Source organism: Rhizobium sp. WSM409 (assembly GCF_057653825.1).
In genome coordinates this window covers 1,625,123-1,680,912 of the sequence record NZ_CM172794.1, presented here as the reverse complement: position 1 = coordinate 1,680,912, position 55,790 = coordinate 1,625,123, and the positions used below count along the sequence as shown (strand labels likewise).

55 protein-coding genes, 3 tRNA genes and 1 pseudogene (1 of these 59 cut by a window edge) are annotated in these 55,790 nt (G+C 61.0%); 23 read left to right on the top strand and 36 right to left on the bottom strand.

The window, feature by feature from the left end; genetic code table 11:
* From tig to AC25BC_RS08460, 4 genes are all read right to left on the bottom strand, one after another.
* A protein-coding gene (tig, locus tag AC25BC_RS08475) for a trigger factor (RefSeq protein WP_012757254.1) crosses the window boundary here: on the bottom strand, positions 1-793 show its 5' portion. It extends 692 nt beyond the left edge of the window; only the first 793 of its 1,485 coding nucleotides appear in the window; the start codon lies at positions 791-793; the stop codon falls past the left edge of the window.
* 199 nt (positions 794-992) lie between these two features.
* Positions 993-1,077, bottom strand: a tRNA-Leu gene (locus AC25BC_RS08470).
* Positions 1,078-1,230: 153 nt separating this feature from the next.
* Positions 1,231-1,821: a GDYXXLXY domain-containing protein gene (locus AC25BC_RS08465; RefSeq protein WP_012757253.1), complete on the bottom strand. Its 591-nt coding sequence runs from the start codon at positions 1,819-1,821 to the stop codon at positions 1,231-1,233.
* Entirely contained in the window at positions 1,818-2,921 is a 1,104-nt protein-coding gene (locus tag AC25BC_RS08460) for a DUF2157 domain-containing protein (RefSeq protein WP_012757252.1), read from the bottom strand. The genes AC25BC_RS08465 and AC25BC_RS08460 overlap by 4 nt, the downstream gene beginning before the upstream one ends.
* Before the next feature lie 871 nt (positions 2,922-3,792).
* On the opposite strand from AC25BC_RS08460, the gene AC25BC_RS08455 reads away from it, so the two are divergent.
* The 3 genes from AC25BC_RS08455 to trmFO all read left to right on the top strand — a co-directional run bounded on the left by AC25BC_RS08455 (position 3,793) and on the right by trmFO (position 5,925).
* A complete protein-coding gene (locus AC25BC_RS08455; RefSeq protein ID WP_012757251.1) occupies positions 3,793-3,939 on the top strand; it encodes a DUF1127 domain-containing protein in 147 nt (48 codons plus the stop codon).
* 315 nt (positions 3,940-4,254) lie between these two features.
* Complete coding sequence (locus AC25BC_RS08450; RefSeq protein ID WP_003539017.1) at positions 4,255-4,398, top strand: DUF1127 domain-containing protein; 144 nt, start codon at positions 4,255-4,257, stop codon at positions 4,396-4,398.
* A 93-nt stretch (positions 4,399-4,491) separates the two neighbouring features.
* On the top strand, positions 4,492-5,925 hold the full coding sequence (trmFO, locus tag AC25BC_RS08445) for a methylenetetrahydrofolate--tRNA-(uracil(54)-C(5))-methyltransferase (FADH(2)-oxidizing) TrmFO (RefSeq protein ID WP_012757250.1): 1,434 nt from the start codon (positions 4,492-4,494) through the stop codon (positions 5,923-5,925).
* A 107-nt stretch (positions 5,926-6,032) separates the two neighbouring features.
* Here the strand turns inward: trmFO and AC25BC_RS08440 are convergent, their stop codons facing one another.
* The 5 genes from AC25BC_RS08440 to yajC all read right to left on the bottom strand — a co-directional run bounded on the left by AC25BC_RS08440 (position 6,033) and on the right by yajC (position 10,756).
* Positions 6,033-6,500 (bottom strand): hypothetical protein, encoded by a 468-nt coding sequence (locus AC25BC_RS08440; protein WP_017993777.1) that lies wholly within the window; start codon positions 6,498-6,500, stop codon positions 6,033-6,035.
* 71 nt (positions 6,501-6,571) lie between these two features.
* Positions 6,572-7,429, bottom strand: a complete 858-nt coding sequence (locus AC25BC_RS08435; protein ID WP_128439360.1) for a phytoene/squalene synthase family protein — start codon at positions 7,427-7,429, stop codon at positions 6,572-6,574.
* A gap of 2 nt (positions 7,430-7,431) precedes the next feature.
* On the bottom strand, positions 7,432-7,818 hold the full coding sequence (locus AC25BC_RS08430; RefSeq protein ID WP_003539009.1) for an Mth938-like domain-containing protein: 387 nt from the start codon (positions 7,816-7,818) through the stop codon (positions 7,432-7,434).
* Positions 7,819-7,822: 4 nt separating this feature from the next.
* The gene (gene secDF / locus AC25BC_RS08425; RefSeq protein ID WP_128439359.1) at positions 7,823-10,363 is read right to left on the bottom strand and encodes a protein translocase subunit SecDF; all 2,541 of its coding nucleotides are present in this window, start codon (positions 10,361-10,363) and stop codon (positions 7,823-7,825) included.
* A 45-nt stretch (positions 10,364-10,408) separates the two neighbouring features.
* Positions 10,409-10,756, bottom strand: coding sequence for a preprotein translocase subunit YajC (yajC, locus tag AC25BC_RS08420; protein ID WP_003558894.1), 348 nt, complete (start codon positions 10,754-10,756; stop codon positions 10,409-10,411).
* A gap of 206 nt (positions 10,757-10,962) precedes the next feature.
* On the opposite strand from yajC, the gene AC25BC_RS08415 reads away from it, so the two are divergent.
* Positions 10,963-11,835, top strand: a complete 873-nt coding sequence (locus AC25BC_RS08415) for an ATP-binding protein (RefSeq protein WP_012757246.1) — start codon at positions 10,963-10,965, stop codon at positions 11,833-11,835.
* Positions 11,836-11,999: 164 nt separating this feature from the next.
* Here the strand turns inward: AC25BC_RS08415 and AC25BC_RS08410 are convergent, their stop codons facing one another.
* The 13 genes from AC25BC_RS08410 to AC25BC_RS08350 all read right to left on the bottom strand — a co-directional run bounded on the left by AC25BC_RS08410 (position 12,000) and on the right by AC25BC_RS08350 (position 27,994).
* Positions 12,000-13,604 (bottom strand): peptidoglycan DD-metalloendopeptidase family protein, encoded by a 1,605-nt coding sequence (locus AC25BC_RS08410; RefSeq protein WP_026157328.1) that lies wholly within the window; start codon positions 13,602-13,604, stop codon positions 12,000-12,002.
* Positions 13,605-13,845: 241 nt separating this feature from the next.
* Complete coding sequence (locus tag AC25BC_RS08405) at positions 13,846-14,499, bottom strand: protein-L-isoaspartate(D-aspartate) O-methyltransferase (RefSeq protein WP_012757244.1); 654 nt, start codon at positions 14,497-14,499, stop codon at positions 13,846-13,848.
* Positions 14,496-15,269 carry a 5'/3'-nucleotidase SurE gene (gene surE / locus AC25BC_RS08400; RefSeq protein ID WP_012757243.1) on the bottom strand — a complete coding sequence of 258 codons (774 nt, stop codon included), beginning with the start codon at positions 15,267-15,269 and terminating at the stop codon, positions 14,496-14,498. Before surE ends, AC25BC_RS08405 begins: the two co-directional genes overlap by 4 nt.
* Before the next feature lie 4 nt (positions 15,270-15,273).
* Positions 15,274-16,557 carry a serine--tRNA ligase gene (serS, locus tag AC25BC_RS08395; protein ID WP_012757242.1) on the bottom strand — a complete coding sequence of 428 codons (1,284 nt, stop codon included), beginning with the start codon at positions 16,555-16,557 and terminating at the stop codon, positions 15,274-15,276.
* 199 nt (positions 16,558-16,756) lie between these two features.
* Positions 16,757-17,584, bottom strand: coding sequence for a twin-arginine translocase subunit TatC (tatC, locus tag AC25BC_RS08390; protein ID WP_012757241.1), 828 nt, complete (start codon positions 17,582-17,584; stop codon positions 16,757-16,759).
* Entirely contained in the window at positions 17,581-18,192 is a 612-nt protein-coding gene (gene tatB / locus AC25BC_RS08385; RefSeq protein WP_113547010.1) for a Sec-independent protein translocase protein TatB, read from the bottom strand. Before tatB ends, tatC begins: the two co-directional genes overlap by 4 nt.
* Positions 18,193-18,243: 51 nt before the next feature.
* Positions 18,244-18,435 (bottom strand): twin-arginine translocase TatA/TatE family subunit, encoded by a 192-nt coding sequence (locus AC25BC_RS08380; RefSeq protein ID WP_012483600.1) that lies wholly within the window; start codon positions 18,433-18,435, stop codon positions 18,244-18,246.
* A gap of 185 nt (positions 18,436-18,620) precedes the next feature.
* On the bottom strand, positions 18,621-19,337 hold the full coding sequence (gene scpB, locus AC25BC_RS08375) for an SMC-Scp complex subunit ScpB (RefSeq protein ID WP_012757238.1): 717 nt from the start codon (positions 19,335-19,337) through the stop codon (positions 18,621-18,623).
* The gene (locus tag AC25BC_RS08370) at positions 19,334-20,191 is read right to left on the bottom strand and encodes a segregation and condensation protein A (protein WP_113547012.1); all 858 of its coding nucleotides are present in this window, start codon (positions 20,189-20,191) and stop codon (positions 19,334-19,336) included. The genes scpB and AC25BC_RS08370 overlap by 4 nt, the downstream gene beginning before the upstream one ends.
* A gap of 18 nt (positions 20,192-20,209) precedes the next feature.
* The gene (gene nagZ / locus AC25BC_RS08365) at positions 20,210-21,223 is read right to left on the bottom strand and encodes a beta-N-acetylhexosaminidase (RefSeq protein WP_128439358.1); all 1,014 of its coding nucleotides are present in this window, start codon (positions 21,221-21,223) and stop codon (positions 20,210-20,212) included.
* Positions 21,224-21,609: 386 nt separating this feature from the next.
* Complete coding sequence (locus AC25BC_RS08360) at positions 21,610-24,891, bottom strand: SPOR domain-containing protein (RefSeq protein ID WP_206642390.1); 3,282 nt, start codon at positions 24,889-24,891, stop codon at positions 21,610-21,612.
* 62 nt (positions 24,892-24,953) lie between these two features.
* Positions 24,954-26,711 carry an arginine--tRNA ligase gene (gene argS / locus AC25BC_RS08355; protein ID WP_017993771.1) on the bottom strand — a complete coding sequence of 586 codons (1,758 nt, stop codon included), beginning with the start codon at positions 26,709-26,711 and terminating at the stop codon, positions 24,954-24,956.
* Positions 26,712-26,776: 65 nt separating this feature from the next.
* Positions 26,777-27,994, bottom strand: a complete 1,218-nt coding sequence (locus tag AC25BC_RS08350) for a deoxyguanosinetriphosphate triphosphohydrolase (protein WP_012757233.1) — start codon at positions 27,992-27,994, stop codon at positions 26,777-26,779.
* Positions 27,995-28,216: 222 nt separating this feature from the next.
* On the opposite strand from AC25BC_RS08350, the gene erpA reads away from it, so the two are divergent.
* Both erpA and xth read left to right on the top strand, forming a co-directional pair.
* Positions 28,217-28,549, top strand: a complete 333-nt coding sequence (gene erpA, locus AC25BC_RS08345; protein ID WP_012757232.1) for an iron-sulfur cluster insertion protein ErpA — start codon at positions 28,217-28,219, stop codon at positions 28,547-28,549.
* A 125-nt stretch (positions 28,550-28,674) separates the two neighbouring features.
* Positions 28,675-29,466: an exodeoxyribonuclease III gene (xth, locus tag AC25BC_RS08340; RefSeq protein WP_012757231.1), complete on the top strand. Its 792-nt coding sequence runs from the start codon at positions 28,675-28,677 to the stop codon at positions 29,464-29,466.
* A gap of 16 nt (positions 29,467-29,482) precedes the next feature.
* On the opposite strand, the gene exoR is transcribed toward xth, so the two are convergent.
* From exoR to AC25BC_RS08315, 5 genes are all read right to left on the bottom strand, one after another.
* Positions 29,483-30,286 carry an exopolysaccharide production regulator ExoR gene (gene exoR / locus AC25BC_RS08335; protein WP_128439356.1) on the bottom strand — a complete coding sequence of 268 codons (804 nt, stop codon included), beginning with the start codon at positions 30,284-30,286 and terminating at the stop codon, positions 29,483-29,485.
* 19 nt (positions 30,287-30,305) lie between these two features.
* Positions 30,306-30,917 carry a hypothetical protein gene (locus AC25BC_RS08330; RefSeq protein WP_244432252.1) on the bottom strand — a complete coding sequence of 204 codons (612 nt, stop codon included), beginning with the start codon at positions 30,915-30,917 and terminating at the stop codon, positions 30,306-30,308.
* An 86-nt stretch (positions 30,918-31,003) separates the two neighbouring features.
* Complete coding sequence (locus tag AC25BC_RS08325; RefSeq protein WP_012757229.1) at positions 31,004-32,278, bottom strand: OmpP1/FadL family transporter; 1,275 nt, start codon at positions 32,276-32,278, stop codon at positions 31,004-31,006.
* A gap of 397 nt (positions 32,279-32,675) precedes the next feature.
* Positions 32,676-35,519, bottom strand: coding sequence for a valine--tRNA ligase (locus AC25BC_RS08320; RefSeq protein WP_012757228.1), 2,844 nt, complete (start codon positions 35,517-35,519; stop codon positions 32,676-32,678).
* 116 nt (positions 35,520-35,635) lie between these two features.
* Positions 35,636-36,505 carry a DUF2497 domain-containing protein gene (locus tag AC25BC_RS08315; protein ID WP_012757227.1) on the bottom strand — a complete coding sequence of 290 codons (870 nt, stop codon included), beginning with the start codon at positions 36,503-36,505 and terminating at the stop codon, positions 35,636-35,638.
* Positions 36,506-36,643: 138 nt separating this feature from the next.
* Between AC25BC_RS08315 and AC25BC_RS08310 the strand changes: the two genes are divergently transcribed.
* Positions 36,644-36,817, top strand: a complete 174-nt coding sequence (locus tag AC25BC_RS08310) for a hypothetical protein (RefSeq protein ID WP_164902756.1) — start codon at positions 36,644-36,646, stop codon at positions 36,815-36,817.
* Positions 36,818-36,838: 21 nt separating this feature from the next.
* Here the strand turns inward: AC25BC_RS08310 and AC25BC_RS08305 are convergent, their stop codons facing one another.
* A complete protein-coding gene (locus AC25BC_RS08305; RefSeq protein ID WP_171815684.1) occupies positions 36,839-37,504 on the bottom strand; it encodes a protein-L-isoaspartate O-methyltransferase family protein in 666 nt (221 codons plus the stop codon).
* A gap of 479 nt (positions 37,505-37,983) precedes the next feature.
* On the opposite strand from AC25BC_RS08305, the gene AC25BC_RS08300 reads away from it, so the two are divergent.
* Both AC25BC_RS08300 and AC25BC_RS08295 read left to right on the top strand, forming a co-directional pair.
* Positions 37,984-38,286 (top strand): hypothetical protein, encoded by a 303-nt coding sequence (locus tag AC25BC_RS08300; RefSeq protein ID WP_012757225.1) that lies wholly within the window; start codon positions 37,984-37,986, stop codon positions 38,284-38,286.
* A gap of 388 nt (positions 38,287-38,674) precedes the next feature.
* Positions 38,675-38,998, top strand: coding sequence for a hypothetical protein (locus AC25BC_RS08295; RefSeq protein WP_128439355.1), 324 nt, complete (start codon positions 38,675-38,677; stop codon positions 38,996-38,998).
* Here AC25BC_RS08295 and AC25BC_RS08290 read toward each other — a convergent pair.
* Positions 38,995-39,192, bottom strand: a pseudogene (locus AC25BC_RS08290) (non-homologous end-joining DNA ligase); the annotation flags it as partial. The gene AC25BC_RS08295 and the pseudogene AC25BC_RS08290 overlap by 4 nt on opposite strands.
* 287 nt (positions 39,193-39,479) lie before the next feature.
* Here AC25BC_RS08290 and AC25BC_RS08285 point away from each other — a divergent pair.
* Positions 39,480-39,683, top strand: coding sequence for a hypothetical protein (locus AC25BC_RS08285; RefSeq protein WP_012757223.1), 204 nt, complete (start codon positions 39,480-39,482; stop codon positions 39,681-39,683).
* A gap of 119 nt (positions 39,684-39,802) precedes the next feature.
* On the opposite strand, the gene AC25BC_RS08280 is transcribed toward AC25BC_RS08285, so the two are convergent.
* Positions 39,803-39,876: transfer RNA gene (locus tag AC25BC_RS08280), tRNA-Cys, on the bottom strand.
* 262 nt (positions 39,877-40,138) lie between these two features.
* On the opposite strand from AC25BC_RS08280, the gene AC25BC_RS08275 reads away from it, so the two are divergent.
* Complete coding sequence (locus AC25BC_RS08275; RefSeq protein WP_003538940.1) at positions 40,139-40,477, top strand: KTSC domain-containing protein; 339 nt, start codon at positions 40,139-40,141, stop codon at positions 40,475-40,477.
* On the opposite strand, the gene AC25BC_RS08270 is transcribed toward AC25BC_RS08275, so the two are convergent.
* Positions 40,474-40,797: a hypothetical protein gene (locus tag AC25BC_RS08270; protein ID WP_012757222.1), complete on the bottom strand. Its 324-nt coding sequence runs from the start codon at positions 40,795-40,797 to the stop codon at positions 40,474-40,476. The genes AC25BC_RS08275 and AC25BC_RS08270 overlap by 4 nt on opposite strands.
* 96 nt (positions 40,798-40,893) lie before the next feature.
* Positions 40,894-41,211 (bottom strand): membrane protein, encoded by a 318-nt coding sequence (locus tag AC25BC_RS08265; RefSeq protein ID WP_041935515.1) that lies wholly within the window; start codon positions 41,209-41,211, stop codon positions 40,894-40,896.
* A 117-nt stretch (positions 41,212-41,328) separates the two neighbouring features.
* On the opposite strand from AC25BC_RS08265, the gene AC25BC_RS08260 reads away from it, so the two are divergent.
* Positions 41,329-41,403, top strand: a tRNA-Asn gene (locus AC25BC_RS08260).
* 939 nt (positions 41,404-42,342) lie between these two features.
* Positions 42,343-42,597: a hypothetical protein gene (locus AC25BC_RS08255; protein ID WP_017993759.1), complete on the top strand. Its 255-nt coding sequence runs from the start codon at positions 42,343-42,345 to the stop codon at positions 42,595-42,597.
* Between the two features lie 259 nt (positions 42,598-42,856).
* Here the strand turns inward: AC25BC_RS08255 and AC25BC_RS08250 are convergent, their stop codons facing one another.
* Both AC25BC_RS08250 and AC25BC_RS08245 read right to left on the bottom strand, forming a co-directional pair.
* Complete coding sequence (locus AC25BC_RS08250; protein ID WP_080518543.1) at positions 42,857-43,036, bottom strand: hypothetical protein; 180 nt, start codon at positions 43,034-43,036, stop codon at positions 42,857-42,859.
* A gap of 74 nt (positions 43,037-43,110) precedes the next feature.
* A complete protein-coding gene (locus AC25BC_RS08245; protein WP_012757220.1) occupies positions 43,111-43,287 on the bottom strand; it encodes a hypothetical protein in 177 nt (58 codons plus the stop codon).
* An 85-nt stretch (positions 43,288-43,372) separates the two neighbouring features.
* Between AC25BC_RS08245 and AC25BC_RS08240 the strand changes: the two genes are divergently transcribed.
* On the top strand, positions 43,373-44,269 hold the full coding sequence (locus AC25BC_RS08240; RefSeq protein WP_012757219.1) for a hypothetical protein: 897 nt from the start codon (positions 43,373-43,375) through the stop codon (positions 44,267-44,269).
* Between the two features lie 206 nt (positions 44,270-44,475).
* The gene (katE, locus tag AC25BC_RS08235) at positions 44,476-46,593 is read left to right on the top strand and encodes a catalase (RefSeq protein WP_012757218.1); all 2,118 of its coding nucleotides are present in this window, start codon (positions 44,476-44,478) and stop codon (positions 46,591-46,593) included.
* A 198-nt stretch (positions 46,594-46,791) separates the two neighbouring features.
* Here the strand turns inward: katE and AC25BC_RS08230 are convergent, their stop codons facing one another.
* Together AC25BC_RS08230 and AC25BC_RS08225 are read right to left on the bottom strand one after the other, a co-directional pair.
* Entirely contained in the window at positions 46,792-47,541 is a 750-nt protein-coding gene (locus AC25BC_RS08230; protein WP_012757217.1) for an SDR family oxidoreductase, read from the bottom strand.
* A 101-nt stretch (positions 47,542-47,642) separates the two neighbouring features.
* Positions 47,643-48,641 carry a zinc-dependent alcohol dehydrogenase family protein gene (locus tag AC25BC_RS08225; protein ID WP_012757216.1) on the bottom strand — a complete coding sequence of 333 codons (999 nt, stop codon included), beginning with the start codon at positions 48,639-48,641 and terminating at the stop codon, positions 47,643-47,645.
* A 27-nt stretch (positions 48,642-48,668) separates the two neighbouring features.
* On the opposite strand from AC25BC_RS08225, the gene AC25BC_RS08220 reads away from it, so the two are divergent.
* The 8 genes from AC25BC_RS08220 to AC25BC_RS08185 all read left to right on the top strand — a co-directional run bounded on the left by AC25BC_RS08220 (position 48,669) and on the right by AC25BC_RS08185 (position 55,788).
* Entirely contained in the window at positions 48,669-49,715 is a 1,047-nt protein-coding gene (locus AC25BC_RS08220) for an AraC family transcriptional regulator (protein WP_128439354.1), read from the top strand.
* A 233-nt stretch (positions 49,716-49,948) separates the two neighbouring features.
* Positions 49,949-51,040, top strand: coding sequence for an extracellular catalytic domain type 1 short-chain-length polyhydroxyalkanoate depolymerase (locus tag AC25BC_RS08215; protein WP_012757214.1), 1,092 nt, complete (start codon positions 49,949-49,951; stop codon positions 51,038-51,040).
* Between the two features lie 56 nt (positions 51,041-51,096).
* Positions 51,097-52,230 (top strand): ABC transporter substrate-binding protein, encoded by a 1,134-nt coding sequence (locus AC25BC_RS08210; protein WP_041935514.1) that lies wholly within the window; start codon positions 51,097-51,099, stop codon positions 52,228-52,230.
* A 4-nt stretch (positions 52,231-52,234) separates the two neighbouring features.
* A complete protein-coding gene (locus AC25BC_RS08205; protein WP_012757212.1) occupies positions 52,235-53,299 on the top strand; it encodes a FecCD family ABC transporter permease in 1,065 nt (354 codons plus the stop codon).
* Positions 53,296-54,054, top strand: coding sequence for an ABC transporter ATP-binding protein (locus tag AC25BC_RS08200; RefSeq protein WP_012757211.1), 759 nt, complete (start codon positions 53,296-53,298; stop codon positions 54,052-54,054). The genes AC25BC_RS08205 and AC25BC_RS08200 overlap by 4 nt, the downstream gene beginning before the upstream one ends.
* Positions 54,051-54,668 (top strand): hypothetical protein, encoded by a 618-nt coding sequence (locus AC25BC_RS08195; protein ID WP_012757210.1) that lies wholly within the window; start codon positions 54,051-54,053, stop codon positions 54,666-54,668. The genes AC25BC_RS08200 and AC25BC_RS08195 overlap by 4 nt, the downstream gene beginning before the upstream one ends.
* Entirely contained in the window at positions 54,665-55,285 is a 621-nt protein-coding gene (locus AC25BC_RS08190; RefSeq protein WP_128439353.1) for a hypothetical protein, read from the top strand. The genes AC25BC_RS08195 and AC25BC_RS08190 overlap by 4 nt, the downstream gene beginning before the upstream one ends.
* Complete coding sequence (locus AC25BC_RS08185) at positions 55,282-55,788, top strand: hypothetical protein (RefSeq protein WP_012757208.1); 507 nt, start codon at positions 55,282-55,284, stop codon at positions 55,786-55,788. The genes AC25BC_RS08190 and AC25BC_RS08185 overlap by 4 nt, the downstream gene beginning before the upstream one ends.
* The last annotated feature ends 2 nt before the right edge of the window (positions 55,789-55,790 follow it).

The window sequence follows — 55,790 nt, the reverse complement described above, 5'->3', positions numbered from 1 at the left end:
CGAGCTTGGAGGCGAGTTCGTCGTTGATCTCGACATCGGCAGGTGCGGCGACTTCCTTGACTGAGACGTCGAAGGTCGCTTCCTTGCCGGCGAGGTTCTTGGCCGGGTAGTCGGCCGGGAAGGTCACGGTGATGGTCTTCTCGGCGCCGGCCTTGATGCCGACGAGCTGGTCTTCGAAGCCCGGAATGAAGCGACCGGAGCCGAGCACCAGTTCGGCGCCCTGGTCGGTGCCGCCCTCGAAGGCTTCACCGTCGACCTTGCCGACGTAATCCATGGTGATGCGGTCGCCGTTCGCGGCCTTGCCGGTCTTGGTCTCGTAGGCGCGGGCGCTTTCGGCGACCTTCAGGACCTGCTCGTTGACTTCGTCGTCCGAGATGTCGATGACTTCGCGCGTGACCTTGATGCCCTTGACCGACTTCAGTTCGATCGGCGGCAGCACTTCATAGGAGAGCGTGAATTCGAAATCCTGCTCGGCGGCGAGGATCTTGTCGGCTTCGTCCTTGTCCTCAGTCATGGCGATTTCCGGCTGCGTGGCCGACTTCTCGCCGCGGCTAGACAGGATGGCGGCCGGCTGCTCGCGGACGATCTCGTTGACGAGGTCGGCCATGATCGACTTGCCGTAGACCTTCTTCAGGTGAGCGGCGGGGACCTTGCCCGGACGGAAACCGTTGATGCGAACCTTGTCCTTCACATCGGCAAGACGCTCATTCATCTTGTCTTGCATGTCCTTGGCCGGGATAACGACCTTGATTTCGCGCTTCAGCCCTTCAGCGAGCGTTTCGATAACCTGCATGTCTTCCTACCTTCATTTCGTGGCGGCCGTGCCCAGACGCCGTTCGTTTCTATGAGCACGACGCCGGCGATCCTGCCGCGCGTGGCTTTTCCCAATTCCTGTATCATTCCGCCCAAGGGGGAACGGCACTCGCGGGCTATTCGGGACAACTCTCGGCTGCCCTAAGCCAACCGATTCAGTCTCCCGCCTGCAAACAGCTTGGTGCGGGTAGAGAGACTTGAACTCCCACGCCTTGCGGCACCAGAACCTAAATCTGGCGTGTCTACCAATTTCACCATACCCGCGTTCACAAAACCGCATGCCTATGCCTGCGCATGAGGCCTTCCGGAGCGCGGCGTCTCTATATCACCCGATTTGGTCGAGGCAAAGGAAAAATGAACGGTAAATGACAGGGGATTTGCGGCCCCGGAACCGCCCTGCCCCGAAGTGTGACGCGATCAGTAAAGCGGCTCGTCGTAAACCGGCTTGCCGTCAACCAGCAGGCTGCGGATCTGCGCGCTTCCATCAGGCGAGACACGCACTGCGATGGCGACATTGCCGTCATTGCGGGCCTCCTCGATCGGCTTGCCCTGGCCTTCTGGAACGTAGTAACGCTCGATGCCGTATTCGACACGCATGCTGTCGCCGGCGGCAAGTCCGCCACTATAAAATGGCTGGCTGCGCAGGATCACGGTCTCCGGCTGCGGAGGCAGCTCGTGAAAGGACGATTCGGTCACCGTCCAGAAACCGTCCTCCTGCTTCTTCAACCGGACCCATAACACCCGCTCGCCGGCCTCGGCCGGAATGCCGCCGGAAACCGTCTGCACCGGCACCGAGGAAATGTCGTAGTTCAAGACGACATAGTCGCCGCGCAGGAAATCGCGCGGATCGACGGGCGCCGTCTTCAGCAGCACCTCGGCGCCGTCGCTGAGGATCGACGCCCGGCTCTGGATGATCGTGCCGAGGATAAGGGTCTGCAGACCGGCGACGATGATCGCCGAAAGCAGATAGCCCTTGCCGGATTGCAGCCTTGCCATGAACGAGCTCATGCGCGCTCCCCCTGTGCATTCGCCGAAAAACGCCGTTCGAGACGGATGACCATCCAAGCGACAAGCGCCACCACGAGACCGGAGAAGAGGAAGAGGCTCGACGTGCCGAGGATCGAGCCGACGGTGACGGAGGCGAGATAGAGCATCTCCGCGGCAAAGGTCGCGTAGGCGAGATATCGCACCGCGCCATTATCCCTGCCACGCAGGACGATCGCCAGCACGGAAGCGGCAAGCGTCACCACTCCGAGCACCACCAGCCGCCAGCCATCCTCGATCTCGATATGCAGCAGCAGGAAGCCGATTACGGCGACGAGGAAGCTGTAGAAGGCCGGCGCCGCACCGGCGGTTCTGACCAAGGAGGCAATAGGCCTGGGGGGCAAGGCCGTCAGCACGAATGCCGCCATGCCGCCGATTGCAAAGGCAAGCGCCACGGCGATCTCCTCATAAAGAGTATAGAGCCATGCAAGCCAGCCGATCAGCAGCAGGTAGGCCAGGTGGCGGGCCCGCTCGGCGCCGGTATACCGCACCAGCCCGATGACGATCACCGCCATGACGGGCGCCATCCAGGGGGCGAACCCTATCCAGTGCGTGTCGTTATTCTCAAGATAGACGGCGAAGGACGCCCAGGAGAGGAAGCCGGCGACTACGGTCACGGCGCCCGAACGGAACAGGATCGCCGAGATCGTCGCAATCGCGAACCACAGATACATCACCGTCTGCTCGTCGCCGGAGAGATGATACATCTGCCCGACCAGCGAGATGGCGCCGCCGAAACTCATCGCGCCGATGACGAGCAACCCGCCTGCGGCCGCTGTCGCACCGCGGGCAAGCATCCTGGCGGCGGCGATATGCACTACCCAGATCAGGGCAAGGATGCCACCCACGCGCACGAGGCGCGGAATGGCCTCCCAGTTGGAGGCGACGACAAGCAGGATGGCAGCTGCAAGCAGCACCGCTGCCAGCGCCATCAGCACCCGGCCGAGGCTGAAGCTTGCCGGGCGGCTGTCATATTCGGCGAGTAGCGCACCTGCCGTTTCCTGCCCGAGCAGGCCCTTACCCACCCAGAGTGAGAGATCCCGCTCCAATCTGCCGCGATACATGCTCAACCCCTCGATTTCCGCAACGTCGACTGCGGCGCTGCAGCTCACGCCGTTATAGACGCAGCAAGGGTGTTCGCAAACGCTCTTGCGACAAATATACAAGTTCCTCATTGGTCTAAATAGTATCGAGTGTTAACCGGCCGCTAACGTCATAAGCGCTAATATAAGCTTATGAACGGAGAGGTATGTAATTTTCGCATATCCCCCATGAATTTATTGCACTGCACAATACTCATTAGTCATACTATTGATTAACGCATCGAAGCACGGGGATGGCGCCCCGGCCCGGTATTAGCCGGACGCCCGCGGATGCTTTGTCCGTGACGAGATTCGCAGCTGCGCACTCCTCCTCCCAGCGCGCTGCGATAGACTGACAACACTCCTCCTCCCAGTTGTCAGTCACCATAACACGCCCGCCGGATCCTCCCCCGGCGGGCGTTTTTGTTTAGCCAAAGCTTCATTATAGCCTTGGCAGTGAGAGGATTTTCGTCGCATGGCGCCGTCATGCCACATTGCCGTCACGCCGCCCCACCAGCCTTGCGAAGAGGTGGGCGACGTCCGATCCGAAGCGGCACGCCTCTTTGCACCGAATGGACGCGGAACCGCCGGAGGAAGTAGCGTTTTTCCGCAACGAGGCCGCATTCGCCTCTCCAAATCGAATTGCTTTCTCAAAAGTCATTCTGCCTATTCGTTGACCAAAAAACGGTAAGTTTGCGTCAAATACCCTTTAAGCATTGCATAGCTCGCATAGGTGATCTGAAAACTTGTGTGTTTTAGTCTTTCGCGTCGCAACATATATTCGGGTCATCAAATAGAGGTCAGCGCCGATCGGTGGCTGCTGGCAGATGAAACCCTCGGAAAGGGGCTTAACATGAACTTCTCTCGCTCTTTCAATAACTGGCGCAAGTATCGTCAGACCATCACGGAACTCGGCCGCATGACCAACCGCGAATTGCACGATCTCGGCATCGACCGTTCGGACATCCATCGCGTTGCCCGTGAGGCTTCTTCCCGCTAATTCAAGGCGATCGCTGCTCCTCCCAGGCACGATTGTTCTCGATCGAAACGCCCGCTGTACCCACAGCGGGCGTTTTCTTTTGTCTTAACGGGTTGGCCGCGTGTCTTAACGGGTTGGCCGCGGCGGTTGCATGTTTTTCCGCATGATTAGCTCGCTCAAAAAATATTCACCGCCTAATTGTCGAGCATCATAGTGCACAATTGCATGGCAGACGCCTTTTATTTGCACTGCACAATCGGACGGATCGCGCCTATATAAACATCAACCGCAGAGAGACAGGCGATCCCGCCGTCCCGCGGACATAGGAAGAAGACAATGAACCCGATCCGCATTGCAAGAAGCTGGCTCAGCTACCGTCGTACGCTCAACGAACTCGGCGGCCTTTCGAACCAGACCCTGTCCGATATCGGCGTCAGCCGTTACGACATCCGGAATATCGCATCCCGCTCGTTCCGCTAATAGCGGGCGCGATGCTTCCAAGACGGCGCCTCAGGGCGCCGTTTTTGATTCCGGGGTGTTGGATCGCACCGGCCGACATGATATCAGCCCGGAATGAACACGATCTCCTCCTATTCCCCTATCCACGTCGTCGGCGGCGGGCTTGCCGGTTCGGAAGCCGCCTGGCAGATCGCCAGTTCCGGCGTCCCGGTCATCCTGCATGAAATGCGCGGGGTGCGCGGCACAGATGCGCACAAGACCGACGGCCTGGCCGAACTCGTCTGCTCCAACTCCTTCCGTTCCGACGATGCGACCAGCAATGCCGTCGGCGTCATACATGCCGAGATGCGCATGGCGGGCTCGCTGATCATGGCCGCGGCCGATCGGTGCCAGGTACCGGCCGGCGGTGCGCTCGCCGTCGATCGCGACGGCTTCTCCGAGGCGGTGACCAAGGCGGTCCATGACCACCCGCTCATCACCGTCGTGCGTGAAGAGATCACCGGCCTGCCGCCGAGGGACTGGGATCTTGCCATCGTTGCCACCGGACCGCTGACGGCTCCGTCGCTCGCGAGCGCCATCCAGACGGAAACCGGCGAGGATTCGCTTGCTTTCTTCGACGCCATCGCGCCGATCGTCTACCGCGAGAGCATCGACATGGATATCTGCTGGTATCAGTCGCGCTACGACAAGGTCGGCCCCGGCGGCACCGGCAAGGATTACATCAACTGCCCGATGGACGAGGCGCAGTACAATGCCTTCGTCGACGCGCTGATATCAGGCGACACGGTCGGTTTCAAGGAATGGGAAGGCACGCCTTATTTCGACGGCTGCCTGCCGATCGAGGTGATGGCCGAACGCGGCCGCGAGACGCTGCGCCACGGACCGATGAAGCCGATGGGGCTGACGAATGCGCATAACCCGACAGTCAAGGCCTATGCCGTCGTGCAGCTGCGGCAGGACAATGCACTTGGCACGCTTTACAATATGGTCGGCTTCCAGACGAAATTGAAATATGGCGCGCAGGCGGACATCTTCCGAATGATCCCGGGTCTGGAAAATGCGGAATTTGCCCGTCTCGGCGGCCTGCACCGTAATACCTATATCAACTCGCCCACCCTGCTCGACCCGTCGCTGACGCTGAAATCGCGGCCCGGCCTGCGTTTTGCCGGCCAGATCACCGGTTGCGAGGGTTATGTGGAAAGCGCCAGCGTCGGTCTACTGGCCGGGCGTTTCGCTGCCGCGGAACGCAAGGGCGAGGCGATCTCGCTGCCGCCGGCAACGACGGCGCTGGGCTCCCTGCTCGGTCATATCACCGGTGGGCACCTCGTCACCGACGAGGAACCGGGCAAACGATCGTTCCAGCCGATGAACATCAATTTCGGGTTGTTTCCGGAGCTCCAGCCGGGTTCGATCGTCAAACCTGAAGGCGTCAAGCGCTTCCGCGGCAAGGACAAGACGATCATGAAGCGGCAGCTGATCGCTCGCCGCGCCCTTGCCGACTGCGCGACCTGGCTCGGTCAAGAATCGACGCTTGCCGAAAGCGCCTGAACGGCGCTTCTATGCGTGTCGCATCGAACCCGGTTCAAGCGACCCGCTTGAAGTCTTTGCTTTATGCATGTCGTCGCAAAACGCTGCACGGTTTTGGGCGGCATGAATTACTGCTTGTTCGCCGCCGAAATATTGCCGGGCGGCAGGTCTTTATCCGGCTCGGCGATATAATTGCCGAGCAGCCACAGCGAGACTTCCGAGGCTTCCTTGGCAGAAGCAAATTGGAAATCGCCGTTGTGATAGGGTGCATCGAGAAAGTCGATCACCAAGCCCCTGCCCGTTTCCGAGCCCACGACGCGCACCCGGCCCGGCTCGATCAGATGGCAGGCGAAATGGCGCGACATGTTGCGCATGAAGCCGGCCTTGTTGTCATGCAGACGCACGAAGACGGCCTGGCCATTTTCCGTCGTCTGCAGCTGACGGATCGCCTCGTTCGGAAAGGCGCGACCGAATTCGATAATGGCGAGGCCCGTGTCATGCAGGCCGTCTTCCTTGTTCTGCGCGGCCATTCGTGTTGCCACGAAAGCAATGAAAATGACGATGGCGAAAAGGACGCACCAGACGATAATGCCCACGCCGAGTCTCCGTTCAAAGGGTAGCGGTGGAAGCCTTGTAGCGCGCGAGACTTGCGCGAATTTGACCGATATCAGATTTTTCGGCGTGCAGCAGCCAGCCCCATCCGCAGCTGGCGGCGCCATTGCGGCGGCTGCAGCGGCCGGTCGAACAGCAAGGCGCCGCGTTTCTGCGCCTTGATGAGCACTGGTTCGGCAAGCGTCGCCGGCAGGAAGGCTGGAAAGACGGCCGGCGCAATCGGCCCCGCCGCCCTCGCCTTTGCCAGATGTTCGCGACCGAGGCCGGCGAAGGCCTCGATGGCGGCAGAGATGCGCGGCCTGTCTTTTCCGGCGAGGAAGGCATCGCGGTCGAGACCGGTGGCCGAAAGGATCTGCAGCGGAACATAGATCTGGCCGCGGCGGCGATGCACTGGCATCAGCAGCAACAGCCCGGCGACCGCTTGGGCGACCCCGGCATGGCCGGCGGCGTCGGCCGATCGTGCGGCTTCCTCCGGCGAAAGCACCAGGCTTGCGAGCTGGATCAGGGCCGATGCCGTTTCACCGGCATAGCCTTCAAGCGAAAGACGTGTCTCCATCGGATCGTCATAGAGATCGAAGGTGCGGGCCTCGACCATGTCGATCAGCGTCTTGCGCGGCAGGCGGTGCGTTTCGATCGCGGTCAGAAGTGCTGCGGCAACGGGATTGGCCGCTGTCGAGCCATGCGCGCTGCCCTCCAGAAGATCGTGCCAATATTGCAGCCGTACCTCGCCGGGCAACGGCTCGTGCACGAGATCACGGATGCGGGCAAGCTCGGCATTGAAGGCATAAAGAGCTGCAAGCGCGCCGCGCTTTGCCTCCGGCGACAGCAGACAGGCGAGATAGCGGTCGCGATCGCTGTCACGCAGCATCGCCAGGCAGATCTCCTGGTTCGTCGCAATATTCGCTTCAGTCATCGTCAGACCGCAATCAACGCCGCGGCGACGGCACGTTGCTCGGCGAGCATGATATTGAAGGTGCGCACCGCCGCTCCGGTACTCATCGGATCGGAGGAGATGCCGCGCGACTTCAGCGCCAGCCTCAATTCCTCGGGCAGACGGCGAAGCTCGGTTCCGGTACCAACGAGCAGAACCTCGATATCGGCGGCCTCATCCAGCACCCGGCGAAAGTTTTCAGGCGACAGCGGTTTCGACATATCCATGTCCCAGCCATGAATGCCGGAGGGCAGGCAAAGGATCGAGCCGCGATGCGACATGTCGGCAAAACGAAAGCCACCATTGCCGTAAGCATCGATCGGAGCGCGCCCGGGGAAATGCGCAGCGCGGATTTCTATGCCTTTTGCCATGTTTTCAAACCACCGTGCCGGATTTTACACCAGCATCCGTCTTGTTGCTCTCTTCCCCGTCGGGAGCCTCCGGCCGCAGCCGGAAGACGATCAAGACAGGAGCAGCGATATAGATCGAAGAAAAGGTGCCGAGAGCGACGCCGAAGAGCATCGCAAAGGTGAAGGAGCGGATGACTTCGCCGCCGAAGAGAAAGAGCGCCAGCAAGGCGATCAGCGTCGTCGCCGCGGTCAGAACGGTGCGAGACAGCGTCTGATTGATCGAGGCATCGATCAGGATCGGCAGCGGCATCTTCTTGTATCGTTTGAGATTTTCGCGCATTCGGTCGTAGACCACGACCGTATCGTTTAAGGAATAACCGACGATGGTCAGTACGGCGGCGATGCTCGTCAGGTTGAACTCGATGCCGGTGAGGACGAAGAGACCGAGCATGATGATGACGTCGTGCAGCGTTGCGACGATGGCGCCGACCGCGAATTGCCATTCGAAGCGGATCCAGATGTAGATGAGGATCGCCGCAAGAGCTGCAAGCACGCCGAGCGTCGCCATCATCGTCAATTCGCCCGAGATGGCGGGACCGACGACCTCGACGCGACGAAAATCATAATCTTCCTGGAGCTCGCCGCGCACCAGCGTCGCCGCCGACTGCTCGGCATTCTCGCCGCCACCCTGGGAAGCGATGCGGATCCGCGCATTCGCCGGCCCGCCCGTGCGCTCGACACTGACATCGCCGAGATTGAGATCATTGAGGCGCGAGTGGATATCGGCGATCTCGGCATTGGCCTGCTTTGCCGTCACCTCGATGAGCGAGCCGCCAGTGAAATCGACGCCGAGATGCAAGCCGACGGTGGCAAAGGCGGCCATGGCGATCAGCGAAATGACCGCCGAGGCCGTAAAGACATAACGGCGAATCCCCATGAAGCGGATATTGGCGTGCTCGAAAAGATGCGTCAGCACGCTCTTCGGCAGATGCCGGGGATGGCGCGCGCTCAGCCAGACGGCAACGATCGAGCGCGTCAGCGTGAAAGCCGTGAAGACGGTCGTCAGGATGCCGACCGCAAGCGTCACCGCGAAACCGCGGATGGAGTCGCTGCCGAGGAAGAAGAGGATGATGGCCGCAATGAAAATCGTCACATTGGCGTCGACGATCGTTGCGAATGCGCGCGAGAAACCGCGGCCGACGGCCTCCGCAAAGGAATGAGTGGTCTTCTCCTCTTCGCGGATTCGCTCGTAGATCAAAACGTTCGAGTCGACGGCCATGCCGACAATCAGCACGATGCCGGCAATCCCGGGCAAGGTGAGCGTCGCGCCGGCAAGGCTGAGCACCGCGACGATGAGGATCAGGTTGAGGAAGAGCGAGGCGACGGCGATGATGCCGAGGATGCGATAGAGCGCGATCATCAGTGCCGCGACCAATACGACGGCGACGAGGCCGGCAACGATGCCGTTGAAGATGGAATCAGCGCCGAATCTCGGGCTGACGCTGCGTTCCTCAACGCTGGTCAGCGTCGCTGGCAAGGCGCCGGCGCGCAGCATGATCGCAAGGTCGCGGACGCCATCCTCGGAGAAGTTTGCCGAAATCCTGCCCTCGCCGCCGGTGATCGCCGCATCGATGACCGGTGACGACATCACCTGGTCGTCGAAGACGATGGCAAGATGCTTGCCGATATTCTGCCCGGTCGCCTGCGCCAACCGCTGCGTGCCTTCGGCATCGAGACGGTAGGCAATCGAGGTCTCCTGCGTCTGCGGGTCGATGACAGGCTCGATATCGACCATGTTGCCGCTGTTGGCGAAAGCGGTGCGGTCGACGAGATAGGGGATCGGCGGATCGTCAAGCGAATAGAGCACCTGCGATGTCGCCGGCCAACGGCCGTTCAGCGCCTCCTGCCCCGACATGCTTTCGTCGATCAAATGAAAGGAAAGCTTGGCCGGCTGGTTCAGGATATTCTTCAGCCGCTCCGCGTCGACCGATCCCAGCACCTGCACGACGATCCGGTCGGCGCCATCGGGGTGAACGAGGAAATTATCATAGCCGAATCCGGCGATGCGGCGGCCAACGATATCGAGCGAGCGGGTCCGGGCGGAAGCGACGTCAGCAGTAATGCCGGCGTCGGAAATCTGCAGTGAGAGCTGCCCCTCTTCGCCCTGCTGCAGCGCAACCTCAGATCCGGAATGTCCGCCGGCCGTCGTCAAAGGCTTCAGCAGATCGACCGCCGCCTGTGTCTGGGCCGGATCGGTGATCCGGACGGTGACGGTCTGGTCATTGCCGGTCAGCCCGGTATAGCGGATGCTGGCGCCACGCAGCGCGTTGCGCACATTGGCGACCAGCTCTTCCAGGCGGTCCCTGACGATGTCGGAACGCTCGACCTTTAGAACGATATGCGAGCCGCCCTGCAGGTCGAGCCCAAGCACTACGCGGTCGTGCCGCAACCAGTCCGGCAGGGAGGATCGCTGCGCCTCAGTCAGCAGATTGGGCGCAGCGATGACGATGGCCGCAAACGCGGCCAGCCAAATCAGAAGTGTTTTCCAGCGGGAAAAATGCAACATTCTCTCGACGATCTTCCGATCCGGCGGTCCTGCCGTTATCGCTTGTTACGCCGCGTCGGCCTTGACCGGTTCACCCTTGACGCGAATTTCGGAGATGCCGCTGCGGACGATGCGCACGCGCACGCCGTCAGCAATCTCGACTTCGACTTCCTTTTCGTCGACGACCTTGGTGACCTTGCCGACGAGACCGCCGCCGGTGACGACCTGATCGCCGCGACGGATCGCCTTCAGGGTCTCCTCACGCTTCTTTGCCTGTGCGCGCTGCGGACGGATCAGCAGGAAGTACCAGACGACCATCAGCGGCACGAACAGGATGATCATTTCGAAACCGGAGCCGCCGAATCCCGTTGCGGTATCGGTCGCGCTCTGGGCGAATGCCGGGGTGATGAACATGCTAAACTCCTCAGGCTTGGGCGGCGGAACTCCGCCTCTCTTTTCAGGTTGCCGGACTATAGTTACGGCTTCGATGAATGCAACAGAAACAGCCGGAAACAGTACCGATTCCGCTGCCTCATAACCTTTCCGCATTCAAAACGCCATGCTAACCGACATCGAAAGATCAAAGCGGATTGCCGCAGCGAGAAATCAGGAGGCCGTCGATGACCGAGGAAATCAACACAGCCCTGCTTGCCGAACTGAGACGGCTCGCCGACGCCGTCGAACGTCTTGCCGGACCGGCGCCCGCCCGCAACGACTGGGATGCCGCCGACTGTTTCGTCTGGGCGCCATTGCGCCAGCATCTGCAGCCGGTCAAGAGGCCGAACCGGGTGGCGTTGACGCTCATCCGCGGCGTCGATCACGTGCGCGACATTCTGCATGAGAATACGGTGCGTTTCGCCGAGGGCTATGCCGCCAACAATGTGCTGCTCTGGGGCGCGCGAGGCATGGGCAAATCCTCGCTGGTCAAGGCCGTGCACGAGGATGTCAGGCGCGAAAGCAGTGTGTTGCTGAAACTGGTAGAAGTCCATCGTGAGGATATCTCCAGCCTTCCCCATCTGCTCGACCTCCTGAAGGACACACCCTACCGCGTGATCGTCTTCTGCGACGATCTTTCCTTCGATCACGACGACACCGCCTACAAGTCGCTGAAGGCGGCACTCGACGGCGGCGTCGAAGGGCGGCCGGACAATGTGCTGTTCTACGCCACCTCCAACCGACGCCATCTGCTGCCGCGCCACATGATGGAAAACGAGCAGTCGACGGCGATCAATCCGTCGGAGGCGGTCGAGGAGAAGGTTTCGCTTTCCGACCGCTTCGGCCTCTGGCTCGGCTTTCACAAATGCAGCCAGGAGGATTATCTCGGCATGATCGACGGCTATGCCGATCACTTCAAGCTCGGGCTCGAACGCGACAAGATGCATGCCGAAGCGCTGGAATGGGCAACGACGCGCGGCGCACGCTCCGGCCGCGTCGCCTGGCAATATATTCAGGATCTGGCCGGACGCATGCGGGTTCACATCGACCGGGACTAAACATCTAAAGCACGTCGCATCGAACTTGATTCATGCAAGGCACTTTCGATCTTTTTCTTCTGCACGTCGTCCTCCCAGAACCGCTGCACACTTTTGGGCGGTATCCATCAAATGACAAAAGCCCGGCTGGTGGCCGGGCTTTTGCGTTTCCTGGTACGCAATACCTATTCCAGGAAAGTCATCGGGTTGACCGGGGACGCATCCTTGCGCACCTCGAAATGGACCTGCGGCTGCTTGACGTCGCCGCTCATGCCGGAGACGGCGACGGTCTGGCCACGCTGGATCTTCTGGCCGCGGGTGACGCTCAGCGTATCGGCGTTGCCGTAGACGGTGACGGTGCCGTCGTCGTGACGGACAAGAACCGTGTTGCCGAGTTCCTTCAGGCCGTTGCCGGCATAGATGACGACGCCGTTTTCGGCAGCCTTGATCGGCGTGCCCTGCGGGACCGAGATGTCGATGCCGTCATTGCGGTTGCCGTTGACGTTGGCACCGTATGAGGCAATGACCTGGCCGCGCACCGGCCAGCGATATTTACCGATGCCGGTCGATTCCGGCGCGGCTGAGCTGACGTCCGACTTCTTCTCGACATCGTCGACGGTCTGGGTGGCGGCCGGCGCCTTGTAGGGCGCGGGCTGAACGGAAGCCGTCTGCTGGGGAGCCGCCGGCTGAGTTGGCTTCGGATCGACCTTCTCGGCCGGGATCGAGGCGGTCTTGATATTGTCGGCGGTGCCGTTCGGGATCTTCAGGGCCTGACCGATGCGGAGCGAACTGGCCGACAGATTGTTGGCGGCTTTAAGGTCGTCGACATTGCTACCGGTCGCCTTGGCAATCTTTGCCAGGGAATCGCCTTGCTTGACGACATAGGTGCCGGCAGGCGCCTTCGGATCCTTGCCGGCGCCGGCGGGAAGTTTACCGGTGACATCGGCACTCGCCAGCGTCTTGTCGCGGGCGGAATTGGCGCCCGGAATGACGGCAACGTTCTGCTCAGGCGCCTTCGGCGCATCCGGCATCTTGCCGGGCTTGGAAAGGTCAGCCGCCTGCGATGCCGCCTTGGCGGCATTGCCGCCGTTGAATGTCGGGATCAGGATCGCCTGGCCGGGCTGGGCGGCAGATGCCGTCTTCAGAGCATTGACGCGCAGAATTTCCTTTTCCGGTACGCCAAAACGCCTGGAGAGGGTGGCGATGCTTTCACCCGGACGCAGCGTCACCGACGGAGCGTTGGTGGCAGACCAGCCGGAAACCTTCGGCGTCGTGCCGGTCGTCAGCGTATCGGGCGTCATCTTCGGCGCAGCCGGCGCCACCAATCGGGGCCTTTCGGCTTGCGGCGCAGTCGGGAAAGGCTGAGCGAGCGCGACTTCCTTTTCCCGCTGCCGGGAGGGTGCCGCCGCTGTCGGCGCGGCCAATTCTGAACGCTGCACGGAGACCGGCGCGGAAGCGAGACGTGCGCTCGAGCTCGACGTGCGGGTCGGATCGTAACCCTGGCGGACGGGATAAGGCTGATTCAGCGCATCATTGCCGCCGCCGTAGCCCGACTGGCTGGCAACGGCCGAACCGCCAAGATCGGCGCGCGGCACCGGATCACCTTGAGAACCGTTCATATTCCTGCGCGGAATGGAACTTGTGGTGATCTGGTCCTGCCCGGAGGAGGAAAACAAGCCGCCAAACCGTGTCACATCGGAACTGCAGCCTGTTGCGGCACTTGCCAGCAGGCTAACAACCAGAAGATTACCGGCCGACTTCCCGAACTTTGGCGAAAGACTGAAACGCATGACTCGACCCACTGAGAACGCAACCATTTGTGAGTCTATTAAAACGCGTTAGTATTACCACGCAGTTAAGATGCTGGAATCAGTACGATATTTTTGAGAAATTGATAACCATAGCTTACGGGTGAAAAATTGCAGTGTGCCGAGCATGATGCCAAAAAGCCTGAGCGGCTTTCGCATAACCTCATGCGCTGTTGTTTTGATGGTCGGATTTCAGGCCGATGCGGCCTGAAATCATCCACATCTACAGCAGCGAGGCAAGGCGCGGAACGATCGGCAGATAGGGAGCGTCGAACAGTTCCTCGCGTTCGAAACGGCTACCGGTTTTCGTCAGCCGCACCATGCGACACTCGTTCTCGGAAATCATCAGCGGCGCGATCATCGAGCCGCCGGAAACGAGCTGGTCGGTATAAAAGCGCGGCATCGCGTTGAAAGCGGCCGTCACCAGGATGCGATCGAAGGTCCCCTCTCCCTGCATGCCGGCGCTGCCGTCGGCCTGACGGATGACGACGCTGCGCAAACCAAGCGATTCCATGCGCCGCTGCGCTGCCGTCGTCAGCGTCTTGTAGCGGTCGATGGACAGGACACGCTCGGCCAGGCGGCCCATCACGGCGGCGGTAAAGCCGCTTCCGGTGCCGATCTCCAGGACGCGCTGGCCGGGCTTGAGCTTCAGGTGATGCAGGATGCGGACGGCAAAATCGATGCCTTCGAGAAAGGAGCCGCATTCGATCGGGATCGTCCGGCTCGAATAGGCGTCGTCGGCAAATTGCGGCGGCACGAACAGCGAGCGCTGCGTCTGCTCGACTGCCGTCAGCAGATCGAGATCGGAGATGCCTTCGGCACGCAATCTGAGGACGAGCGCAGCAAAGCCCTCCTTCTCCGCCAGTCTTGCCGTCAAACTTGTGCTCCGTATCCCAAGGCCCGCGCCACGCGGTCCGTCACGGAATAATCGGTCAGATCCAGTTTCAAAGGCGTTACCGAAATCTTATTATGCTTCAGGGCGTGAATATCGGTGCCTTCGACGAAGGCGCCGGCGCGTTCGCCGAACTTCAGCCAGTAGTAAGGAAATCCCCGGCCGTCGGAGCGGGCATCGACCTGCAGATTGAAGGCGAGCTTGCCCTGCATGGTCACCTCGGCACCGTCGACTTCGTCGGGACGGCAGTTCGGGAAGTTGAGATTGAGGAACGTGCCATCCGGCAGGTCCAGGACCATCAGCTTTTCCAGAAGAGCCGGCGCATGCGTCTCGCAGACCTCCCAGGGCACGATGCGCGCGCCGTCCTCATAGAGATAGGCCTGGCTCAGCGCGAAGGAGCGCACGCCCTGCATGGTGCCCTCGATGGCGCCGGCGATCGTGCCGGAATAGGTCACGTCGTCGGCGACGTTCGAGCCTGAATTGACGCCGGACAGGACGAGATCCGGCTTGATGTCCATCACCTGCCTGATACCCATGATGACGCAATCGGTCGGCGTGCCGCGCAAGGCGAAATGCTTTTCGGAAATCTTGCGCAGCCTCAGAGGTTCGGAGAGGCTCAGCGAATGGGCAAGGCCGCTCTGGTCGGTCTCGGGCGCGACGATCCAGACATCGTCGGACAGCGTGCGCGCGATCCGCTCCAGCGCGGCAAGACCTTCGGCGTGAATGCCGTCGTCATTCGTAAGCAGGATGCGCATCGCCTCAGGCCGCCCGTTCGATTTTGGTCAATCCGCCCATATAAGGCAGCAAAACGTCCGGAATCGTGACGGAACCATCCTCATTCAGATAATTTTCAAGGACGGCGATCAGGCAGCGGCCGACGGCAGTGCCGGAACCATTCAGCGTGTGCACGAACTTGTTGTTCTTATCTTCCTTGCCGCGGTAGCGCGCATTCATCCGCCGGCCCTGAAAATCGCCGCAGACCGAGCAGGACGAGATTTCACGGAAGGCATTCTGCCCCGGCAGCCAGACTTCGAGATCGTAAGTCTTGCGCGAGCCGAAACCCATGTCGCCGGTGCAAAGCGTCATGGTGCGGAAATGCAGGCCGAGGCGCTTCAGCACTTCCTCGGCGCAGGCGGTCATGCGCTCATGCTCGGCAACGGCGCTCTCGGCATCGGTGATCGAGACGAGCTCGCATTTCCAGAACTGATGCTGGCGCAGCATGCCGCGCGTATCGCGGCCGGCCGAGCCCGCTTCCGAGCGGAAGGACGGCGTCAATGCGGTAAAGCGGAGCGGCAGCTTTTCCTGATCGAGGATCTCTTCGCGCACGAGATTGGTCAGCGTCACCTCGGCCGTCGGGATCAACCAGCGTCCATCAGTCGTCCTGAAGAGATCGTCGGCGAATTTCGGCAGCTGGGCGGTGCCATAAACGGCCTCGTCGCGCACCATCAGCGGCGAGCTGACTTCGCTATACCCGTGCTCGCTCGTGTGGAGATCGATCATGAACTGGCCGAGCGCGCGCTCGAGCCTGGCGAGCGGCCCGGTCAGAACCGTGAAGCGCGAGCCGGAGAGCTTGGCGGCGCGCTCGAAATCCATATAACCGAGCGCCTCGCCGATTTCGAAGTGCTCCTTCGGCGCGTGGTTCCAGCGCGGCTTTTCGCCGACGGTGCGGGTGACGACATTGTCATGCTCGTCCTTGCCGACAGGGACGTCGTCGAAAGGTATATTCGGGATGCGCGAGAGCGCGTCGTTGAGTTCGGCCGTCAGCTGCCGGTCCTCTTCCTCGATCGCCGGCAGCAGGGTCTTCAGTTCAGAGACCTCCGCCTTCAGCTTCTCGGCAAGCTCGCCATTCTTCTGGGCCATCGCCGCACCGATCTCTTTGGAGGCGAGGTTGCGGCGGGACAGCAAGTCCTGTGCCTTCTGCACGGCAGAGCGGCGCTTTTCATCGAGAGCAACGAGACTTTGGGCCAGAGGCTCCGCGCCGCGCTTGGCAAGGGCGGCATCGAGCGCTTCGGGATTCTCACGGATCCATTTGATATCGAGCATCGTCGTTCCAGGTCGTTGCAACAGAGGTGACCCGGCCAAAGCCAGATCGGGCCTCGACCGGATGTTACAGCGCCGCGCGACTTTTCAGACGCACAAGGGACACTGTAACACTTTGAATTGCTGCATAATTCCTTAAACCGATTCCGATTTAAGGACTAAGCAGTCGACGGCGTTCATGAAGGGATTTCGAGATCGCAGCTCAGACGCTGTCCGTCTTGGCAACATCTGCGGATCCGGTTTCCTTTTCGACCGCCTGCCGGGCACGCTGGCGCTCCACGAGTCGCGCCGCATGGATGGAAATCTCGTAGAGAAGGATCGTCGGTATCGCAAGGCCGATCTGGGACATCGGATCCGGCGGCGTCAGCACGGCGGCCACGACAAAGGCGAGCACGATGGCAAACTTGCGCTTTTCGGCGAGCCATTGCGACGTCAGAAGACCGACACGGGCGAGCAGCGTAGTGACGACGGGAAGCTGGAAGACGAGGCCGAAGGAGAAGACCAGCGTCATGATCAGGCTCAGATATTCCGAGACCTTCGGCATCAGCGAGATGGCCACCTCGTCATGACCCGGCGCCTGCTGCATCGACAGGAAGAACCACATGACCATCGGCGTGAAGAAGAAATAGACGAGCGCGCCGCCCATCAGGAACAGCACCGGCGAGGCGATCAGGAACGGCAGGAAAGCCTGGCGCTCGTTCTTGTAGAGACCCGGCGCCACGAACTTGTAGACCTGGGCGGCAATGATCGGGAAAGCGACCACAAGGCCGCCGAACATCGCCACCTTGACCTGGGTGAAGAAGAATTCCTGCGGCGCGGTATAGATGAGCTGGGCTTTCTCGACGTCAAGATGCGCCCAAATTACGGCTGTCTTGTAGGGAATGACCAGATAGTTGAAGAGATGCTTGGCAAAAAAGAAGCATGCGATGAAGGCGACGAAAAACGCGCCGATCGACCACATCAGCCGCCTGCGCAGCTCCATCAGGTGCTCGATCAACGGCTGCGGCTTATCTTCGGTATCACCGCTCATGCCTCGTCCTTCTTTGTCTGCGCCGGCGTCTTCGGCGTTGCAGGCTTCCTGGCTGCCGTCGTGCGCTTCGGTTTTTCCACAGGCATGGCAATAGCGGCCGCAGAATCGACCTTGTCGGCAGCCTTGACGAGCGGCTTGCGCACGGCCTTCGGCTTGGCGGCAACCATATCGGCCTGCACGATCGCTGCTGCGACCGGTTCCGACGGCGCAGGTGTCGCGACCAATGGCGGCGTTTCCGGCAGGCTCATCGACGGCGTCGGGGCTGCGACAGCATCGGGCGGCACCTCGGTCTTGTTTTCCGTGACGGTGGTCGACTTCTGCAGGTCGGCCTTGATCTCGTTGCCCATCTGGCGAAGCGGGTTCATCGCCTCGCGCAGGCTGTTGACCGGGTTCAGTTTCTGGGCGTCGCTGATCGTCTGGCGGACATCGTCAAGCTCGGCTTCGCGCAACGCTTCATCGAACTGCGCGCGGAAATCGCCCGCCACCTTGCGGGCACGCTGCGTCATCTTGCCGAAAGCGCGCAGCATCGGCGGCAAATCCTTGGGACCGACGACCACGATCAGTACGACCGCGATGACCAAAAGCTCGGTCCAACCAATATCGAACATGCAAGGCTCCTGGACGGGAAGCGCGGGGGCTGCGCTTTTTCCCGGACTTGGTTACTTCGTTTCGTCGGCCTTGTGATCGACGGTCTTTGCCGTGTCGGGCGCGTCGTCGTCCGTCATGCCCTTCTTGAAGCTCTTGATGCCCTTGGCAACGTCGCCCATCAGCTCCGGGATCTTGCCGCGACCGAACAACAACAGCACGATGACCAGAACGATCAACCAGTGCCACATGCTAAAAGAACCCATCATTACGCTAACTCCCTGTTTCTATGTTCCCACGATGTGGGGATTTCCCACATCATTTCCAACATCAAGCTCTTTGAACTGAGCTTAATGTCACGGTATCGCCCTTTGTGACAAGCCATTGACCCGCCGAAAAGTGCTGGCTCCATTGTTTTCGCCATGCATGGCAAAAGCAAGACGCAAGCCCCTCAATCTTCGGAGGTGCCGCGTGGCGCCAGCAACCCCAGTTCCTCGAGGTCCATCTGGGTGATCGGGTCTTCGTCCTCGGTCAGTTCGTCGTTCATCAACGGCGAGGGAATATTGAAGTTTGCCGGAATGCGGCCCGACAGCAAGCCCGCTCCCTTCAACTCTTCGAGACCAGGCAGGTCACGCAGCTCTTCGAGACCGAAATGGTCGAGGAAATCGCGTGTCGTGCCCAATGTCACCGGCCGGCCCGGTGTGCGGCGGCGGCCACGGAACCGCACCCAGCCGGCTTCCATCAGCACGTCGAGCGTGCCGCGCGAGGTCTGGACACCGCGGATATCCTCGATTTCAGCACGTGTCACGGGCTGGTGATAGGCGATGATCGCCAGCACTTCCAGTGCGGCGCGCGACAGCTTCTTCACCTCATTGTCATCACGGCGGATGACGAAGGACAGGTCGGCGGCGGTACGGAAGGCCCAGGCGCCTTCGACCTGCAGGAGATTGACGCCCCGCGGCGCATATTGCTCCTTCAGGCGCAGCATGATCGCATGCACGTCGGTCTTCTCAGGCAGGCGCTCGGCGAGGAAGGCTTCGGAGACCGGCTGCGAGGAGGCGAAGACCAGCGCCTCGGCGATACGCTCGGCCTCGATCTCGGCCTGCAGGTCGCGGCCCCTGTCTTCGTAATTGTCCTCGAAATCCTCTTCGCTCTTCGGATCGATCAAGCCGGCTGCTCCTGTTCGACCACTTGCAGCGTGGCATGTTTGGGACCGCGGCGCATGTATATCGGCTGAAAGGCGCCGTCCTGGCGGATTTCGAGCTTGCCCTCGCGCACCAGCTCCAGCGAGGCGGCAAAGGCGCTGGCGATTGCCGTGACGCGTTCCTCGGGCGCTGCGAGATACCGCAGCAGATAATGCTCCATCGCCGTCCAGTCAGCGACCTCGCCGATCATCTTGGTCAGCAGTTCGCGGGCATCGGTCAGCGACCAGACGGTGCGCCGCTCGATCGTTACCTGGGTGACGGCATGGCGCTGGCGTAGTGCCGCATAGGCGGTCAAGAGATCGTAGAGGCTCGCCGCATAAGCGGATTGCTGCCGGTCGGGAATATGCTCGGGCGCACCGCGCACGAAGATATCGCGGCCGAGGCGGTTGCGGTTGATGAGGCCGTCTGCCGCTTGGCGCATGGCTTCGAGGCGTTTCAGGCGGAAGGCAAGCGTGGCCGCCAGCTCCTCGCCGGAAGGGCCGTCATCCTTGATCTGCTGGGGAATGAGCAGCTTCGACTTGAGGTAGGCAAGCCAGGCTGCCATGACGAGGTAATCGGCGGCGAGCTCGATGCGGATCCGCCGGGCGCTTTCGATGAACAGCAGATATTGCTCGGCGAGCGCCAGCACCGAAATGCGCGACAGGTCGACCTTCTGGTTGCGGGCGAGATAGAGCAACAGGTCGAGCGGACCTTCGAAGCCGGCGACGTCGATCACCAGCGCCGGCTCGTGGGTAGCGCGCTCGGCAGCGTTATCCTGCCACAACTTGTCCATCGGCGTTGCCGCCTGCGGACGTTCCGTGCCCTTGACCGTGTTCACCTAGCTGCTCCCTTACGATCAGACCGTCGCAAACATCGCTTCGAATTCCGCCCTCAATTCCGCTTCATCTGAAGTATCCGCCGCCGCGAATCCTGCTTCCACCGCTTTTGCGCGGGCAAGCGATATGCCGGCGAGCGGCGGAACATTTGCCACGACATCTAGCATCTCGTCCATATTGCCGTTGCAATGCAGCACAATATCGCATCCGCCTGCAATGATATTCGCCGCGCGTTCACCGATCGTGCCGGAAAGAGCGTTCATCGAGCTGTCGTCGGAGAGCAGCAGACCGTTAAAGCCGATGTGCTTGCGGATGATGCCGTCGATCACCTTGCGCGAGCACGTCGCCGGATTGTCCGGGTCGATGGCGGTGAAGACGAGATGGCAGGTCATTGCCATCAACTCGTCCTTCATCGCGACAAAAGGCGGAAAATCATGGAGCTCCAGCTCGTCGCGCGAGACGGTGACAACAGGCAGTTCCAGATGTGAATCGGCAAAGCCGCGACCATGGCCGGGCATATGTTTCATGACAGGTAACAGGCCGCCGGCCTTCAGCCCCTCGGCAGCCGCCCTTCCCATCGCGATGACGGTTTCGGGATCGGCGCCATAGGCGCGGTCGCCGATGACGTTGCTGCTGCCCTCGACCGGCACATCCAGCACCGGCAGGCAATCGACATCGATGCCGAGGCTCGAAAGGTCGAAGGCGTGCAGCCGCGACATCAGCCAGGCGGCGCGGAGGCCGAGCGTGCGATCGCGGCGATAGAGATCGCCGAGCGCCTGGCCGGAAGGATAACGCGCCAGCACGGGTGGACGGATGCGCTGGACGCGGCCGCCCTCCTGGTCGATCAGCACCGGCGCATGCCAGCCGACACTATCGCGCAGTTCGGCGACGAGATCGGCGACCTGCCGCGCTTCGGAGATGTTGCGCCCGAAGAGGATGAAGCCCCAGGGTCGTTCGCCCCGGTAAAAGGCCTTCTCTTCGGATGTGAGGGCAAGGCCGCTGCAGCCAAGGATCGTCGCTTTTGATTCGGTCATATTCGAATCTTAGAGCCTTTCCTGGCCAGCTTGAAGCATTCTGTTGGCTCAAACGGAGTCGGATGGTCGACCGGCCGGCGCGCGTCGTAGCCAGGCTCTACGGCCAAGCCGGCCGGTCGATCAGCCGGCCCGTTTCAGCCAACCCGAAGGGCCGGGCATCTTTACGCCAGGATCAGAGGCGATCGGCTCGGACGTACCAAGAGGTATGCCCTTCGCTAATCGCCTCTGCCCCGACGAAAACCTGCTCCGGCAGAATGCTTCAATCTGACCAGGAAAGGCTCTAGACGGCGCCCGGCCAAATGCGAGCAAGGTCGGGCGCGATGCACAAAAAAGAGCGGCGGACCGATCCGGCCCGCCGCTCTTATATTCTATTCAAAAAAACCGATCTACTTGGAGATCAGGCAGCTTCCGCCCGCCGCGCGATACTGTTCGCAGAGTGCTGCGGCCTCGTCCTTGGAACCGGCCGGAATGCGGACACGGTAGAAAGTGCCCTTGCCGGCGATATCGGCCCTGCGGATCTCGTGGCTGCGGCCGCCAAGCACGCTGGCGAATTTCTTCGACAGGTTGGCATAGGATTTGGTCGCCTCGTCTTCCGAAGGCAGCGAGGCGATCTGGATGCCGTAGCCGCCGGCGGATGCGGCCTGCTGCTGCGGCTTTGCGGCGACCGGTGCTGCGGCCGCGACCTCAGTCGTTTTCGGCTGCTGTGCGGGCTTTGGCTGCTGTGTGGTGGGGCGGACATTGCCCTTCTCGGTCACGGTACCGACGACGTTGACAGGCTGGTCAACCGGACGGGCGGTCGGGATTGGAGCGGTATCGGCAGTGGCCGAGGTCTTGACCGGGCGCACAGGCGGAGCGACCGGAGCGGGATTTTCGGCCTGCGTGTCAGCACTGCCGGCGAGCGGCGCCTGTACCGGCGCGGTTTCGACGGGGGCTGCAGAACGCGCATCGGCTGAAGCTACCTCGGCTCTTGCCGGGAAGCTTGCGGCCGTTCCACCGACGGGAGGCACAGGCGGGGTCGATTGCGCGGACGGGGTCGACAGAGCCGTCAACGGCGGCTGAGCCGGCGGCATCGCCTGGGCAGACTGGGTCGCCTGGGCAGACTGCGTCGCCTGGGCAGACTGCGTCGCCGGAGCAGACGGTGTCGGCTGGTCGACGGGCGCTGGTTCTTCGCGGGCAACCAACGTACCGTCAGGCTTGACGATCATCGTGCGGACCTTGCGCGGCGAAACGGACGGCGTCTTGTCGGCGTCGGTTGCCGAAGCGTTGTCGGCATTGTCCTGGGTTGGCAAGAGACGCGGATCCTCCGTCTCACCGACCGCAGTCGGCGTGACCTGATCGTCGGCACTGGCGTTCTCATCGTCTTCAGGCAGCGATTCCGGTGTCAGCGTGCGCTGGACGACATCGACGGGCGCCTCGTCGGAAGAAACGAGCGCCTTCTGCTTCGGCTCTTCGGCAGAACCCGCAACGCGGTCGTAGACCGCCTTATCCTGGTTCGGCACGGTCTTGCCGCCAGGATTTTCCGGAACGACCTTGACCGGCTCCTTGTCGGCAGTGATCACGCGCGGCTCGCCGGACGCGACAATGCCGAGCCCCTCGCCGTTCCAGACGGAGGAATAGACGCCATAACCGACGCCTGCGAAGACCACGAGCACGACGGCCCCGGCGAGCAGCCGGCGCATCGACCGGGCGCGGCTGAAATCAGCCGCCTGGCTTGCCGATTCGATGCGAACCTCGGAGGTCTCGCGGCGCTCGACCGGCTCACGCACGCTGCGGCGGAAATCCTCCTCCAGCGCCCGTTCGAAATCATCGAGGCCATCGGCGATGGTGGGCTTGACCGGCTTTGCAGCAGCGGCGGCCGTATCCCGGACCGGTGCCGGCGTTTGCCGCGGCTTGGCCGGCTCAAAGAAGCTGGCGATCTCGGCGTCGAGATCGAAATCGAAATCCGCAGACTTCGCGACCGGTGCGGGCTGCTCGACGGGCGGCAGCGCCGGCACGTGCATGTCGTCGACGGCCTCGGGACGATCCTCCGGATCGGAGATCATCGCCGGATCGAATGGCAGGTCTTCGGTCGAGTCGGAGACAGACGCCCAGTTGAAAGCCGGAGCCGGAGCTGGAGCCTGCGGTTCGGGAACGAAGGCCGCAGCGGCCCGTGCAGGAGCGGCAGCAGCCTGCTCAAAGGCAGGAGCCGGCGGCTCAGGAGCAAAAACGGGAGCGGGCCGAGGAGCGACGGCCGCGGCCTGCTGGGGAGCAGGGGCTGGCGGCTCAGGCTGCGGTGCCGGCTCGGACGGCTCGGAGAAATCGAGATCGGTGAGTTCCAGCTCGATGCCGGCAAGATCCAGTTCGAAATCATGGCCGGCGAAGGGGTCGTCGGCTTCCGGTACCGGCTGCGGCGCCGGCGAATATGCCGTTGCGGCAGGCTGGGGCGTAACGACCTCGGCAAGCTGCGGCGCGACCGGTCTTGCGGCTTCGGCATAGACCGTTGCCGGCTCGACCGGAGCAGGCCGGACGGGTGCCGCGGCGAGCGGCGGGGGCGCAATCACCTCGGACTGAACAGGTTCGGCGGCCACAGGGGCGGCAGGAACGGGCGCTGCCTCGATCGATGCGGGCTGCGGCGAGACGGGCGCCGGATTGGCACGTTGCGGTACCGGATAACGCGAGACGTCGGCGAGCAGATCGTCGAGATCGAACGTGCCGGCGGTGTGCGGAACATCAGGCACGACCTCGGTCAGCGCGGCATCGGCCTGGATCTCGCCTTCGACGGCGGCGGCGATGAGATCGAAACCGGCGTCGGACCCGAAATCCTCCAGCTCTTCCTCGACTTCGACGAATTCTTCGGCCTCGGCGGTCTCTTCCGGCGCGATCACCTCATCATGGCGATCGAGCTCGGCGGGAAAGCCAAGTGACGGCGAAGCGGATTCGAATTCCTCGGAAGGCTCGACAGCGGCGACAAGCGCCGGCGGCTCGATGACAGATTGAGGCTCGACTACAGGAAGATCGGCGGACGGTGCTTCAGCAACCGGTGCCGCGACCGTTTCGGCCACAGGTTCCGGCAAAACAACCGGTTCCTCGCGCTTCGGAGCATGGAAATTGGCAAGCGGCAGCCTGATGCTGGCAGCCGACCATTGCGGCGCCTTGGTGGGCTGCGCCAGCGAAGAGACGGGTGCTGCGCCGATCGACAGCTCAAGCTCCTCGATCAGGTCGCGCGCACCGCCGAAGGCCGATTGCACCGACGCATCGGGCTCGGGAGAAAGCTGCTCCGCCCAGTCGGCGACAGATGCGTCGCCATTGCCTGCGGCGGGCAAAGCTGCTTCTTCAGCCTCAAAGGCGGCGACGGAAGCCGAAACCGGCTCAGGAGCCTCCGCATGTTCGGCAGCGGGAGAAGCATCGAGAACGGGCTCGACGTAATCTTCAGGCGTGAGATCATCAGAGATCGGCTCGGCCGGCCGATCGAGCTCTGCGAGCGGACGTGGCGAATCGTAGCGGTCGAACTCGCGCCCAAGCTCGTCTTCGAGATCGAGGGCGGGCTCGCGGCGTGCGGTCTCAGTCACCGTATTCGCTGCAACACGCGGCTCGAAGCCGACGATCCGGGCAAGTTCAGCCAACGGATCATCGTCGGCAAACAGGTCGTTTTTTCCGCGCGTATCATACGCAAGTTGTTTATCAGCCATGCTTATTCCCACTCGCAAACGCCAACGCTCAAATGCCAGCGCATTGTGGGGAAATGGTGACGTTATCGCATTTCGTCCGGTGCGGCAGTGCCTGTAATGGCGAGTCCCGACTTCAAAACCGACGCGACGGCGTACACCAGCCCAAGTCTGGCAATACTTGATTCTCGGTTTTTATCATTAACAAATCGTAATTCCGGCTGATCTTTACCTTTGTTCCAGTGCGCGTGGAAGGAACTGGCGACGTCGTAGAGGTAAAAAGCGACGCGATGCGGCTCCTGCGACTGGGCCGCCGCCTCAACGATACGCGGGAATTCAGCAAGCTTGGCGACGAGCTGCAATTCGGCCGGATCGCCAATGCCTGCAACGGTTTTCGCGAGATTTTCCGGCGAAACATCAAGGTCGGCAAAGGCCTCCCTCGCCTGCCGGAAGACCGACATACAGCGAGCATGCGCATACTGCACGTAAAAAACAGGATTATCTTTCGACTGTTCGGTCACCTTGGCGAAATCGAAGTCGAGCGGCTCGGAATTCTTGCGGTAAAGCATCATGAACCGGACCGAATCACGGCCGACTTCTTCGACGACGTCCCGAAGCGTAACGAAATCGCCCGAGCGTTTCGACATCTTCACCGGCTCGCCGTTGCGGTAGAGCTTGACGAGCTGGCAGAGCAGGACCGTCAGCTTCGCCTGACCATCCGAAACGCCGCGTGCAACCGCTTCCAGGCGCTTGACGTAGCCGCCATGGTCGGCGCCAAGCACATAGATCATCTCGTCGAAACCACGGTCGAACTTGTTCTTGAAGTAGGCGACGTCGGCGGCGAAATAGGTGTAGGAGCCGTCCGACTTGATCAGCGGCCGGTCGATATCGTCGCCCACCTCGGTCGAACGGAACAGTGTCTGTTCGCGATCTTCCCAATCCTCGGGAAGCTGGCCCTTCGGCGGCGGCAGCGTGCCCTTGTAGACATAGCCCTTGAAGGTCAGGTCGTTGATCGCCGTGCGGATCGCGGCCGCACCATTCGCATGCAGGGTGCGTTCGGAGAAAAAGACGTCGTGATGGACATTCAGCGCCGCCAGATCGTCGCGGATCATCACCATCATCGCGTCGATCGTGCGGTCCTTGACGATCGGCATCCATTGGTCTTCCGGCATGTTGTGCAGCCGCACGCCGTAATCGGCGGCAAGCGACTGACCAACGGGCACCAAATAGTCGCCGGGATAGAGACCCGAGGGGATTTCGCCGATCTTTTCGCCGAGCGCTTCGCGGTAGCGCAGGAAGACGGAACGGGCGAGCACGTCGATCTGCGAGCCGGCATCGTTGATGTAATATTCCTTCTCGACACCGTAACCGGCAAAAGCGAGCAGGTTGGCAAGCGCGTCGCCGACGACGGCGCCACGGCAATGGCCGACATGCATGGGGCCGGTCGGATTGGCCGAGACATATTCGACATTGACCTTCTTGCCCTTGCCGAGCGACGAGCGGCCGTAATCGGTGCCGGCGCCGATCATCGAGGCGAGCAGCCGCTGCCAGTAGCCGACGGCGAGACGGATGTTGATGAAGCCGGGACCCGCGACCGAGACATCGGCGACGTCAGCATCTTCCTTGAGCTTGGTGATGATGACGTCGGCCAGCGCGCGCGGGTTGGTTCCGAGCACTTTTGCCAGCACCATTGCGGCATTGGTCGCCACATCGCCATGGCTCGCGTCACGCGGCGGCTCGACGGTGATGCGGCCGAAATCGAGCTCAGATCGCTTTTCCCTGACCAGATCGATCTGTTCAAGGGCGGTTTTGATCCGGGCTTCGAAGTCGGTAAAAAGGTTCATCGCACTCTTCCATGCATAGGCTGTGCCAAAGGCTCAAATCGGCCCTCGGCGTGGGCGACCGCTGCCTATCGCAAATCCGGAGTGTGGTCAAACAACCGCCTATGGGCGCTGATCGCATAGGTATCGGTCATGCCGGCGAGATAATCGCCGACATGGCGGGCCTTCGGCGCATCGGCCAGGCCGGCGATATGATCTACCCAGTAATGGCTCTGCATCTCCTTGGGATTGGCCATGTAGGCGGCAAAGAGATCGGTGACGATCTGGGCGGCACCGGCGCGGATGCGCATGATATCGGGATTGCGGTAGATGCGTTTGAAGAGCATCGCCTTGATCTGCCTGTCGGTCTCGGCCATCCCCTCGGAAAAGGTGGCGATAACCTGGCCGGCAGCGCGGATGTCGGCAGCGCTCTCAGGGCGCAGCAGCGACAGGCGCTGCTGCGCGACGCCGATCACGTCTTCAACCATGCGGGTAATCTGGCGGCGCATGATCTCATGGGTGAAGCGGCTCGGCTCCAGATGCGGATATCGCGCCCTCACCTCGGCCATCAGCCCGGCAAGAAACGGGATTTCCTCCAGCATATCGAAAGTCAGGTAGCCGGAGCGCAGGCCGTCGTCGATATCGTGGGTATTGTAGGCGATGTCGTCGGCGATCGCCGCGACCTGGGCCTCAAGGCTGGCATAGGTTGCAAGCTCGAGATCGTGCAGCTCGCAATAATCGAGGATCGGCTGCGGCACGGGACCGCGCGTGCCTACTCCATCCGGCGTCAAAAGCGGGCCATTGTGCTTGACGAGACCTTCGAGGCTTTCCCATGTCAGGTTGATGCCGTCGAATTCGGCATAACGCCTCTCCAGTTTGGTCACGATGCGCAGCGATTGGGCATTGTGGTCGAAGCCGCCATAGGGCAGCAGCACTTCGTGCAGCGCGTCCTCGCCAGTATGACCGAACGGCGTATGGCCGAAATCGTGCACGAGCGCCACGCCTTCGGCCAGATCCTCGTCGAGCTTCAGGGCGCGGGCAAGCGCGCGAGCGATCTGCGCCACCTCGATCGTGTGCGTTAGCCGGGTTCGGTAATGATCGCCGTCCTGGGCGATGAAGACCTGGGTCTTGTGCTTCAGCCGGCGGAAGGCGGTGGTGTGGACGATGCGGTCGCGGTCGCGCTGGAAATCGGAGCGCGTCGGGCTACCGTCCTCCTGATAGAGCCGCCCGCGCGTCGTCCAGGGGTCGGCCGCAAAGACCGCCCTCTCACTGCTGCCGAAACCCAAAGCACGCGTATCGATCGTCATTCTTCACCGTCATCCTGCATGTTGCCGCATCTACCCATTGACGCCGCTTATCGCCCTTCATACCTATAGGTCGATGAAACGGCAAAGAGGCGCTTTCTTAACCGCTTCGGCGCATCATCGCCTTTTCGCGAATATCATGGTAAGTTTCTTTGATATCAGGCATTTGAACATTCAAGTGCCAAAACCCATTCTCTCCGGATCTTGACCCCGGCAGGAGGAAACATGACGGATACCAGTGTAACCCTTTCAGATGCCGCGGCAAAGCGTATCGCTGCGATCGTCGGCGCTGAAACCGGCAAGAGCGCCTTGCGCGTTTCCGTCGAAGGCGGCGGCTGTTCGGGCTTTTCCTACAAGTTCGATCTTGCCGACGGTGCCGGCGACGACGACATCATCGTCGAAAAGAACGATGCAAAGGTGCTGATCGACAGCCTTTCGCTCGTCTACATGGCGGGCTCGGAGATCGACTTCGTCGACAATCTGCTTGGCCAGTCCTTCCAGATCAAGAACCCGAATGCGGTGGCAAGCTGCGGCTGCGGCACCAGTTTCTCGATCTGAATATCTGAACGCACGGCATTGTCCCCATCGAACCGGCCGAAGTTTTGCTTCCGGCCGGTTTATCGTCTTGTCCGCCGGCGAAAGACCGCGATAAAAGAAGCGCACGCAGCGAACAGGGCGAAGAGATGAAGATCGCGACTTGGAACATCAACGGCGTCAAGGCGCGCATCGACAATCTCACGCAATGGCTGAAGGATTCCGATCCGGATATCGTCTGCCTGCAGGAGATCAAGACGGTCGACGAAGGTTTCCCGCGGCTGGAGATCGAGGCGCTTGGGTATCACGTCGAGACGCACGGCCAGAAGGGCTTCAATGGCGTCGCGATTCTCTCCAAAAATTCACCTTTCGAAGTGAACCGCGGCCTTCCCGGCGATCCGCTGGACGAACAGGCGCGTTTCCTCGAAGCGGCGTTCACCCTGTCCGACACGCGAATCCTGCGCGTCTGCTGCCTCTACCTGCCGAACGGCAATCCTGTCGAAACGGAGAAATATCCTTACAAGCTCGCCTGGATGGAGCGCCTGCGGACGTTCGCCGCCGAACGGCTGGCCTATGAAGAGATGCTGGTTCTTGCCGGCGATTACAATGTCATCCCGGAACCGCACGACTGCTTCGATCCCAAGGTCTGGGAAAACGATGCACTGTTTCTGCCGCAGACACGGGAGGCGTTCCGCAGGCTCGAAAATCTCGGCCTGACGGATGCGCTGCGCGCCACGACGGATGCGACGCAGCTCTATTCCTTCTGGGATTATCAGGCCGGCGCCTGGCCGAAGAATAATGGCATCCGCATCGACCATCTGCTGCTGTCGCCAGAAGCTGCCGACAGGATGACGTCAGCTGCGATCGAAAAACATGTGCGGGCCTGGGAAAAGCCGTCCGACCACGTGCCTGTCATCGCCTATTTCGATTTCGCGGGCTGAAGCCTTCCGCCTCACCTCAGTCGTCGGTACCGCTCGCGATGGTGTGCGACAGCGATACCGCCGTGCGGCGGTCGGCCTCGTTGGCAACCGAGAAGGCCTGTTCCTGCAGCGCTTCCATCCAGCCGCAGTCCTTGGGCTTGCAACGGTCGAGTGCTGCCGTCATCAGCGCCAGACCGCGGGCCGTCTGGCCTTCGTCGAAAAGAATATTGCCGAAGACCGCCATGGCGCCGGGATGGCCGCTCTTGCGGGCCTGGTTCAGCCATTTCTTCGCCTGCTGCGGGCTGGCATTGCCGCCCTCTCCGGCCAGCATCATCTGCGCCAGCTGAAACTGCGCCTCGGGGACACCAAAGGTGGAAGCCACCTGAAAATAAAGCTGGCGCGCCTGGCCGAGGTCGATCCTGACCGGACTGTCGGCAATGCCGTGCTTGTAATAGCTGGCGAGCGAGAGCAGCGCGTTGACGAAGAAGCCCGTGTCTTCCGAACCGGGTTCGACGCCCTGCTGGGCGATCTCGCTGTAGATCTTGAAGGCTTCGAAATCATCCTGCGTGACACCGTCGCCATCGGCATACATGTTGGCGAGCGCCCAGCGCGAGCCGGTGTGGCCCTTTTCGGCGGCGTATTTATAGGCTTCGACCGCCTCTTCCTTCTGTCCGTTCTTATAGGCCTTGAAGCCGAACTTGAAGAGGTCGAAGGGTCCGGATTCCTTGCTGACGCCACCTTTAATGTCGAATGCGCGGCATGGACCGGACAGCGCCAGCGCTACGGCTATCGACATGCCCATCAGCATGAATTTGAAAAGTTTGAACTCGGACGTCACCATTTCAACCGATTTCTTTCGTTCATCCCAGGCAGGCGGCAACGGCGCTCATGCCGTGCATCCCGCGGATGTATTCCTTCGAGGCGAGCGATCCCGCGGCGAGCTCCATGGCTCCTTTGCCCGCGTCGCATCCAGCCCACTGGCCTTTTCTCAAAGGCGGTATTCTCAGCACATCCTTCCGAACCACCCGGCTCCCGGCATGGCTCGACTGCAATCTCCGTGGCATTCGTTCGGCAGGCGCGGCATCCGCCTTCCCGCCTTTGTCGTATTCGTAAACAGAAAATGTGACGAAACCGGTATCGACATGTCCGGCGCAGCCGGGCTGCTCATCCGAGCGGGTCAAAAATAACGACAATGCATGGATCGACGACTTCATCGCGAGGCTGGATCGGCAGCCCGAACAGCCTTGTTCGGAAAGCGAAACGACCGCAATCAAACGACTGTCGCCAATCGCGCCGTACGACCTGGTGTTACCGGAAAAAAATCGACCCATACTACTATTTACACGCACCGCATGCCTGCCATCACCTCGCCCGCAAATAGCGCTGCGCCCTCTTTGTGGCGGGAAATGGACAAATTCGCCCCACCACCACCATACGCCAAACGTCGTAAAAATGTGTTGCTGAATCGTCACAAATCAGGACGCCGTTTGACTTGCGAACTGCCCAAAGAAAAGCCCGGCAATTGCCGGGCTCTCAGACTTCTACTTGGGTCGCAGGATCAGAACTTGACCTTTACGCTGGTGGAAAGGGCTGCAAGCAGATCGTCGCCAAAGGAATAGGAGACGTCGTTGCCGTAGGTCCGGCCATTATAGACGTAGGTGCCGGATTCTCCGCCGGTCATGATGCCGAGCGCGCCGGCCAGACGCCATTCGACATTCTCCACCGGGGTATAAGAAACACCTGCACCGAGCGTCCATGTGTCGGTCTGGGCGCCGTAGCCCTGGCTCGTGCCGCGATCCCAAGTCAGGCTGAGGGCGCCGGCCCATTGCTCGTTGAATTTGTGGCCGACGCCGCCGCTGACCGTCCAACCGTCGCGATAGAAGAGATCGAGCGAGGTGAGCTGGCTGCTGGCGGAGCAGGCGACGACGCCCTTAGTGGCCTTCGGGCAGAAGGCGATCGACTGCAGCACGCTCCAGTTCGTCCACTTGACCGAACCGAAGGCGAGCCAATCGGGCGCAATGCCGCTCTGCAACTTGAGCTCGACGGAATCCGGCGCCTCGGCCGAGCCGTAGACCGGCGTCACGACGCCGAGGTAGGGATTGGTGGGACTGACGGCCTTCGGCACCTCTGTCAGGTCGACCGTGCCGGTGAGATCGTCATACTTGACCTTGCTGTTATAGACCAGGCTGGCGCGGAAGGCATATTCCTCGATTTCGTAGGCGATGCCCGCCCGCCATCCCATGGCCTGGTCGGCAAGGTCGAGACGACCGGTGCCGTCATAGACCAGCGCGGCCGCCCCTGTGATCGGCGCGACGAGGCGTGTCTTGAAACCATCGACCGTCTGATAGAAGCCGCCGCCGATCAGGCGGAGCTGGCCGGGGCCCATATCGAAACGATAGGAGCAGGTGGCGCCGTAGTTGCGGGTGCTGATCTTGGTTTCGATGTTGTCGTTGACGCCCAGCCAGTCAGCGCCGGGATTGGTATGTGCACCGAAGGGTGTCGAAAAATCGCCCATGCAGTCGATGGAGTCGCCGAGACCAACCTTCACCCCGAGATAGGGGACCCAGTAATCCTCGGTATCATCCGCCGTGGTCGAGCCGCCGCCAATGCCGTTGGTGCCGAGGCCATCGGTGGCATCGGTGTCCTTGACGTTTTTCAGCTTGCGCTGTGGCATGACATAGGTCGCGCCGGACTGGACGGCGAACCTCGAATTGTCGAAGAGAAGGTCGATATTATATCCGCCGCGCTCCAGACCACCGGCGAAGGACGGCGATGCAAGCGACGAAAGAAGAACGAGCGATGTTATGCCCTTGGAAAACCTACGAGATGCCATTGTGTCTCCCCCACTCCAGCAATTGATGTGACCCCACTCTAGTAAGTGTTCGCGTGATATGGCAACGCGCCCTACGGCAGCGCTCCCAGGCATTGCAGTGGCTAACTTACGTAAAGAAATTGACGGACACGTCAAAAAACCTGGTTAATAAAATTTTATTCCAGACCTGTCGAATTTCAGGTGGGCTTTTGGGTTTTCATTCCAAACATTGCAGAGGATGTATCAATCCGACAACAGTGGCAGTTTTCGCCCTCTGGAGGTTCGCATGAGAGCAATCCACAGGATGAATGCTGAAAAAGCGCCGTTTCATGCGCGAACCGCACGAATCACAACAAAAAAAGACGCGCCGGCAGAGGGCGCGTCTTTGAAATAACTTACCAAAAAGGATCGGCGAAACTTACCCGGCTTCGCTTACCCTGGAAAGAGCGATCCCCAGGCTTGCGATCTGCCCCTTCAGTTCCTCGAGACGATCGCGCTCGGCCTCGACCACTTCAGGATTGGCGTTGGCGACGAACTTCTCGTTGGAGAGTTTGCCGTCTATGCGGGAGATCTCGCCCTCCATCTTGGCAATCGCCTTTTCCAAACGAGCCTTTTCGGCGGAAAGGTCGATCAGATTGCCGAGCGGCAGGCAGATGGTGGCCTCGGCGATGACGATCTGAGCGGCACCCTTCGGCGCATCGTCAGCCAGCGATATCGCCTCGACGCGCGCAAGGCGCTTGATGGCGGCGTCGTGGCGGAACAGCCTTTCACGCGTCAGGTTGTTGGCCTTGACGACGACGAGCGGGGCTGTCGCCGATGGCGGCACGTTCATCTCAGCACGCACCGAGCGGATGCCGGAAACGAGGTCGATCAGCCAGTTGATCTCGTCGGCGGCCCCGTCATCGGCGTAGGACGGCGCCGGCCATTCGGCGTGGCAGACCAATGTGTCGCGCTCTTTGCCTTCGCCTGCCGTATGGGCCCAAAGCTCTTCGGTCATGAAGGGCATGAAGGGATGCAGCAGCTTGTAGATCTCTTCGAGAATATAAGCGCTGCAGGCCTGGGCTTCGGCCTTGGCGCCCTCGTCCTCACCATTGAAGACCGGCTTCAACAGTTCGAGATACCAGTCGCAGACCTCGTTCCAAACGAAGCGGTAGAGCGCGCCGGCAGCATCATTGAAGCGGAAGGCTTCGAGCGCTTCCGTAACGTCACGTTCCGTACGGGCAAGTTCCGTCAGGATCCAGCGGTTGATGGTGAGCTCGGCGGCTTCGGGCACGAAATGCGGATCGCTCTTCGCGCCGTTCATCTCGGCGAAGCGTGTGGCGTTCCAGAGCTTGGTGCCGAAATTGCGGTAGCCGGCGATGCGGGCCGGATCGAGCTTCACGTCGCGGCCCTGCGCCGCCATGATCGCCAGGGTGAACCGCAGCGCGTCGGCGCCGTATTCGTCGATCAGTTCCAAGGGATCGATGACGTTGCCCTTCGATTTCGACATCTTCTGCCCATTCTTGTCGCGCACCAGCGCGTGGACATAGACGGTCTCGAAGGGCTCGACGGGTTCGCCATCCTCATCCTTCATAAGGTGCAGGCCCATCATCATCATGCGCGCGACCCAGAAGAAGATGATGTCGAAGCCGGTGACGAGAACGTTGGTCGGGTAATAACGCGCCAGCTCCGGCGTCTCGTCCGGCCAGCCGAGCGTCGAGAAAGGCCAGAGTGCTGAGGAGAACCAGGTGTCGAGCACGTCCTCGTCACGCGTCAGGATTTCGCCCGGCTTGAAGTTTTCGAGCAGGTCCTCGACATAGGCCTTCATCGGCCCCTCATGCGAGAGGTAGTGCTGGATCGCCGCCTGCAGCGCCTCTTCCTCGGTCTTTTCGACGAAGACCTGGCCGTCCGGGCCGTACCAGGCGGGAATCTGATGCCCCCACCAGAGCTGGCGGGAGACGCACCAGGGCTGGATATTTTCCATCCATTCGTAATAGGTCTTGTCCCAGCTCTTCGGCACCATCTTGGTGCGGCCCTCGCGGACCGAGGCGATCGCCGGCTCGGCGAGCGTCTTGGCATCGACATACCATTGTTCGGTCAGCCGCGGCTCGATCGGCACGCCACCGCGATCGCCGTGCGGGACCATATGCTTGTGCGGCTCGATCTTGTCGACGAGGCCCGCCTCTTCGAAAATCTCGACGATCACCTTGCGCGCATAGAAGCGGTCCTGCCCTTCCAGGCGGTCCCAGGCGCCGTGCAGCGCCGCCGGATTGTCGAGACCTTCGAGAAAGTCCTCATTGTCCTTGATGGTGATCGTGCCGTCGCCGGTCATGATATTGATGACGCGAAGACCTGCACGCTTGCCGACGTCGAAGTCGTTGAAATCGTGCGCGGGCGTTATCTTCACCGCGCCGGTGCCGGCAGCCGGATCGGCATAATCGTCGGCAACGATCGGAATTCTGCGACCGACGATCGGCAGAATGACATGCTTGCCGACAATGCCCTGATAGCGTTCGTCCTTCGGATTGACGGCAACACCGGTATCGCCCAGCATGGTCTCAGGTCGTGTCGTTGCGACGACCACATAATCGCGCGTCTCGAATTCGGTCGGCTTGCCTTCCTCATCAAATGCAATCGGATATTGGTAGGTTACGCCCTTTTCCAATGGATAGCGCAGGTGCCAGAGATTGCCCTTGACCTCGTGCTGCTCGACTTCGATATCGGAAATCGCCGTCAGCAGCTTCGGATCCCAATTGACCAGGCGATTGTCCTTGTAGATCAGACCTTCCTTGTAGAGCGTGACGAAAACTTCGATAACCGCCTTCGACAGGCCCTCGTCCATGGTGAAACGTTCGCGCGACCAATCGCATGACGCACCAAGACGCTTCAGCTGGTTGAAGATCAGGCCGCCCGATTCCGCCTTCCACTCCCAAATCTTGTCGATGAAGGCTTCGCGGCCCATGTCGCGGCGGCCCGGCAGTTGCTGTTCCATCAGCTTGCGCTCGACGACCATCTGCGTGGCGATGCCGGCGTGGTCCATGCCCGGCTGCCAGAGCACGTCCTTGCCGCGCATGCGCTCGAAGCGCACCAGGATGTCCTGCAGCGTGTTGTTCAGTGCGTGCCCCATGTGCAGCGAACCGGTGACATTCGGCGGCGGGATCACGATGGCGAAGGTCTCGGCCCCCGGTCTGGCGTTCGCGCCGGCGCGGAAAGCGTCCGCCTCATCCCATTTCGCGGCGATTTTCGGTTCGACGGCGGCGGAATCATAGGTCTTGTCGAGCATTTTCTGACCAATTTCGAAGTTCGAGGATGGCCGTTTGTAAATAGGATGGTCACGACCAAGTCAATAAAAAAGCCGCCCCGGAGACCGGAGCGGCTTTTCAAGAAAAAGCAATCCGATCAGCGGCGCGGGCCGCGCGCCACGCGCTCAATTTCTTCGCGCACCAACCGCTCGACCAGTGTCGGCAGATTATCATCAAGCCATTCGCGCAGCATCGGGCGCAGCATGTCCTCTGCGATCTCGTCCAGCGAGCGGCGCTCGGCACCGTCGATCGCGGCGGCGAGCTCTTCGAAGGAGCGGCTGATCTGCAGGCCGGCATCCTCCGAAAGCAGCGTCGGCTGGGCCTCGTCCATGACGCTTGGCAGGAAACGGTCGGTCGAAGACTGAGCGGGTTCCATGGCCGGCAGCGTTGTTTCGACGGCAGGCGCAGGCTCGGCGACGGCGACCCTTTGCGTTTCCGTAAACACCGGCTCGGCCGGCTGCTGGATCGCAACATGCTGAACGGGCGCTGCGGCATTCGGGAAAACAGGCTGTGCCGGCTGCGGTTGCGGTGCCGCGGTGCGCGGCGGTTCCGGCATCACGGAAGGCTGCGGTTCGGGCTGACGGAAGCCGCTCGGAATTTCGCGCAAAGCTTGACCGGCCTGCACGGCGCTGCGCTCGGAGGCGGCGCGCACGCGGGCGGCGACATCGGCCAGCGACATAGCACGGGCCGGCACTTCTGCTTCGGGGGCGGTGCCGGCCGAATTGGCGGCGACGAAACGCGGATCGGAGGAGCGCATGACCGGTTCGGGGAATTCCACGCCGGCATAGGTATCGTCGACCGTCAGATGAATTTCGGAGCCGTTGTCATCCTCGTCGGCGCCGTAGACCGGCGGCAGGGACGCGGAAATCGCCTTGCCGGCGCCGGGCTCATTGCTTTCGATGATCTGGCGGATGGAGGCCAGAATTTCTTCCATGGACGGTTCACGCGCTACGCTTGGCTGAGCCATTTCTATCCCCGTTATCCCAAAACAACGACCGGATGGTGTGGAGCATTCATCCGAATCACCACGACCTTAGAATACCCCAGGCGTGAAAAAAATCATCGCGAATCAAATGAATGCGGCCATGCACAGTTTTGTTACCTGATGTTTGCCACCCGCAAAGCCTATCGCGATTTTGCGGCGGCGACATTTCATGAAACAGTATTTGAAGCGCATAACATCCGTCCGATCCGCCGTGGCGGCGTCAGGATAGGCGGTGTTTGTGAAGGCTTTCCAGCGGCGCTGAAAAAAACGGGCGCCCATGGCGCCCGTCGCTGAACGTCATAGACAAGAACGATGTCAGAAAACGAATTCGCGCGCCTTGGCGAAGCCCGGCAGCGGCTTGACCGAGGCGTTGAAGAAGACGTTTTCCGAAATGGCGCCGCGCTCGGCGACGAAGACCTTGGCGCGAGCGGCATTGCCGTAACCTTCGACGGTGATCAGACGGCCACCATCGCGCAATTGACCGAGAAGGGCGGCCGGAACCTCTTCGACCGCGCCGTTGATGAAGATCAGATCATAGGGAGCGCCGGCAGCGTAGCCGTTTTCGAGCGGGCCGGCCACGACCTCGACCTTGGCGTAGCCGGCAAGTTGCGCCTTCGCTTCAGTGGCCAGCGTCTCGTCGCATTCGAGCGCGATGACGGAGCCGGCAACGATCGACAACAGCGCCGAAGTGTAACCCGTGCCGCATCCAACCTCGAGCACGAAGTCGTCCTTGGTGATCGCGGCCAGCTGCAACAGCTTGGCGAGGGGCGACGCTTCCATCAGGAAGCGGGCCGGCTTTCCCGATGCGGCTGCGGAGATCTCGACATCGTTGTCGATGTAAGCCAGCAGCTTCGCCTTCTCCGGAACGAAAGCCTCACGCGGCACCGTGAGAAACGCCGTCAGCACGGAATGCGAGGTAACGTCCGTCGTGCGAACCTGGGTATCGACCATCTTTACGCGCGCTGCTTCGAAATCCATCATGTCCTCTCGCTCTTGAAAAGCGGTTCCTGTCCCTCGTCTCTTAATCCCCGCCACGGATGCTTTCAAGGCTTGGCAGGCGCCGGCGAAAAGAATCCGGTAGGCGCCTCCTCCGCGCCACAGGGGCGGGATGGACGCTGCAACTCCAGCGTGGAATCTTTTAGCCCTTCATGTTATGATCTGCAGCGGAGGAAATAGGAGGAGCAGGCCATGTCTGCGATTTTCGAGTATTTCACGCTGTTCGATTTCTTCATCGTCGCAGCGCTCATCGGCATATTCTGCTGCGGGCTGTTGGACGGCGAAACGACTTGGAAGCGATAGGGCGACGAAACTCGCTCGGAGATACCCCTGCATGGCGTCTGCGGCAATGATGCCCGGCGCAGGCCTGACATACGTTCGTTTCCGTTGAAATCCAGCCCCGACAGCCGCACGCGCATTAACGTTACGTCAACCATTTTGTTGCGGCGCCCTCGCCTTGCGCTATGGGTGTGCGCATGCAAACCTTCATGATCCAATCGCGCGGCATAGAAGCGCTTCACTACAATGCCGATGCCCGCCTGCTGCTGATCAAATACAGCAGCGGTGACATTCGCAGCTTCACCCGCATTTCGCCGCAAGGCATGCGGCGGCTTCTCGGCGCCGGCCCCGAAATCGATAACGGCCCCGAATTGAGCGATCTGCAATATCAGGCGCAAATCCGGAAAGGCGGCCTGAAGGCGCTCTACCGCCTCACGGGGATCAATCCGTTACAGTTCGATTTTTCGCCCGGCCAGCGGGTCTGGTAGCATCGCAAACGCCAATGCCGCACCGCTGAGCCAGCAGCGTTTCACATAGATTATGTCATGCGGAAGATGTTCGAGGCCTCGCCCGGGAAGGACGCAAGCGGGCGGAGTCAAATGGTCACCGAGATTATCGCCACACCTCCGCCAAAATATTTCTCATTGGAAATCAACGGCGGCTGCCACACCCTACCACACCTCAAGTGAATGCAAAGCTCGCAGAGATGCCGGTTCCGAAGGCAGCATCGTCCCCACCGATGCACATCATCTCTGAAACTCAAACACCTGTTGAACAACCGCGCACTTGGTAACCAATGTCACAAAAGTCCAGAAATAGTGCTTGCGCAAATTACTCGCGTGGGCTGTAGCTAATTACTTGGGTGGGGGAGAATTGATGAACATAATTAATCACGCAGGCATGTCCTCTGCGGCTGCCATAGCGTCACTGGACGAGGATGTTATTCAGCTTCTGTATATGACTGCGAAGGAAGTCGATCTCTGCTGTCTCATGACTGACGGGGAATGGGAAGACTACGACAAAACTGTTGTAAATCGCGCATGCGATCTTGGCCTCGTCACCATTCATAGTCCTGGTGGCGGGTGGAGTTACGTCACGGGTTGGCGGCTCACAAAGCTCGGCAAAGAAACAATAGGAATCCCGTACAAGCTTAGCGTCCTATCGCGTCTTCTGGCATTCGTCACCCGCGTTGAACGCTAGTCGATCTCATAAATCGCCGCATTGTCCTGCAGCTCGCGAAGCCCCCTGAACTGGCGGAGCTTGCCGTCATCCGTCCATGCCCTGTATTCGATCTCGGCGATCAGCGTCAGCTGTAATCAGACGACGTCCCTCCGCCTGCCGTCATAGGGAACCGCCGTCGTCTTTCGCTTGACCCTGTCCATCATGCCGCGCAGCCCGCCTCGTCGAACCTTTCGCCGTCCTTACAGACGGCCACGCGACGGCGACGCCCAAGGAGCTGGCTCTCAGATCATCGAACACCATGATCGCGCTCTAAGGCCACTCTGTGTGTCGCTATTTTGATATTCACCGGCTTCCGAGTGCCTGATGTCTCGCAGCTCGGCCCGCAGCACCGTCGCAGGGACATGTTCAAGCTTCGCTTGCCGGCCTCGACCATCTCACCGCCAATTCTGTTCGGCAGAGCCTCGCGACCGACGTCGCTTGTAACGAAGCGACCTCGAGCATGCTGTTGGTCGCTTGTAACGAAGCGACCGGCAGCATGCTCGAGGCGATGCTCGGCTGGGGCGATGGAAAGACCTCAAGAATTTATACGAAAATGCCGATCGCGCGCGCCTGGCACGACAGACTTGTCGCGGGAATCAACTGGGATGGCGTCGGTACCAAACTGCTTGCGCTGACCGACGAAAGCGCCGTGGCGAACGGATAAACCGGGAACACATTGCCACACCCTGCCTTTGGCGTGGCGGAACGATTCAAGTCCAAGCGGCCACACCTCGAAAATTATCGAGGCTTTTGCAATAGTTTATCGCTGTGGTGAAAAGATGTTGGAGGCCTCGCCCGGAATTGAACCGGGGTACAAGGATTTGCAGTCCTCTGCGTCACCACTCCGCCACGAGGCCTCACGCGCTCGTTATCTGAGCCGTGGCGAGCGTTTAGAATGATCGTAAGGAAATCGCAAGAGGGCATTTCGGAAAAACGCTATTCGGCAGCTGCCGAAACGACCATTTTTCCATCCCGAAACGGAGCGGGCGCGGGCTGGAATTTCCGCGGCCGTGACGATGCCCCATTTCCTGCCAATGATGGCATTTGAAACAAATTCTTGACTTGACTTCGATCACCGTCCGGGACTCAATTACCCGCGGGAGGGTATAGGAGCTTGAGATGGATTGGGCTGCCCTCAAATCGAAGCGCGTGCGTGCAGCATACGACGCCGAAACCCGGGATCTGCATGTAAAATTCCCTGGTTCTCCGCCGGTGAAACATGCGGATATTCCGCCGCACGTCCACCAGAACCTGCTGGAAACGGACGATCCTTACTTCTATTACCAGTACTATATAGCGCCGTCTCGCGTATCACCGGGCCCTCGACAACCGGCCTCCGTGGCGTCCTACGCAGTGAAGCTCGTCCTTCTCCTTGCCGCCTGCAGCCTGCTGATGACGACCGGCCTCGATCCGGACCACGGCGGAACTTTCGAGGAAAGCGAACTCAGATCCAACTAGACGCGAATTTGCAGCCCAATCTCAAGGCCTGCGACAAGGCGGCTGGTTCCGGCGTCGAAATTCTCGCTCCTGTTCTGAGAACGGTAGCGCCGATTATCCCGCTCGCGGTCGTTCCTCCCATCGCGCTCATTCCGGCCGTTGAAATTGCGATAGTTACGTGGCCCGTTGTAGCTGCCGCCTTGACCGTGGTCGACCACGCAGCCTTCAGGACGGCGACAGATGCCGCGAGCGTCAAAACCGCCGCTGTCTACTTGGGCCTCGGCGGAAACGCCTGAGAGAAGCGCCGCTGCCGACAGGACGACAACAAAAGATACCTTCATTTCCTCACCTGGACCATTGTGACGCGATTTTGCGTTTTACATTGCATAAACCACGAATGCGAAAAGCCACCCACAGTTCCACGCCCTCCTTGCCGATCAGCCACCCGGTTTTCGCCGCCTGTGCCACCAGACCGCCAGCCGTCGCCGAAGCCGGCGCGCGAACGGCAGATCGTGCGAGAGCACGAGGAAGCCGAGCGGCAGCATCCAGAAGCCGAGGATGGGCAGGAAACCCAACACGCCGCAGAAAATGAGGGCCATGCCAAGCGCCATCCGCGCGATGCGCGAGCGTGGCATGCCGATGCTGAAAGAGCCGAGCATAAGCCTGCCGCTTGCATGATCGATGCCGAAGCGCACCGCCCGAGCCTTGCGCTTCTCGCCGCCTCTCGTCTCCTGACGATCGTTCACATTTGTCATTCCCCAGAGATGGGCGCAGGCATCCCAAATACAAGTTCATTTCATTTTTTTGAAAAAACCGCTTGGCAAATCGGGAAAGCGTTTGTATTAGCCCACTCACACCGCGCCAAGCAGTGATCCCTGGTAGCTCAGCGGTAGAGCATTCGACTGTTAATCGACAGGTCGCCGGTTCGAATCCGGCCCGGGGAGCCATTTTTCAAGTTAAGCGCCTGTTTCGTTGATAACTCCGACTGCAGGGGCTTACTTCCCCACTTTCCCTCCCGCTTTTGAAAGCGATTTAGTCGAATTTGGGGGTCAATAAATTTTCTTGTTAATTTCTTCTGAATCTTGAATCCGCTGTGATACTCAGGTTTTGCGGGCGCCCCGATGATCGACTGGACGGATCAGCCACGCAACTAGCGCCCTCAGAGCGCGTGTCGTACTTCTCGTCGTACCGTGGCTATTGCGCCTCCCTCACCTAGCCCTAATTCAGCACCCCGCTAATCCTTGCGAAAATTCACGAGGCGCATAAATTCAATCTATCAGATGGCTTTTGCTGGTGACCACGGATGTACTGGCACCGTGCTGATGCAATCAAAGACGGGTCGGCGCGAGCATTCGCCCGACCCTTTCTTTTTAGCCAAGACCGTTCTGTGGTAATCTCTTGGCAGCGCAGCTGGTCAGACCCGGACAGGTAGCGACGTAGATTGCCAAGCCGCATGTCCTTGTGCCGTGGGCAGTTGCCCTCGGTCTTATGAGGCTTGCACAGCCCGCACGACGCCTTGCGAGGACGCTTTCTTTTGTGATGCATGTCCATCTCCGAACGAAATCGGTGCGCCCTGATGGCGCACGCGTATGTGTCGGAGATGAGAAAGCGCTCGCTTTGTCATGGTGCCGTTATATCACGGGTTGGGAGCGAGAGAAGACCGTCGGCGCTGCCCTTGGCCCACCGCGTTTTGAACGCAGACTGTAAATAGAAAACGGGATCAGCCCGGCGCCTATCATTCCAATCTTCATCAACGGCCTCCTAAGCTATGGAATATACCGCCATCCGCGCGCACATCGCCGTCAAGCCGGCAGCCTCATCATGCGCTGTTACGATGGATAGGCAACCGCTGGCCAAAAAACTGCCGGCGGTGTACAGCAAACGCCATGGCGCTAGATCCTGAAAAAGCATTTTTAGATTACAGTGCGGCGGACTGCAGCGTGCAGTTTTGGACCGCCAACGCACCGGCCGTGCAATTCACGTCTTTGGAAGCCGCCGTCAGGTTCGCAAAAGACCATGGCGGCAGGTGGGAAGAGATTGAGATAACAGTCCATCTGCCGCGCGAGGACATCGTATTCGCCACCGGAAAAGTGCATCAACTCATTGATGCTTTACCAGGTGACCTCCGGAAAAAACCGTAATGAAGTGGATCGGCAGTCAATAGGACCGCCGACGCTCCGCCGGGCGCAGCGAAACACATACTATCGCCACAGCACCGGGATAAATCACGGCCATGGCTTTGGGTATGGCGATAGGAATCGGAATAGGCGCCGCAGTCGGGCCGACGCTGTTCGATGACGCCGCGATCGGCGCCGCCGTCGGGGCTGTCATCAAACGGAAATGACCGCCCGCCTGACGCTCCGGACGATCCCGTTCATTGTACGGGCAAGGCGACCACCTCTAATAGCTGCACGAACGGCCGTCACCGGGTCGGAAGCCATCGGCGCAGGCCGGGTTCATCGAATCTCCCGGCTGATATCCCGATGCCGAGCCATATGAATTCGGCGGCGTCGAGCATGCCGAGGTCATGGCGGCAAGACTGATTACTCCGGCTGCTACAAATGCCCGAAATCTCTTCATCGATTCCTCTCCAGTTTAGGCTATGACCGAGTGATGAGAGCTTCTGCTCTCTCCTGCCAAGATCACCTTGTTCCTCAAGATATGGCGCTCTCTTCGCCGGACGTCAGCTCCGAACGCGCAAGATTCTTATCGATCTCGATCAGCTCCGCATGAAGATCGTCGATGACCAAGCCGGCCGGGAACAAAGACCGTGGTTCAAAGTTGAGTGGCATCAACCACGTAACGTCAGTCTCTGACAGGAGGTCTTTCATGGGTCGCGGTATTCTGCTTTGGCTGCTTGGTGTTCCACTGCCGATCATCATCCTTCTTGCTCTGTTTGTGCGATAGGGACAGATCATGTCGGTTTCAATGACAGGTTCCGGAGAGATTGCTACTCCGGTCGAATCCTCCAAATCCGCCATGACATGGGGGCCTATCTTCGGAGGCGCCGCTGCTGCCATCGGAGTGACCCTCATTCTTTTGCTGCTTGGATCCGGGGTTGGGTTGACGATGGTGTCGCCTTGGTCGGGGCAAAGCAGTTCGCTCGGCACGGTCGGGGTCACGGCGGCGATCTGGCTCGTTGTCGTCCAATGGCTCTCCTCAGGGCTCGGTGGCTATATCACCGGCCGGCTGCGCACGAAGTGGGCAGCTGTCCATACGGACGAAGTGTTCTTCCGTGACACCGCGCATGGCTTCATCAGCTGGGCGCTGGCGACGATCTTCGTTGCCGGCTTTCTAGCCTCGTCGCTGACCTCGCTTGCCGGTGCAGGCGCACAAGCCGTGGGTTCGGCGGCCACCGCCGCAGGTACGGCGGCGTCCTCGGCGGCATCGACCGCGGATCTGCCCACCGCCTATTTTACCGACGCTTTGCTGCGTCCTGAACAGGCCCGTGCTGGAGCAACATCCGATGATACCGCAGCAACAGCAGAAGTCTCCCGCATCCTCCTCAACGGTGCGGCCGCGGGCCAGATCCCGGATGACGACAAGGCCTATCTTGCCACCATCGTCTCTGCTCGCACCGGTCTTTCCGAGGCCGATGCGCGCACCCGCGTCGACACTGTGCTGAAGCGCATCGACGACGCCAAGGTCGCCGCCCAGAAAGCCGCCGATGAGGCACGCAAGGCTGCCTCCACCACGGCATTGCTCGGCGCGTTGTCACTTCTGATCGGGGCTTTCATCGCTGCCGCCGCAGCAGCGTTTGGCGGGTCGCAACGCGACGAAGAGGAAGACCTCCTCGTCACGCCCCGGATCTAAGGCCCGAGGCTCAGGATCAACGGAAACCGGGGCGCGGGGTCGAAAGGCCCCGCGCCCCATTTATGTGGAGCCATCCCCGGCTCTGCTGTGGTTGGATCATCGTCCGCCCCCAGGCCTTTTTCTCAGTGGCGGTTTATTTCGCATCGGGCGGAACATGTGGCCGTTGGCGAGCTTCGGTTAGGTAAATCCCTTTCCGGAGAATGTAGATGGCCAAAAAGACCTCCCAAACCTCGCCCTCGGACAACGCAACGATCCACGATCAGAAACTGCACCGGGGTGCAGGCGGCGAGCTTCATCAGTTTGCCGAAGACGGGATGCCGGTTCTGACCACAGCGCAAGGCGGTCCGGTTTCCGACGATCAGAATACGCTTCGCGTTGGCGCCCGCGGCCCCGCGCTCATCGATGACTTCCATTTCCGCGAGAAGATCTTTCATTTCGACCACGAGCGCATTCCCGAGCGGGTCGTGCATGCGCGCGGTTACGGCGCCCATGGCTACTTCGAAACATATGAATCCCTGGCCGCCTATAGCCGGGCCGATCTTTTCCAGCGGCCCGGCGAAAAGACGCCGGCTTTCGTCCGGTTTTCGACCGTTGCCGGCAGCAAGGGTTCCTTCGATCTGGCGCGCGACGTGCGCGGTTTCGCCGTGAAGATTTACACCCAGCAGGGGAATTGGGACCTGGTCGGCAATAATATCCCGGTTTTCTTCATTCAGGACGCGATCAAATTTCCCGACGTCATCCATTCCGTAAAGCCGGAGCCCGACAAGGGATTCCCGCAGGCGCAGTCGGCGCATGACAATTTCTGGGACTTCATTACGCTGACGCCCGAAAGCATGCACATGATCATGTGGGTGATGTCGGACCGCGCCATTCCGCGCTCGTTCCGTTTCATGGAGGGTTTTGGCGTTCACACCTTCCGCTTCGTCAACGCGGCTGACGAATCGACCTTCGTCAAATTTCACTGGAAACCGAAACTCGGCCTGCAGTCCGTCGCCTGGAACGAGGCAGTCAAGATCAATGGGGCCGATCCGGATTTCCATCGACGCGACCTCTGGCAGTCGATCCAGTCGGGAGCCTTCCCGGAATGGGAGCTCTGTGTACAGCTTTTCGATCAGGACTTCGCCGACACGTTCGACTTCGACATCCTCGATCCGACGAAGCTCATTCCCGAGGAGATCCTTCCGGTCAAACCGATCGGCCGTCTCGTGCTCGACCGAATGCCCGAGAATTTCTTTGCGGAGACCGAGCAGGTCGCGTTCATGACGCAGAACGTTCCCCCCGGCATCGACTTCAGCAATGATCCGCTGCTGCAGGGACGAAACTTCTCCTATCTCGATACGCAGTTGAAACGTCTGGGCGGTCCGAATTTCACCCATCTGCCGATCAACGCGCCGAAGTGTCCCTTCCATAATTTTCAGCAGGATGGCCATATGGCGATGCGCAATCCTGTTGGGCGCGTCAATTACCAGCCGAATTCCTGGAATCAGGGGCCGCGGGAATCGCCGGTTCAGGGCTATCGCCACTTCCAGGCCGAAGAACAGGGTCCCAAGGTTCGGCTGCGGCCGGAAAGCTTTGCCGATCATTACAGCCAGGCCCGGCAGTTCTACATTAGCCAGACTCCGCCGGAACAACGCCATATCGCCGCGGCGCTGATCTTCGAACTGAGCAAGGTCGAAACGCCGGTCGTTCGTGAGCGTATGGTCTCGCATCTCTTGAACATCGACGAGACGCTGGCCAGCAAGGTCGGCCACGCCCTCGGCTTCAAATCGATGCCGAAGCCTGCCGATGCAGCCATGCCGACGAGGCAGGATCTCGAGCCGTCGCCGGCGCTCAGCATCATAGAGCGCGGTCCGAAGCGGTTCGAAGGACGCAAGCTCGGCATTCTTGTCAGCGATGGCACCGATGCCGCTATCTTCAAGGCGCTGCTTGCCGAGATCACCGAGCAGAAGGCAACATTCAAAGTGATCGCGCCAAAGATCGGCGGCGTGACGCTCTCGGACGACAACTGGATCGAGGCGCATCAGATGATCGACGGCGGACCTTCGGTGCTTTACGACGCCGTCGCCCTCCTCCCCTCAGCCGAGGGAACCGGCGATCTGCTGAAGGAGGCTACGGCCCGCGATTTCGTGGCAGATGCCTTCGTGCACTGCAAGTTCATCGGCTATGTGGAAACAGCGCTACCGCTCATGCAGAAGGCCGGAATTGCCGATTCACTGGATGAGGGCGTGATTGCGCTCGGAGCGGCGAAGGATGTCACGGCTTTTATCAAGGCGCTTGGCAAACTGCGTGTCTGGGGCCGGGAGCCATCGGTCAAATTGAATTGACTGACTCGTCGCCGCCGTCCGCGCCCGGGAATGCCCGTTGTAATCATAAAACCCGCGGAAACGCGGGTTTTATCTCACGCTGATTGTGTTGCAGCCGTGTGGGCTCCGGTCCTAGGAAACCTTGCAGCAGGCCAGGAGGCTTAACGGCGGAATCGCCGACAACGCACCCTGTTCTCACCTTTTCCAGCCGCCTAGAGCTTATACCTGTCCCATTCCACCATCGACGGGAAGGTCGATGCCGGTCACGAACGAACTGTCTGCGCTTGCCAGGAACAGCGCGACGGTGGCCGCCTCTTCCGGCCTGCCGACCCGGCCCATCGGCATCTGGGCAAGCATCGCGGGTAGCCCTTCCTTGATGGCCTCGGCCGGGACGCCCAGCTTGCCGAAGATCGGAGTCTCGACCAGCCCGGGGCTGAGCGAGTTGACGCGAATCTTCCGATGTTTGAGGTCGGTCGTCCAACTGCGTGCAAAGGACCGTACGGCCGCCTTGGTCGCCGCATAGACCGAGTGCATCGGGGTACCCTTGCCATGCGCCACAGAGGCGTTGAGAATCACCGATGCCCCATCGCTGAGCAGCGGCAGCGCCTTCTGCACGGTGAAGAAGAGACCGCGAACATTGGCGTTGAACTGGGTGTCGAAATCCTCAACCGTTACCGCCTCGAACGGCGCGAGATTGTTGACGCCCGCGTTGGCAAAGATCACGTCGATCCTGCCGAAACGCTTGCCGACCTCCGCATAGAGCGCGTCCAGCGCGTCCAGGTCCGCGACATCCGCGACGATCGCCGCCGCGCTGCCGCCGATTTCGGCGGCGGCTTTGTCGAGCGCATCCTTATTGCGCCCGACGATGACGACCGTTGCGCCTTCCTGGGCGAAGAGCTTGGCTGACGCCAGGCCGATGCCGCTCCCGCCGCCGGTGATCACGGCGACCTTGTCAGTCAGTTTTGCCATTTCGTATGCTCCATGTAATGAGAAGGTGGGATAAAGCGCGTCGGAACTGCGCGGTTAGATTGCTTTCTGGGCGATATATACCGCCCTGGGATGCAGATCTCTCAGCCCTCATTGGTGATGACGACCTTGCCGAACACGTTGCGTTTGCCGAAATGCTCGAATGCGGCTTTGCCGTCGGCGAGCGTGAAGCGGCTGTCGATCACCGGGCGGATGCCATTCTGCGCGACGGCGGCGATCACGTCTTCCAGATCCAGACGATTGCCGGTGGCGATCGTCTGGAACCGCGCGAAGGTGAGGAACATGTCGAGGTAGCCGGGCATCTCCCCCTGCGACAGCACTCCCACCATCGACACCTGGCCGCTAAGTGCCACCGCTTTCAACGACTGGGCGAATGTGCCGGGGCCGCCAACCTCGACCACGCGGTCGACGCCACGCCCGCCGGTGAGCGCCTTGGCTAGCTCGCCCCAATCGGGATTCTCGGCGTAGTTGATCACATGGTCGGCGCCGAGTGCGCGCAGACGCTCCGCCTTCTCGTTCGACGAGGTCGTCGCGATCACTTCCGCGCCGCGCGCCTTGGCGAACTGCAGCGCGAACAACGACACACCTCCGGTTCCCTGCGTCAGCACGCGGTGCTGCGGACCGACGCCGGCGACCGCATTCCACCCGGTGACGGCGGCGCATGGCAGAGTCGCGGCATCGTCGAAGCTGATCGAATCGGGAATGGCGACCAGCTCGTTCTGGTCGACGGTGCGATATTCGGCCATCCAGCCATCAATCTGGGTGCCATATTGGGGCACAAATTCACGAAATGGTCCCGCATGCCAGCCCGGCATGAAATTGTTCGCCACCCGGTCGCCGACCGCGAAACGGACGACCCCCGAGCCGACCGCCTCGACGATCCCGGCGGCGTCGGACAGCTGCACCCGCCCTTCTTCGAGCGGAAAGGGCGACCAGCCGTTGATGATCGTGAGGTCGCGGAAATTGAGCGAGGTCGCCTTGATGTTAACGAGGACTTCGCCCGGACCGGGACTTGGCGTGGGCTCTTCGCGTAACTCCAGGCCGTTGACGGAGCCGATTTTCTGCAAACGATAGATCTTCATGCGCAACCTCCAGATTGTGTAAGTGATATGGTGGAGATTGACGGGATCATCTATTACGTGGAGTATGCATTTTATAACCTATCGTCCGAGATTCCCATGGACCCCTTCGATTCCGTCCTCAGCGCCATGCAGCTCCAAAGCTCGCTCTTCGTCCGCATGCGTGCTCATGCACCATGGGCGATGTCGTTCGATAGCGGCGGTCAGGCGCGGCTGATCGTCATCGCTAAGGGCCGGGGCTGGTTCACCCAAGTCGGCCACCCCCCGGTCGTTGTCGAGGAAGGCGACTGCCTCATCATCAAGCAGGGGGTCATGGGCATATTGGGCGACGCTCCGGACCGGGTCGCAGTGCCCTGCTGGCAGATTGCCGACCATGTGACGGGCGAGACGGTGTCCTTCGGTGGAGACGGCGAAGCGTGCGAGTTCTTCTCGACCCTGTTTACGTTCGACCACGCTGCGGGCGAGCCCTTATCGGCGCTGTTGCCCGATGTTGTTCATGTCGCCATGGCGAAGTCCGACGCAGGGCGGATGGTCTCGATCCTCGAACAGATCGGAAAAGAGGAGGCGCAGGCGTCGCTTGGCGGCTCCTATGTCGTCGGCAGGCTGCTCGACGTGCTGTTCATCCAAGCGATCCGAAGCTGGGCCAGTTCGGAGGGGAATATGCCCGAGGGCTGGCTCGCCGGACTGACCCATCGCCAGTTGGCGCAAACGCTGCACCGGATTCATGCCGATCTGGCGCACCCGTGGACGCTGGAGCAGCTCGCCCGCGATGTGGGGATGTCGCGCTCCACCTTTGCAGTGCTGTTCAAGTCGGTCGTCGGAGTGCCGCCGCTGACCTACATCACGACTTGGCGCATTTATCGTGCGAAACTCATTCTCGCCGCCGGCCACTCAATCTCAGCGGCGGCCGCGCAGACCGGCTATGGCACCGACATCGCCCTCAGCCGCGCTTTTAAAGCTGCGACCGGCGTGGCGCCGGGGCAGCGGCGGCGCGAGCGACGTGGCGTCGACCGTCCCGTTCCCAGTGGAGATCGATCAAGGGCGCCGGTCAGGCACCCTGTTCCGGCTGATTTGTAATCAGAAGTCATGGCGAAGACGTTCGCAGCTTTTCCGCAGGTCTTGGGATCTTTCGCCTACATTCAGGATCAAAATGTTCATGGCCCGCTGACTGCTGAAATGAGCACACGGGCAGAGTGTATTGAGAAGCTCGATGGTACGAAAAACATTGTGCACCGCAGCAACCTTTTCGTAGATTGACGCGTTTAGTTCAGCATCACCGCCATCCCGGCTGCTGATTGGCGGAGACTTTCATGAGATCTATGTCGGACACGCTCGCACGCCTTGCTGCGCTGCGAGGAACCCTTCGCGCCCAACCCACGCAGAACAACCCCGACCTGGTCGCCTTGGATGCGTTTGGCTCAAACCCCGGCGCCTTGGGGGGCTACACCTATTTGCCGTCGAAGCGGGGGAAAAACCTAGCCCTGGTCGTCGTCCTGCACGGCTGCACCCAGACTGCCGCCGGGTATGATAGCGGGTCCGGGTGGTCGCGATTGGCCGAGGACTACGGCTTCGCGCTGCTGTTTCCCGAGCAACGGCGGGCAAACAATCCAAACCTCTGCTTCAATTGGTTTAACCCGGAGGACATAAGCCGCGATCACGGCGAGGTATTTTCCATTCGCCAGATGATCGCAAAGGTCGTTGCGGAACACGGTATCGACGGCAGGCGCGTGTTCGTGACCGGGCTTTCGGCCGGCGGCGCCATGGCCGCAGCCATGCTCGCCACCTATCCCGAGATTTTTGCGGGCGGCGCGATCATCGCGGGCCTGCCATATGCAAGTGCCGGGACCATTCCCGAGGCATTCGACCGAATGCGCGGTCACGGCAGCCCAACTGCCAAGGAGCTTGAACTGCGATTGAGAAACGCTTCAGGGCACAAAGGCCCATGGCCGACATTATCGCTCTGGCAGGGGAGCGCAGACAGAACCGTCGTGCCATCCAATGCAAATGCGATCGTGGAGCAATGGAGAAATATCCACGGCGTCGACGCATCGCCGGGGCGCGTCGCAGATATCGGACGACACCAGCGAAAGGTCTGGACCGATGCTCACGGTGTCGATGTAATCGAGCTGTATACGATTGCCGGGATGGATCACGGCACGCCGCTCGATGTCGACACCGGCTACGGCGCAAGCGGCCCCTTCATGCTTGACGTCGGAATTTCATCGACCGTCGAAACTGCCAGGTCCTGGGGTCTGGTCCCCTCATTTGAAAAACGGCGCGACGCAAAACCCTCGGCTGCGCAACCGGAAAACGCCGCAGGCCCATTCGGCGCGGGCAGCGACCGGGGCGGCATCCAGAAGGTCATTGAAGATGCCCTCCGGTCCGCTGGGCTGATGCGGTAGTCATATCGCTAATTAAAGTGGAGATTTGTAGACAAGAATAAATACGCGGAATAGGAATGGCGCTCATCGTCATACGGGGAGACACCATGGTTCCGCTTTCGCTTTTCATCACAACTGCTTCGCGCCGCCGCATGGCGGCTGCACTTGCCGCCGTGCTGTTTGCACCGACAGCTTTTGCCGAAGAGATCGTCTTCAAGGATCAAGGGAACCGCGAGGTGCGGCTGGCAAAGGCTGCCGAACGTGTCGTCTCGATCGTCATCCCAATGGCTTCCACCGTCATCGCGCTGGATGGCAGCACCCGGAAGCTCATTGGGATGAACCCGACGGCAAAGAGCGCCGTGGTCGAAGGGATTCTCGGAAAGATCTTCCCCGAGGCGAAGGATATTCCGTCTGATGTGACGGCGCCGAATTTCGTGCCTAATGTCGAGGCGCTCACCGCCGCCAATCCCGATCTCGTCATCCAATGGGGCGATCGCGGCGCCGATATCGTCGCACCCATCACCAATGCCGGGCTCACCACGATGCTGATCCTCTATGGCACGGAAGAGCTGACCCGCGATTATATGACCATGGCCGCAAAGGCGATCGGCAAGCCGGAGCGGATCGACGAACTGGTGGAATGGCGTGATCGCGTCCAGAAGGATATCGAGGCCAAGACGACTGCTATCCCCGATGACAAGAAGCCGAATGTTCTCTACCTCGGCCGTGCGCTCTCCGATATCAGCGCCTCCGGCACCAAGGGCAATTACAATGCCTGGTCCATCGAGCTTGCGGGCGGGAGAAACGCCTCGGACGAAATCAACGGCACGGTCTCGGTGAACAAGGAACAGATCGCAGCGTGGAACCCCGACGTCATCTTCCTCAATGCTTTCGAGGCGAAGCTGAATGTCGACTGGGTCTATAACGATCCGATCCTGTCTCTGACCAATGCCGCCAAATCCAAGCGGGTCTACAAGATGCCGCTCGGCGGCTATCGCTGGGATCCGCCGAGCCAGGAATCGCCGTTGTCCTGGATGTGGACGGCCAACCTGCTCCATCCCGAGATCTTCAAATACGATCTGCGGACGGAAATGAAGACGGCCTACAAGACCCTTTACAACTACGACCTGGCCGATAGCGATATCGACAATATCCTTTGGCTGAAGGAACAGGGCGCCGCCGCCGACTACGCGCAGTTCGAGGCAAAGTGACGTCATGGCGACGATAATGCAGGAGGAGACGGCGCCCGCTGCCCGCCGGATTCACCTCGCCAGGCAGACACTGGTCTTCACCTTGCTGCTGGCGCTGCTGGTGATCGCCTTCACCGTCAGCCTCTGCGTCGGACGGTTCTCCGTGCCGGCTGGACGCGCACTGGAGCTGATCTGGCAGGGGATCAGCGACCCCTCGCGGGAGCTTGCCGGGATCGACGAACGCATCGTACTGCTGGTGCGCGCGCCGCGCGTCGTGCTTGCAGCACTTGCAGGCGCCGGGCTTGCGATCTCGGGCGCGGGCCTTCAGGGCGTGTTTCGAAATCCACTGGTTTCGCCAGACATACTGGGCATTTCGCAGGGTGCCGCCTTCGGCGGCGCGCTGGCGATCATGCTCGGCATCTGGGGATTTCCGCTGATCGCCATGGTGTTCCTCTGCGGCATGGCGGCCGTCATCCTGGTGGGGCTGCTGTCGCGCCTCAACGGCCGGTCGGAAACGGTCACCGTGATCCTGTCGGGGCTGGTCATCAGCTCGATGTTCTCGGCGGTCGTCTCGCTGCTGCAATTCATCGCCGATCCCAACACGTCCCTTCCCGCCATCGTCTACTGGCTGATGGGGTCCTTTGCGACGGCCACCTGGGAACGCACGCTGGTGGCGGCACCCGGCCTCATCCTCGGAAGCTGCTTCCTGTGGATGCTCCGCTTCCGGCTCAACATCCTGTCGCTCGACGAAGCCGAAGCCCGCAGCCTCGGCGCCAATACGATACGCGAGAGATGGCTGGTCTTCGGCCTCATCGCCGTCATCGTCGGCAGCCAGGTCGCAGTCTCAGGCATCATCGGCTGGATCGGCATCGTCATTCCCCACGCCGCCCGCCTGCTGGTCGGCCATGATCACCGTGCGCTGCTGCCGGCAGCCGCCGTGCTCGGCGCAGGATTCATGGTCTGCATCGACACGCTCGCCCGCACGGCGACGGCCGCGGAAATCCCGCTCGGCGTCATCACCGCCCTTGTCGGCGCGCCGATCTTTGCGGCTCTCCTGCGCCATCACTATCGCGAAAGGACCGGATCATGATCGGATTGACGGATGCGGTCGTCAGGTTCGGGGCACGCACCATCCTCGACCGCCTGAGTTTCTCGGTTCCCGTCGGGCGGTCGCTCGCCATTCTCGGCCCCAACGGACGGGGCAAGACGACGACGCTGAAAGCCATGCTCGGCTTTCAGCGGCTGGACGCGGGCAGCCGGGTGGCGCCCGCCATCGTCGGCTACGTCCCGCAGACCGGAAGCAGCAACCAGCGCTACCGCGCCATCGACGTCGCCGTCATGGGGCGGGCAGCGCATCTCGGCCTGTTCGGGCAACCGGGACCTTCCGATTTCGAAATTGCCCATGCCGCGCTTGAGCGGGCGGGGGCTGCCCGCTTTGCCGATCATTTCTTCGACCGGCTGTCCGGCGGCGAACGGCAACTCGTGCTTCTGGCGCGAGCGCTCGCCACCGGGTCGGAGGCGATCGTCCTCGACGAGCCGGCGGCGGCACTCGACCTTCGCAACCAGGAGCGGCTGCTGAACCTGCTCAAAAGCCTGCGTGAACCGCGCGACAAGGCAATCGCCTTCACGACGCATGATCCGAACCATGCGCTTGCCGCAGCCGACGATGCGCTGCTGATGATGCCGGATGGTCAATCGCTGTTCGGTCCGGTCGCGGAGACGATCACGCCGGAACATCTCGAACGGCTTTACGGTGTCCCGATGCGGGTGGTCGAGCTTATCGGCCCGACAGGCGACGGGCATCAGGCGGTTCTGCCCGCCTTTGCAGGAATTCGCGCCGCATGAGCATCCTTCTGATCCAGTCGCATTATCAAGACCCTTTCAGCATGAGCCCGCCGGCTTTCGCCGAGGCGACCGCGCAGGGCAAGCTGATCACCGTGCGCGAGATGGAGTTGACCGAGGCGCATTTCGCTGCCGCAAGCGGCCTCATCACCACCACCCATCTCGATCAGGTCGGCTTCCTCAGATACGCGCCGGCGGTGGCGTCCTTCCTCGACCGAGGCGGCCGGTGGATCTTCAGCGGCCACATGCTTCGGCCGATCCTGCCGGAACTCGGCGCCTATATCCCGATGCGGCAGCCGAAGAGAGCCAACTTCGTGCAGGTCAGGCAATTCGACCATCCTGTTTTTACCGGCATCGACCAGAGCATGCTGGAAACGAACCGCGGCGTCGCCGGTTTCTACGGCCGCGGACACAATCCGATGCCATCAGGCGCCGTTGCGATCAATACGTTGGGACCAGCTGCCATTCCCGTCGACTGGATCTGGGCGCGGCCGGCGGGCGGAGAACTATTGTCGCATGCCGGAAACGAGTTCTGGGGCTGCGGAGACGATCCCGACATCAAAAAGCAACTGGCCGGCCGTGTTATCGCCTGGCTGGCGGGGGAGCTGACCCGATGAGCGTGCTCGCGATCCATCCCGGCGCCTACTACCACATCGAGACGCTGGAAGCGCCGCGTTACCGGCATCATTTCGACAGGCTGTTGCGCCCGGAGGAGCTGCTCTCGGTCGACCTCAGCGAACACCAGGTGCTGTTCATTCCCTGCCGGACGCCGGCGGACCGGATGGCGCCGCATGCAGCACAGCTGCGCGCCTATCTCGACCAGGGCGGCACGATCGTTGCGACCGGCGAGACGGCATGGGAAGCGTTTCTGCCAGCGATCCATTTCACGCCGCAACCGACAAACTGGTGGTGGTGGCTGACTGAGGGCGCCGATCTCGGCGTCAGGATCGCAGCACCCGGCCATTCGCTGTTCGAACATCTCGGGCAGGACGATCTGACCTGGCACCTTCACGGCTGGTTCGCTCCACCAGAGGGCGTCGAGGTTCTGGCGGTGAACGAGGAAGGCAAGCCGATCCTCTATGTAGACGAGGTCACGACGGCGGGACGCATGGTGATCACCAGCCTCGACCCCTGCTTCCACCACGGATCGCATTTCATGCCGGCGACGACGCGCTTCCTGGATGGTTTCCTTCCCTGGATGCGCAAGGAACTGGACAAGGAAAAATCGGAATGAACGAAACGAAGATCGAAGTGCTCGAAGACGGCAAGCCGCTTGCCTATGGCTTCGCCGACATCATGCATTATCACGGCTATGGTTTTCCCGGTGGTGTCGCCCATGCCTTCAAGGTGATGGAGCGCGCCTTTCCGATGCTCAGCGCCGACGGACCACCGGAGCGCCGCGAAATCTCGATCCGCACGGCCTTTCGCGGCCCGGGCGGGCGTGACGCCTTCGAAATGGTGACACGCGCATTTTCGGAAGGACGCTACAGCGTCGACCCCTTGCTCGATCGGCCGGAGCGCGGCGATATCCTCGCCCGCTACGTCTTCGAGCTCAGCTATCGCGGCCGCACCGTCACCCTGCAACTACGCGACGGCCATGTCCGCGAGGAATTCATCATGCTCGGCCGCAAGCCCGACCGGACACCCCAGGAAGAGGAGCGTCTCGCCTGGCTAAAGCAGGAGATGGCGGACCGCCTGCTGGCGTTGCCGCCGGAGGCGGTTTACGAAGAGGGATAGGA

Excerpts from the sequence above, each read along its gene's own strand:
- AC25BC_RS08320 (WP_012757228.1), bottom strand. The coding sequence starts at position 35,519 with ATGCTCGACAAGACCTATGATTCCGCCGCCGTCGAACCGAAAATCGCC.
- serS (WP_012757242.1), bottom strand. The coding sequence starts at position 16,557 with ATGCTCGATATCAAATGGATCCGTGAGAATCCCGAAGCGCTCGATGCC.
- AC25BC_RS08225 (WP_012757216.1), bottom strand. The coding sequence starts at position 48,641 with ATGAAGATCTATCGTTTGCAGAAAATCGGCTCCGTCAACGGCCTGGAG.
- surE (WP_012757243.1), bottom strand. The coding sequence starts at position 15,269 with ATGCGCATCCTGCTTACGAATGACGACGGCATTCACGCCGAAGGTCTT.
- xth (WP_012757231.1), top strand. The coding sequence starts at position 28,675 with ATGAAGATCGCGACTTGGAACATCAACGGCGTCAAGGCGCGCATCGAC.
- AC25BC_RS08360 (WP_206642390.1), bottom strand. The coding sequence starts at position 24,891 with ATGGCTGATAAACAACTTGCGTATGATACGCGCGGAAAAAACGACCTG.
- tatB (WP_113547010.1), bottom strand. The coding sequence starts at position 18,192 with ATGTTCGATATTGGTTGGACCGAGCTTTTGGTCATCGCGGTCGTACTG.
- AC25BC_RS08310 (WP_164902756.1), top strand. The coding sequence starts at position 36,644 with ATGTTTGCCACCCGCAAAGCCTATCGCGATTTTGCGGCGGCGACATTT.
- AC25BC_RS08410 (WP_026157328.1), bottom strand. The coding sequence starts at position 13,604 with ATGCGTTTCAGTCTTTCGCCAAAGTTCGGGAAGTCGGCCGGTAATCTT.
- AC25BC_RS08435 (WP_128439360.1), bottom strand. The coding sequence starts at position 7,429 with ATGACTGAAGCGAATATTGCGACGAACCAGGAGATCTGCCTGGCGATG.
- erpA (WP_012757232.1), top strand. The coding sequence starts at position 28,217 with ATGACGGATACCAGTGTAACCCTTTCAGATGCCGCGGCAAAGCGTATC.
- AC25BC_RS08230 (WP_012757217.1), bottom strand. The coding sequence starts at position 47,541 with ATGGCAAAACTGACTGACAAGGTCGCCGTGATCACCGGCGGCGGGAGC.
- secDF (WP_128439359.1), bottom strand. The coding sequence starts at position 10,363 with ATGTTGCATTTTTCCCGCTGGAAAACACTTCTGATTTGGCTGGCCGCG.
- AC25BC_RS08455 (WP_012757251.1), top strand. The coding sequence starts at position 3,793 with ATGAACTTCTCTCGCTCTTTCAATAACTGGCGCAAGTATCGTCAGACC.
- AC25BC_RS08305 (WP_171815684.1), bottom strand. The coding sequence starts at position 37,504 with ATGATGGATTTCGAAGCAGCGCGCGTAAAGATGGTCGATACCCAGGTT.
- AC25BC_RS08275 (WP_003538940.1), top strand. The coding sequence starts at position 40,139 with ATGGATTGGGCTGCCCTCAAATCGAAGCGCGTGCGTGCAGCATACGAC.
- AC25BC_RS08285 (WP_012757223.1), top strand. The coding sequence starts at position 39,480 with ATGCTGTTGGTCGCTTGTAACGAAGCGACCGGCAGCATGCTCGAGGCG.
- AC25BC_RS08315 (WP_012757227.1), bottom strand. The coding sequence starts at position 36,505 with ATGGCTCAGCCAAGCGTAGCGCGTGAACCGTCCATGGAAGAAATTCTG.
- AC25BC_RS08200 (WP_012757211.1), top strand. The coding sequence starts at position 53,296 with ATGATCGGATTGACGGATGCGGTCGTCAGGTTCGGGGCACGCACCATC.
- yajC (WP_003558894.1), bottom strand. The coding sequence starts at position 10,756 with ATGTTCATCACCCCGGCATTCGCCCAGAGCGCGACCGATACCGCAACG.
- AC25BC_RS08265 (WP_041935515.1), bottom strand. The coding sequence starts at position 41,211 with ATGACAAATGTGAACGATCGTCAGGAGACGAGAGGCGGCGAGAAGCGC.
- AC25BC_RS08255 (WP_017993759.1), top strand. The coding sequence starts at position 42,343 with ATGGCGCTAGATCCTGAAAAAGCATTTTTAGATTACAGTGCGGCGGAC.
- katE (WP_012757218.1), top strand. The coding sequence starts at position 44,476 with ATGGCCAAAAAGACCTCCCAAACCTCGCCCTCGGACAACGCAACGATC.
- AC25BC_RS08450 (WP_003539017.1), top strand. The coding sequence starts at position 4,255 with ATGAACCCGATCCGCATTGCAAGAAGCTGGCTCAGCTACCGTCGTACG.
- AC25BC_RS08460 (WP_012757252.1), bottom strand. The coding sequence starts at position 2,921 with ATGTATCGCGGCAGATTGGAGCGGGATCTCTCACTCTGGGTGGGTAAG.
- AC25BC_RS08245 (WP_012757220.1), bottom strand. The coding sequence starts at position 43,287 with ATGAAAGACCTCCTGTCAGAGACTGACGTTACGTGGTTGATGCCACTC.
- AC25BC_RS08465 (WP_012757253.1), bottom strand. The coding sequence starts at position 1,821 with ATGAGCTCGTTCATGGCAAGGCTGCAATCCGGCAAGGGCTATCTGCTT.
- AC25BC_RS08190 (WP_128439353.1), top strand. The coding sequence starts at position 54,665 with ATGAGCGTGCTCGCGATCCATCCCGGCGCCTACTACCACATCGAGACG.
- AC25BC_RS08270 (WP_012757222.1), bottom strand. The coding sequence starts at position 40,797 with ATGAAGGTATCTTTTGTTGTCGTCCTGTCGGCAGCGGCGCTTCTCTCA.
- tatC (WP_012757241.1), bottom strand. The coding sequence starts at position 17,584 with ATGAGCGGTGATACCGAAGATAAGCCGCAGCCGTTGATCGAGCACCTG.
- AC25BC_RS08205 (WP_012757212.1), top strand. The coding sequence starts at position 52,235 with ATGGCGACGATAATGCAGGAGGAGACGGCGCCCGCTGCCCGCCGGATT.
- AC25BC_RS08415 (WP_012757246.1), top strand. The coding sequence starts at position 10,963 with ATGACCGAGGAAATCAACACAGCCCTGCTTGCCGAACTGAGACGGCTC.
- AC25BC_RS08240 (WP_012757219.1), top strand. The coding sequence starts at position 43,373 with ATGTCGGTTTCAATGACAGGTTCCGGAGAGATTGCTACTCCGGTCGAA.
- AC25BC_RS08185 (WP_012757208.1), top strand. The coding sequence starts at position 55,282 with ATGAACGAAACGAAGATCGAAGTGCTCGAAGACGGCAAGCCGCTTGCC.
- AC25BC_RS08380 (WP_012483600.1), bottom strand. The coding sequence starts at position 18,435 with ATGGGTTCTTTTAGCATGTGGCACTGGTTGATCGTTCTGGTCATCGTG.
- AC25BC_RS08210 (WP_041935514.1), top strand. The coding sequence starts at position 51,097 with ATGGCGCTCATCGTCATACGGGGAGACACCATGGTTCCGCTTTCGCTT.
- AC25BC_RS08250 (WP_080518543.1), bottom strand. The coding sequence starts at position 43,036 with ATGAAGAGATTTCGGGCATTTGTAGCAGCCGGAGTAATCAGTCTTGCC.
- AC25BC_RS08350 (WP_012757233.1), bottom strand. The coding sequence starts at position 27,994 with ATGACGATCGATACGCGTGCTTTGGGTTTCGGCAGCAGTGAGAGGGCG.
- AC25BC_RS08295 (WP_128439355.1), top strand. The coding sequence starts at position 38,675 with ATGAACATAATTAATCACGCAGGCATGTCCTCTGCGGCTGCCATAGCG.
- exoR (WP_128439356.1), bottom strand. The coding sequence starts at position 30,286 with ATGGTGACGTCCGAGTTCAAACTTTTCAAATTCATGCTGATGGGCATG.
- AC25BC_RS08325 (WP_012757229.1), bottom strand. The coding sequence starts at position 32,278 with ATGGCATCTCGTAGGTTTTCCAAGGGCATAACATCGCTCGTTCTTCTT.
- AC25BC_RS08300 (WP_012757225.1), top strand. The coding sequence starts at position 37,984 with ATGGGTGTGCGCATGCAAACCTTCATGATCCAATCGCGCGGCATAGAA.
- argS (WP_017993771.1), bottom strand. The coding sequence starts at position 26,711 with ATGAACCTTTTTACCGACTTCGAAGCCCGGATCAAAACCGCCCTTGAA.
- AC25BC_RS08220 (WP_128439354.1), top strand. The coding sequence starts at position 48,669 with ATGGTGGAGATTGACGGGATCATCTATTACGTGGAGTATGCATTTTAT.
- AC25BC_RS08215 (WP_012757214.1), top strand. The coding sequence starts at position 49,949 with ATGAGATCTATGTCGGACACGCTCGCACGCCTTGCTGCGCTGCGAGGA.
- trmFO (WP_012757250.1), top strand. The coding sequence starts at position 4,492 with ATGAACACGATCTCCTCCTATTCCCCTATCCACGTCGTCGGCGGCGGG.
- AC25BC_RS08430 (WP_003539009.1), bottom strand. The coding sequence starts at position 7,818 with ATGGCAAAAGGCATAGAAATCCGCGCTGCGCATTTCCCCGGGCGCGCT.
- nagZ (WP_128439358.1), bottom strand. The coding sequence starts at position 21,223 with ATGACCGAATCAAAAGCGACGATCCTTGGCTGCAGCGGCCTTGCCCTC.
- AC25BC_RS08195 (WP_012757210.1), top strand. The coding sequence starts at position 54,051 with ATGAGCATCCTTCTGATCCAGTCGCATTATCAAGACCCTTTCAGCATG.